Origin of the sequence: Paludibacterium denitrificans (assembly GCF_009707705.1) — a bacterium.
In the GTDB taxonomy this organism is placed as follows: Bacteria; Pseudomonadota; Gammaproteobacteria; order Burkholderiales; family Chromobacteriaceae; genus Paludibacterium_A; species Paludibacterium_A denitrificans.
Map to the genome: position 1 here is coordinate 378046 of NZ_WLYX01000001.1, position 52786 is coordinate 430831.

Consider the following 52786-nt stretch of genomic DNA (forward strand, 5'->3'; position numbering starts at 1 on the left):
AGCAGTTTTTGCACTGTTGGCAGGCTTGCCAGTACGCCATCTTGACGCGGTTATGGGTGGGAGCCTTTCTGGCTGAAATGGTCATACACTCTGTCAATGCGATGGTTTCCCCCGTATATGGGCAAGCCACCTTGCCAAGCTCTTCATTCACCCGAGCCAGTACCTGATCGGTACGTCCGGGGTACTTTCCGGCCAGCACCAGGCTGATGGTGCTGCGGGAGTAGCCCAAGGTTTTTGCTACGGCCGATTGACCTTGCTGTTCAACGGCTTGGCGCAATACTTCAAGCGATTCATTCATCGTCGGCCTCCTCCCGGAACACCACTTCTGCCCAGTTCGGGTCAAAAACACGCTTCAGACGCTGAATCATCGGAGCACGTGGGCCGGGCTTTTTGCTGTTGATCCGGTTGAACGGAAGCAGACGCCAGCGGGCTGGGGTTTTCCCACCCTTGCAGTTCGGCTTGGTCAACGGAGGGACTGCCATATCCAGATATCCGGCCTGATGCAGTGCCTTCAGGTAGCTGCGGGCGGTTTCCGGCTTGACCTGGTGGTCCGGGGTAGAGGCCGAACGGGCGATGTCTAGATAGTCAAAGTCACCCTTGGCCAAGCGCATCACGCGCCACATATTGGTTGTTCCCATACCTTGGGTGACCGGTTTTCCCTCCTTTGTCAGGCGTGGGGCCTCTATGCCGATATCACGAGCAAGTTTCCAGCATTTGTCATCGTGGCCGCCGCGCTTACCGGACACGTCTTCAATGAAGCCAGCCCGCTCTAGCGTTTGTAGGTAGGTCTTGGTGGTCTCAATGTCTACATCTGACTTGTGGGCCGCATTGATCAGGTTGAATTCCTTCAGCGTGCGGATAGCCTCCCAGATGCATTGACGCTTCGGCTTGCCTCCAGCCATTTCCAGATGGGCTGGTCGGCGGCCTGGCACTTTGCGACGGGTTTCGGTCATTACGGCAGCCTCCGGGTCGGAGCCTTGCCGGTGTAAAGGGTACGGTTCCCCCAGTTGGCCAAGGTCGCTGTATCCCAACCTTCGGACAGACCTTCTTCACGGATCAAATTGAGGTTGTTTCCTACGCGGCGAACGGAGCCACGTGCCTCGTCAACCACCAATTGCAGTAGGTCATCAGCAACCGGCATGTCCTCGCAGTAGATCGGCACTAGCTTGCGAGCATCCTCTAGGCTCACCGGTTGGGCGGGAACCCAGTCCAGTACGCGGGAATGGAAGCGTTCCCAAGTTGAAAGCTTGCGCGGCAAGGCTTCTTCGCCTATCAGGATGATGCTGGCCTTATAGCTGTTGTCGTGGATGTCACGGATCAGCTGTACCAGACGCGGCTTATCGGCGGCGTAGTCAGCTTCATCAATGAATAATGGACGACTACTGGCTGACAGCTGCTGAGCGACCTGATCCAGCATCGCCGACCCGGTTCTTTCAGGCTGGATGTCCATTTCGATGAGGATCTTCTGCAGGAAGGTTTTGCAGGTCCACTGGTCTGACATACGGACGAAATAGCCGTTGTGACGCAGGTAGGCTTGAGTGGCAGCCCTGGGTTTTACCGAAGCCGGAAGGGCCATACAGCACAGCCATGCCATCAGAGCCAGCCGGGCGGCCAAGCAGCCGCAGGGTAGTGGCGTGCATCAGATCAACATTGGTAATGTCAGCAGTTTTATTGGCAGCGCAAATCATTGTTCTTCTCTCCTATTAATGATTGCCAGCGAGGGCGATATCTTGGGTAGAACGTTGCAGGTACTTTTGCATCTGTACCGGAAGCGAGCAGTCTTCTGCCAGCCTTCGTAAAACTTCACTTTGTCGGCTGGCAGCGCTTGGCCGCTCCTAGCCATGGCGTCAAGCTCCAGCCACTGACGGAACTTGGTTTCGTCGCTCTGCGGCAGGCTAATCACCGGTGCGGGGGTTGACTGGCCGAGGTGGCGTTGTACGGCAGCCGGAATCTGGGCATGCATTCCGCGATCAACGGCATTGGTCGCTGCGGCGGCAGCACGGGTACCTGCGGTATTGACCGGGGAGGTCGGCTTCGGCATGGCTACCAGCGTCCCAGCCCGGGCGGCGTTGTGGCGCAGGATTTCTTGCACCACGTCGTCGGTATTGACCTTGCGGGCCATGGCCTTGAGTTCGCGTTTCTGGCGACCGACCTCGGCGGCCTGCATTTTCTTGGCCTTCTGGGCGACTTCACGGCGGTTCATACCGGTACGCTCCGGGCACTCGGCTACGCAGATAAACTGGCCATCGTGGAACACGTACACGCGGCCCAGATCCAGCGGATCCAGTCGCACCTGGACATCGCGGCCAACCAGGTTGACGGCCAGTTCCGGGGCGATAAACCGGGCATCGTCGATCTTCAGACCCTTCTTCTGGACCGTGCGCTGGATGCGTTCGGCCAGCAGGACATCCAGCAAACGCGGGTTTTCGATGCGCTCCACCGAACCTGTCCAGGACGCAGCCTTCTCGAACGGACTCATTCCCAGTGCGCTGTGCTTACGGTTGTGGTATCGCACCAGCCAGTCATCACAAAAGGCCTGCAGTTCTGCTGCGGTCATTGCTACGTCCACCACCTCGTTCTTGGTGAACAGCCGCTCACTGAAGGCCTTGCGGGCCTCAATGGCCTTGCGGTCAGCCACGTTGTGGCCGATGTAACCGGGCAGCAACTCCAGCAGATCGTGGCTGAAGGTATGGAAGAAGTGCTCAATGTGCGGCTTGTGCCATGGCTGGAACGGCGGGCACTTGGTCTGTTCGATGTCCAAGGCGCGGAAAACGTCATCGACATAGACGCCCACGTATTCCTGACCGTTATCGGTCTTCGCCTCTTCGCACTTACCCCAATCCAGCAGGGCAGCACGTACCAAGGCACCAACACCCACGGCCCGGGAGGACTTGGCCACCAGCAGCTTGGCGTTGCGGCCCCAGACGTCGATCACGCCCAGCAGGCAGTGGCGGCCATCTGCCAGCATCAGGTCGGCCGGTGTGGAGTCAAACTCCCAGCGTTGATTCAGGCGCAGTACGTCTTCAGAGGAGGAGCCTTGCGCCACCATGAAGCTGTTTTTCCACTGGTCCGGGTTGGAAATAGCGGTGAACAGCTCAGCGTTCTGCTTTTTCCACTCATTCAGGAAGCGGCGGAAAGCGTGGTAACTCGGCACCTTGATAGAGGCATGGCCATCAAAGCGGGCCTTGGCGGCATCCTCCGGGTGAACTGGCTTTACATGCGGATTGGCCACCACCATGGCGACGGTGAAATCATGCAAATCCTTCTGCACACTGATCGTGCATTTGCCCTTACGGTGTGCGCCGTCATTACCATCGACAAAGGCGGCAAGGCCGACTTTTTCATAGTCAGACACCCACAGTTGCAGAGTGCGCAGGGCAATGCTGGTGATCACCCCGGCCGTGGCCGGGGCCAGCTCTGGGTACTGCACTTTGTTGGCCTGCAGATGACCTGCATTGAAATGACTGACAAATCCCTCATACAAGGCATTGGTTGGCTTCATGCCACGCAGTTTCAGAAAACCATACCAAGCCATCACAACGGCGCGGCGGGCTTCGAAGCGGGCAACCTGCTTCACAGTCAGATGTGGCAGCCGAAGCAGCACGGCCTGGTCTGACTCGCGGCGGGCTTCGGCATCCAGCAGGCCGATCTGGGTGCTGGGAACCTTGGAATTGTTCGCTTTGGCCGGTGCAGTCTTCGGGTCCATCAGTTGACTGATATGGGCATCAGCGGCAGCGCGGTTCTTGATGGCATTGATTGCCTCAAGCGGAAGACTAGTGATGGCGTATTCTTGGCCACCGCCACGACCTTTGCGCTTGCGGGATTCCCATGCATTGCGGCTGGCTGCAAGTTGCAAGCCGCGCTCACTTTCAGGCAAGCCCTGGCAGTTTCATCGAAGCCAGTTCAGCTGCGCTGTAGTGTGTTTTAAGTTCGACCTGGCTCATGCCCGGCCTCCTTGCTGGGTGAGGACTCTGCCAATTTGGGTAGAATGGCGATGCAGGCCGCAAACGTGCATGTCATAAACCTTCATTGGAAAGCCCTCGTGAAAGAGTTACTAAGAACGACGGAGAAAGTGTTGAATCGGGCAGTCATGGCAACCGGGACCATTTCTGCATTGCTGACCATCGTGGCAATCGGCATCGTGATGGCACTTTTTGAACACACTCCGATATGGCTGGCAGCTTCTTTCTTGGGACTGTTTGGCCTGGCTGAGGTACTTCAGCGGAACGCCAAGGCCAGCCTCGAACAGCGATTGCATACGCGTGAGCCAGATGTCCGATTCTTCGATGCAGCCCTCCAGTGCAATGGGAAAAGTGATGTGTGCGTAGTAAAGCAATTCCGCTACGGAGGCCTTTTCTTCAACGTTCTTAGCCTTGAGCACGTAAAAGCACCCATGGCCCTCGCAGGCCCACTGTGTCCCCGATGCCGTGGACACTTGGCAGAACGGCGCAAAGTAAGCTTCCCTTTCAGACATCAGATCACCCACGTCTGCGCATGTGGATTTACCCAGCACAGCACGCATACGCTTGGAGAGCTTGAGAAGGAGGCTCGAAAGATGTCCGGCCTTATCGATTAGCCACGTTCTCACGGCCTACTCCTCAAACAGTTCAAGTTCCGGTTGCCCGGTTTTGATGACGTTCTCGCGGTGGTACGCCACCTGCGAGAGCACCTCATTCAATACGCTGAGGGTTTCCGGCAGGTCGGACTGTCCCCGGTAAAACTGTTCCGGGAGCATCACGACTTTTCCGAAGTTGGCCTGCATTTCGCCTAGGTCGCTTGAGCTGGCTTTTTTACCTGTCGGGATGCTGACAACTAGCTTTCCGCAAGCAATAGCCGGTACTCAATGACATTGGCCGATCCGCAAAGCACCGAGAACTGCAGCAATCGGCCAGCAGGCATCTCGCAGTCGGACACCCAGCGAGCATAAGTTGAGCGGTTGGTACCCATCAGCTCTTCCATCTGCTTGCGCGGGCGGCGGTGTGCTTTAAGGGCATTGGCTTCATCAAGATCGAAAGCCTCTACAAGGCTTGTAGGTCTGCGGGTTTTCCCGCCGTTGTTTCTCATGGCATTACTCCTTACGCAGAGAATCTGTGTAGTAGCCATTAGGTCTGTTCGCCCCTACCATTCACTTAACAGCAACAGCCGTGCGGGATGCCGCTGGCGTATTTGCAGACGAAAGGGGAATAGTTGGGAAAACCGGCTTAAAATGGCGCTTTGCGTAGCGGCTTGGCCAAATTTCTTTTGCATCTACTCCAATAGCGGTTGCGATAATTTCTTCCGCCTTCGGATAAGGTCTATCTAAGGCTGATTTGAGCGTTCCAGCGCTCAAGCCTGCACCTTCAGACAGCTTGCGAAGAGACCAGCCAGCCTTGTGTAGTGCCGCTACGATGTCCGCCCGGTGCCAGTCCTCGGCGGTTTTTTTTACGGCTTGTAATGCACTCATGAGCAACCCCAAACAGTTGAAATCATGGGTGCATAGTAACTCCGAAAGAAGTAGATGTGCAACCTCGTTTTTGCATTTCGGACTTCTTTCGGAGTTATTTAACGTGTACTTTTGAGGTTTTTATGACTAAATCTATTGATAAACAAGAGGTTGCGTATACCAGTAGGGTCGGAGAAGCCTTGGAAAGGTTTGTTCGGAGTTGCTCCGAAAAACCTCAAATAGAGTTTTCTAAGTTCGGCGAACGGATTAAGAAGGTTAGAACAGATATTGCAGGGCACACTCGCGATCAGTTCGCGGAGTACACGGGTATCACCAGAAGCTCATTACAGCTGTATGAGGATGGAAAGCGCGAGCCGAAAGCATCCCTGCTTGCCCTTATTTCAGTCTTGTATGGGGTTCACCCGGATTGGCTGCTGCTGGGGTTAGGGGAGATGCTCAAAGCGAACTGGTCGCCTCTTGGTACGGATTCCTCTCAGCCATCCGCCAAGACAGGGTCTTGCGAATGCCATGACACGCTTGGCAATCCTGTTGATCTAGAGGAGTTTGTTTTCATTCCTCGCTACAACCTCAAGGCTGCAGCAGGGCATGGTGCGGCTGTTGCAGGTGAAGCACCGATGTTCTCAATGTCTTTCCGGCGCTACTGGATAGAAAACTATCTGCGCGTAGACCCTAAGGACTTGTCTGTACTGTCGGTGAAGGGGGACTCAATGGAGGGTGTACTGAATAACAAGGATGTGATCCTTGTTAATCATGCCGATACCGCTCCAACCAGCGGTCTGTATGTGCTTCGGATGGATGGGGATCTGATTGTGAAACGTGTCCAGAAGCTACCGGATCGAAGTTGAAGATATTGAGTGCTAATGAGGTGTATGAACCGTTCGTTATCGATATGATCAGCCCTGAGGCGGACTTCGCGGTGATTGGCCGTGTTGTCTGGTTCGGCCGTCAGATCTAATGTAGCGTTTAATTCTTAACGCAAAAGGCCGCGCAAATGTTTTGTGTTTGTCGCGGCCTCAATGCAACGGCGGCGCCCAGTGTATTTTGACTGGTTAATCCGGGCTGAAATCTAATACTGGCGCGGATCATCCCATATCATCCCGGGTCTTCCCACTAGCTTTCCCTCACTGCAATACTTCCTGCACAACCACAGTTGTGCTGCCCTTGCGCCATGGCATGACGGCTGCGCGTCAGCCAGAACGCACGGTTAGGCAAGCCGGTGAGGCTGTCATGATGGGCAAGAAACTCGACGCGCGCTTCGGCCTGACGGGTGGCATCCAGCTGGTTTTGCAATTGCTGGTTGGCTTCGGCCAACTCGGCGGTGCGCGCGGTCACCTTGCTTTCCACCCGGCGCGTATAGCCGGTGAGAATCAGCAGGAAACCGCCAAACAGCCCGGTCATGGCCAGCCCACCGACAAACGTTGCCCATTCCAGCCAACTGCGCATGCCAGACAGGTAACTGTCGTTGGCACGCAAGCGTAGCGACCAGATACGGCTTAAGCAAACTGGAAGCTGCTGGTCAGGTGCGGATGACGGCCAAACCAGCCTTCATGCGCACAACCTTCTGGCCCGGACAGGCGCTTACTGCCGGTAGAGCCCTGTTTATCCATCAAGCAGACGTCAATATCGCGGCGTTCGGCATGAGCCAGCGCCGACTCCGGGATATCGTCCATGCGGAATACGCTGGAGACGATGCCCAGCAATTGATTGGGTTCGATCAGCGCGGAGTTGGAGCGGCCAAACACCGCCTGATACACAACAATACCGCGTTGTTGGCGATTTTCCTGTACCAGACGGATGGCTCCGGTGGCTTCCGGCTGGCCGGATTGCTCGGTCCGCCGCACGGCCGCCGCCAGAATGGGGGAAGACAGGATATCCAGCCCCAGCACCTTGCTGTTGCTGGCAAACGGTTCGACATAGGTGATCGGCAAATAGCGTGCGGCCGAGGGGGAAACAAAGGTTTTGCTTAAGCACTGTCACGCGCCGGGATGGAGAAGTGATTGTCGCGCATTTCCTGCGCCAGACGCTGTTCAAAGCCCTCACGGCTACCGCGCTGCACCAGCGGACTCCAGCCAAGGTTTTGCGTACCGCTGAAGCGTGCCAGCCACGGCGTGGTGGCTTGCAGCCAGTCGCGGCGGCTGGAATCGGGCTGGAACGTCATTAGCTGCTGTAGCGACAACACCGCGTTCAACTGGATTTCCAGACGTTTTTTCACCAGCTGTTCGATCTGGCTGGCGTCACGATTGAACTGCGCCTGAATGCGCAGCGACTCCCAGTGATGAACCAACAGGCTCAACACCGCCAGCATGGCGGTGACGGCGACCATGGGCAGCACAATCGCCGGGCGTCTGGGCTGCCACAACGAGCGGGGTTGGCCGAACAACGCCATCATCAGGGGGAACACCAGCAAGCCGCCAAAGGTATCGCCCAGCCACCAGTTCCAGCCATTGAAGACGGCATCGTCCGGCGGGATGACGCCCAACAGCGTCAGCACCGGCACGCTGATACCGGAACACACCAGACACGACAGGGGGATGACCAGCAGATAGAGCTTGGCGATGGTAAACGGGGCATCCAGCCGGTTCGGCCAACCCACCAGCCGTATCAACGCCCCCCCCGCCAGCGCCTGTACCGTGGCAGCCGATGGCACCAGCAACAACGCCAGCAGACTCCAGCCATGCACGCTGGATTGCCAGCCCGCGGCGCACTGCACCAGCAAGGAGCCAAGCCACACGCCCGGCCATTTGCCGCGCCCCCAGAGCAACAGGGTCACCGGGGCAATCCCCGCAGACGGAAAAATGGGGGCGGTATAACCGGGAGGAATCGCCGGATAGAGCGAGAGCACACCTACCACCGCGTAAACGACAGCAAGCACGAGTGTAGGAGCGATACTGAAACGCAAGTGGCATTCCCCCATCACGAAGCCAGAATTGGTCGACCAGTTATAACAGTGCGACAGAATAGCATCATCCATCCAACATAATGCACACTCAGATCAAAGAGGGGGCCGCGAGGGCCGACGGCCTCTCACGGCGACCTCATCCGTAACGCAGGCATTGCTGCTTAAGCAAGAGTGGTATCACGCCAACAAAATGGCATTTTTGGCATGGACATTGCATAACTCAATTGCCAGCAGCCGTTTTGTCATATCCAATCCGGATAATAAAAGTTTTGTGAAGCAGTCAGCCTTATCGCTACCGCTGGTCGTCAACACGGCCATTCAGGCACAAGGGGGAAGCAACGCATGACGGATGCCACCATGTTTGGCACGTTGCCCGACGACACGGACCCGGCGGGGCTATGGCTTGCGCTGTTCAGTGCGCGGCCGTTCGGCCTTGCCGTCATCGACCGCCAGCTGCGCTATTGCCTGATCAACCCGTTGTTGGCCGAAGCCAATGGCCGCAGCGTTGACGAACACCGGGCTAAGCCTGTGCGTGAAGTATTGCCCGACCTTGCCCCAATGCTGGAACCGCTGCTGCGTCAGGTCATCGACAGCGGCGTTGCCCTGATGGACGTGGAAGGCTGCGTGCCGCCACCCCATACAGGCGAACACGCGCCACGCGAGTGGATTGCCAGCTACCTGCCCTACCGCAACCGTCACGATGAAATCGCCTGGCGTCATCGCCATGGTGCGCGAGGTGTCGCGCGAGCGGCAGGCAGAACGCCAGTGGCAAAAAATCGAGGCGCGTTGCCAGCAGGTGGTGGAATCAGCACTGGACGGGCTGATCATGATCGACCAGCACGGTGTCATTGTGCTGGTCAACCCGGCGGCTGAAGCGATGTTTGGCTATCGCCGCGAAGAGTTGATCGGCCAACCGCTGTCGATCCTGATCCCGGCGCGTTTCCTGCCGCGCCATGACGATCTGGTCACCGCTTACCTGCATTGCCCGACCGGGCGCAGCCCGGGTCAGCAACGCGGCATCATCGGACAACGCCGCGACGGTAGTGAGTTCCCGGCCGAAGTCGGCCTGTCACCACTGCATAACAGCGATGGCCTGCAGGTACTGGCCACCATTACCGACATGAGCGCCCGCATGGCGGCGCAGGCCCAGATCGAACAGTCGTTACGGGAAAAGACCGCGCTACTGAATGAAGTGCATCATCGGGTCAAAAACAATCTGCAGGTGATTTCCAGCCTGCTCAACCTGCAAACCCGACATGCCAGCGCAGAAACCCGCCGCGTGATGGCGGAGAGCCAGAATCATGTCAAGGCCATGGCGCTGATCCACCAGCTGCTGTACGAGCGCGGTGACTTTTCCCGCGTGCACATTGGTGTTTACCTGCAGCGGCTGCTGATTTTATTGCATCACAGCATGAATCCGGACGGCCAGCAGGTGCAATTGACACATCGCGGCCTGGACACCCCGGTGTTTCTGGATTTGCAACGCGCCATTCCATGCGGGTTGCTGGTGAATGAACTGGTCACCAACGCCCTGAAGCACGCGTTTCCCGACGGACGTTCGGGCAACATTGAGGTGGTGCTGTCCGGCAGCGCCAATCATCAGGCCGAGTTGCAGATCAACGACGATGGTATTGGCATTCCAGATCACATACAGCCCGGAGCCGTCCCCACGTTGGGGTTTCAGCTGCTGCCCATGCTGGTGGAGCAGCTGAAAGGGCAATGGGAACTGCAGCGCAAGCCGGAAGGCGGCACCCGTATTAGTCTCCGCTTTACCGGCTCCAGTCATGAGGAGAGCGCAGATGACGCTCGGTAGCTTACTCATTGTGGAAGACGAGAGCATCGTTGCGCTCGATTTACGCCATAACCGGAAAATCTGGGCTACCGCGTGGTTGGCCTGTGCGCCACCGGCGAAGAAGCCATCCGGCAGGCGGCCTGCCATCGCCCGGATCTGGTGTTGATGGATATCCATCTGGCCGGACAACTGAGCGGCACCGAAGCCGCACGGCAAATTCGTGAACAGCAGCAGATTCCGTCGATTTTTCTCACGGCTTACGCGGAAGAGGACATCCTGCGTCAGGCAGAAAACAGCGCACCCTATGGCTACCTGCTCAAGCCATACCAGCTGCGCGAACTCAATGCCACCGTACGCATGGCGCTGGCGTGTTGTCAGGCGACACAAGAAGGCGAACGCCAGCAACGCCAACTACAACTAGCAGTGGAAGCCGCCGCGCTCGGCGTATGGGAATGGGATGGTGAGCAACAGGCCTTTCATGTCGGCGGGGAGTTTGACCGCATTTTTGACCAGCAGGCACCGTTGCCAGACGGAAGCAAGGACGCCTTCCTCAACAGCCTGCATAGCGACGACCGGCAGCAGTTGCAACCCCTGCTGGAACAGGGCCGCCCTCTCAATACCGTGGTGCAATTGGCAACGCTTAAAACGCCGGCAAACCACAATGGGTAGAGCTGCATGCCCGCAGTTTCAGCAAGCCGGGCAGCCGCCATCAGCGCGTGGTCGGCGTGGCGCGCGATGTCACCAGACAACGCCAGATGGAACAGCAGCTGCATCAGGCCAGCATCGTGTTTCAGACCAGCGCCGAAGGCATTCTGATTCTGGATGCGCAACGCCGCATTGTTTCGGCCAACGCGGCGTTTACCCAGCTGACCGGCTACCCGAGCGAAGCCGCCTTGCAGCGTAATCCTGACGATTTTCTGCACGTTCAGCCACATACTGAGCCGTTTTACCAACAGCTGGCCGATAACACGCCCGATCACTGGCACGGCGACATGCTCTGCCAGCGCCGGGATGGCAGCCAATTTCCCTGCCGCCAACATATCTGCGCCGTTAACGACGAACAGGGCCAATTAAGCCACTACGTGCTGGCGTTTTCCGATCTGTCCGCCATTCGCGCGGCCGAGGAACACATCCACCATCTGGCCTATCACGATGAACTGACGGGGCTGGGCAACCGACACCATTTGCAGCGCGAACTGGAAAAAGAAATACGCCGCGCAGAACGCAATGGCCACAGCGTGGGCATCCTGTTTGTCGATCTGGATGGTTTCAAACAGGTGAACGACACGCTGGGGCACGGCGCGGGCGACCAGCTGCTGGCCAGTATTGCCAAGCGGCTCCAGCGGCACCTGCGCAGCAGTGACATTGCCACGCGCCGGGCGGCGACGAATTCCTGCTGGCCATTCCGGACGTGCAGCAGCCGGAAGAGTGCGCGTGGTTGGCCGAAAACCTGCTGGCCATCGTGCGCGACCCGATCATGATTCAGGGCGAAACTATCCGGGTATCCGGCAGCATCGGCATTGCCCTCTACCCGGCGGATGGGGCGGACATCCCTTCCCTGCTGAAAGCCGCCGACAGCGCCATGTACGCGGCCAAGAAATCTGGCAAAAACCGCTATCGGTTTTTCAGCAGCGAGATGACCAGCCGGGCCAAAGAACGCCTGCAGGTGGAGCAAGGGCTGCAACAGGCGCTGGCGCAGCAACAATTGCGCGTGTTTTACCAGCCAACCTTTAGCCTGCACGATGGTGCCATCCATGGCTTTGAAGCCTTGCTGCGCTGGCAACACCCGCAATTGGGACTGCTGCCGTCGGCGCGTTTCATCAGCGTGGCCGAGGAAGCCGGGCTGCTGACAGCCATGGAGTTGTGGCTGCTGAAAACCGTGTGTCAACAGGGGCGGCAGTGGCAACAGCAGGCGGGGCGGCCATTAAACATGGCGGTCAATCTGTCAGCGGCGACGCTGGCATCGGCCACGTTTTGCCAGCAGTTGGCCGAAATCCTGCAACAAAGCCAGTTGCTTAAGCGGCGTGTCTGGCGCTGGAAATCAATGAAACCACGCTGCAAGCGCTCGACCAGCGCGAGGCGCGGCTAAGTGCCTTGCAGCATCTGGGCATCTCGCTCACCGTGGACGATTTTGGCAGCGGCGCCTCGTCCTTGCTGCTGTTGCAGCAGCCGCACTTCAGCCGTCTGAAAATCAGTCAGGCGTTTATCGATAGTGGCGCACAGCAACCCAGCCAGCAGGCCATTCTGCACACCCTCGGCCAGCTGGCCCGGCAGCTCAACGTGCAACTGAGCGCCAAAAACATCGAAACCTTGTCGCAATGGCAATTACTGCAAGGCAGCGGTTGCGACAGTGGCCGTGGCTACCTGCTCTGCCCGCCGTTACCGGCCGAAGCGATTGCCCACATGTTTGGTCACGCGCTGCACAACCCGGTGGGCGAGCTCGCCTGCGCAAGCTGAGTCCACCGGGTTTCGGCCAACCTTGCGCCTTGCCCCAATGCGCGGTTAACCGATCGGTTCATGGCGCGTCTTATACAGCGACACCGCGACACCAGAACTGAGCAACAGCAGGGTCACCCCTAAAGACAAGGGCGTGGGAATGGTGAAGTCGACGACATGGATGTCGTGCAGGTACACCAGCCCCACCTTGACGCCGATAAACACCAGCACCAGCGCCAGCGCGTACTTGAGGTAATGGAAGCGATGCACCATCGCTGCCAGCGCAAAGTACAGCGCACGCAGGCCAAGGATGGCAAAAATGTTGGAGGTGTAAACCAGAAACGGGTCTTGCGTGATGGAGAAGATGGCCGGAATGCTATCGACCGCAAATACTACATCGGCGCTTTCAATCAGGATCAGGGTCAGCAGCAGCGGCGTGGCCCACCAGCCGGGCGCCAGCTGCTGCGTTTCACCACGCACCAGAAAATGCTTGCCATGCAGGCCGGGCGTCAGCCGCAGGTGACGCCGCAACCACTGATAGCCACGATTGGCTTCCAGCGAAGGCGGCGTATCGTCGGAAAACAGCATTTTCACACCGGTCACCATCAGGAACAGCCCGAACAGCACCAGCATCCACTGGAATTCCGCCACCAGCACCGCCCCGACGCCAATCATCAGGGCGCGCAACACAATCACCCCCATGATGCCCCAGAACAGCACCCGATGCTGATACATGCGCGGCACCGCCATGGTGGTAAAGATCAGCGACATCACGAACACGTTGTCCATCGACAGCGATTTTTCCACCAGATAACCGGTGAGATACTGCATGCCTAAGCATCGCTGCCCTTGTACCACCACACCCAGCCGCCAAAGGCCAGCCCCATGCCGATATAAAACCCGGACAACTTGAGGCTTTCCCGCACGCTGATCTCGTGCTGATCCTTATGCAGCACGCCCAGATCGAAGATCAGCAGGCCCGCCACGATGCCAATGAACATCAGCCACACCCAGAGCGGGTAGCCAAGCCATAAGGTCGCCAACCATTCCATCATCAAGTCCCTGTCTGCCTGTTAGCGACGGTTCTGCAAAGCTGCAATGCGGTCTTCAATGCGCGGGTGACTGGAGAACAGCTCCATGAAGCCCGCCTTGTCGGCAATACCGGAGGCCGCCATGTTGGCTTAAGCAGATCGCCGCTTTCCATCCCGCCGAGGCGACGCAAGGCGGCAACCATCGGGCTGGCACCGCCCAGCAGGTGCGCCGCGCCAAGCATCGGCCCGGAACTCGCGCTGACGCGAAAAATACATGACGATGATCGAGGCCAGTATGCCAAACACGATCTCACAGACAATCACCGTGATCATGTAGCCAATGCCCGGCCCACTGCTGCTGCCCTCTTCCTCGTCACGGCGCAGGAAACTGTCCACCAGATAGCCGACGACACGCGCCGGAAAAACACAAAGGTGTTGACCACGCCCTGAATCAGCGTCAGCGTCACCATGTCGCCGTTCTTGATATGGGCCATTTCATGCGCCAGAACAGCCTGCACTTCTTCCTCGGTCATCGAGGACAGCAAACCAGTCGACACCGCCACCAGTGAGCTGGACTTGCTCGCACCGGTGGCAAAGGCATTGGGTTCGCCCTCGTACACGGCCACTTCCGGCATCGGCAACGCCGCGCGGTCGGCCAGTTTTTTTACCGTCATCAACAGCCAGCGCTCGGTACTATCGGTCGTATTGTTGTCGATCACGCGGGCGCCGGTACTCCATTTGGCGATGGTTTTGGACATCAGCAGCGACAGGAAGGCCCCGCCAAACCCCATCAAGGCGGCAAACGCCAACAAAGTACCCAGCTGCAGGCCGTTCGCGGTCAGGAAGCGATTAACTCCGAGCAACTGCGCCGCCGGGCTCAGTACCAGCATTACTGCCAGGTTGGTGGCAATCAGCAATATCACGCGTTTCATCGTGTTTGTCCTCGTGCAAATAAGATTGGCCGCCCGGTACTGGCGGCATGATTAACGCTGTAAGCATAACGCCATCTACTCAACGAAAAAATCAAATAAAATCGTAGCGTTTATCCGATTTTTTCGTATTGATGATATGTCAGAACCACTCAATTACAAGCATCTGCATTATTTCTGGGCGGTGGCACGCGAAGGCAGCGTGACGCGCGCGGCGGCGCAACTGGGCATGAGCCCGCAAACCGTCAGCGGTCAGGTATCGCGGCTGGAGCAGACGCTGGGCCGGGCGCTGTTTACCCAGCAGGGGCGCAACCTGCAATTGACCGAGGCCGGACGGGTGGCGCTGCGCTACGCCGACCAGATTTTCATGCTGGGCGAAACCTTGCAGGAAACACTGCAGGATGCCCAGCTCGACAAGACCATCCGGCTGGCGGTGGGAATTTCCGACGTATTACCCAAGACGGTGTCCTACCGTTTGCTGCAACCGGCGCTGGCGCTGGAACAGCGGGTGCGGCTGGCCTGCACCGAACGCGACTTCGAACAGTTATTGGCTGATCTGGCCCAGCATCGACTAGACTTGGTGTTGGCCGACCGCCCGGTTTAAGCCGGTGGCTTGCCAGCCTTGCAATCGAATTTGCTGGCACGCTGCCCGGTGATGATCTTCGCCACCGCCACGTTGGCCGAACGCTATCGCGCCCCCTTCCCCGCCTGCCTGCACCGCGCGCCCATGCTGCTGCCCACACGCGGTAATGTGTTACGCAGCCAGCTGGAACAGTGGTTTGAAGAGATTGATGTCAAGGTGGAAGTGGTGGCGGAATTTGAAGATGGCGCGCTGCTCAACACCTTCGGCCAACAAGGGCTGGGGCTGTTTCCGGCCCCGGCGTTTCAGCCCGGCGATATTACCGGACGGCTGGATGTCGAAATGCTGGGGCGAGTGGGCAAGGTGTATGAGCACTATTACGCCATTACCCATCGCCGCAAGCTGCAGCACCCGGCAGTGCAGGCCGTTTTGCAGACGGCCGCGCCAGATGTGGCGGACACCACGGAACCATAAAGGCATCGCCACAGTCCAGACCACATACGCAAGGTAGCTTACCGACATACGCCGGACACATAAAGCCGTTACCCTAGCCGGGTATAACTTCGGCTGATCGCCCCGCCTGATGGGCCATTCACTCACCTGACACAGGCTGCAGACGATGAGAGAAGCGACTTTCCCCCTCACGCTGGATAGCGTATTCCATCAACTGGTACACGGCAGCGCGCCACCACTGGAGGCATTGGCCGACCTGATCCGTTGCCTGCGCCCCATGCCCGGCGCCCAGACGCAGGCGGCCACGATGAATCTGCGCGCCCTGTCCCATCTGCTGGAACACTGGCCGGACGCACGCCAGTCGCTGCGTAGCGCACTGCTGGCGCTGCTGACCGAAACCCGCCAAATCCACCTGTATACCGAATCCGGCATTCTGGCCAACGCCAGCTTTTTTGCCACACTCTCCAACCGTATCGGCGAGCGGATACTGCCCATGCCAACGCGGCCGGATTCGCTACGCGACCGTTTCGGCCAACTGTTCCGCTGGCAGGAAGACTATCGCTGGCTGGCGGCCATTCCGGACGAAGTGTGGTACGACCTGTGGCACGCCATGGCCCGGCAGGAAGAAGCCGATCAGGACGGCTGGCGTCACACCCGCCTGCAGATGATCGAAGCCTTGCAGGTAATCGCCGCGCGCGTGGCGGCGATCGGGCTGGAGCCAGAACTGGTACGCATCTACCCGGAGATCGAGCGCTTCGAATCGCCATTTTTACAGCTCAATGCCGAGGTGCTGCATTACGCCGTCAGCTACCGGCAGGCGCTGACCGAACATGTCGCGCCCAGCGAAGACGAAAAGCATATTCTGGTGTTGTTGCAGCAGTGCGAGGAGATACTGGGCAAAGTCCGCAAGAACGCCTCGCGCTGCGGGATTTCCGTCAACCTGACCTATCTCGCGCTGCGGCTGTCGCAGTGCATCGAGCGCATGCGCGCGCTGCTGACGCTGCTTGATCCGGCGCATGACGGCCGGCAGCAACCCGGCGCTCTACCGGCTGCTGGTGCAGTGCGTACGCGCGGAAAACCGCAAGTACAGCGTGCGCGACCTGTTCAAATCCAATACCGAACTGCTGGCCTTGCAGGTGACCGAACATGCCGGGCGCCGTGGCGAACACTATATTGCGGAAACTCGGCAGGAATGGAACGCCATGGCCAAGGCGGCCATGGGCGCGGGGCTGATTGTCGGCATCATGGCGCTGATCAAGCTACTGCTGGCACGCGGCCATCTGCCGCTGTTGTGGGAAGGGCTGGCCTTTGGGCTGAACTACGCCATCGGCTTCATCATTGTGCAATTGCTGCACTTCACCATCGCCACCAAGCAGTAAGCGATGACGGCAGCCCACATCGCCGCCTCCATCCCGCCGCAGCACGGCAACAAGAATCAGATGGAAGAATTGGCCGACTTGGTGGTCAAGGTGCTCAGAACGCAGTTCATTGCCATTCTGGGCAACGTGCTGCTGGCTATCCCCACCGCTGCCGTCATTGCCTTTGGCTGGCAGTGGCTGTTCGGCCAACCCTTGATCGGGGCAGACAAGGCTCAACACTTGCTGCACGATCTCGACCCGTTGCATAGTCTGGCGCTGCTCCATGCGGCCATCGCCGGGGTATATCTGTTTCTCGCCGGGCTGATCGCTAAGCTATTACGACAACCGCGCCATCTACCGCCGCATCCCTGCGCGGCTGGCCGGGCACCGCTGGCTCAACCGCCTGCTGGGCACGCATCGGACCCATCGTCTGGCGCACTACGTCGAACACAATTTGGGCGCGCTGGCCGGTAACTTTTATTTTGGCCTGTTTCTCGGCATGACCGGCACCGTGGGCATCATCCTCGGCTTGCCGCTGGATATCCGTCACATCACCTTTTCCGCCGCCAATCTGGCTTTTTGTAGCGTAACGCTGGACTTCAACCTGCCCGGCACACCGCGCTATTGGCCATTAGCGGTGTCGGGCTGATCGGTCTGACCAACCTCAGCGTCAGCTTCAGTCTGGCGCTGTGGGTAGCACTGCGTTCGCGCAAGCTGGCTGGGCAACAGGCACTGCCGCTGATTCCGATGCTGCTGCGTCGGCTGATCCGTCATCCCTTGGCGTTTTTCCTGCCGCCGCGCGGCAAACGCACGCCAGCACAGGAAGCGGAGCCGGGTAACGAACCGCCAAAACCGCTGGACTAGCGCGTCCGTATTCGGCCAACCCTGACCATAAAAAAACCGGCTCATTGAGCCGGTTTTCCTGATCATGGCAGCCTGTTTGTTTCAGGCTGCCAGCAGTTGCTTCACCACATCCACATAGGCCTGTTTGGCCTCATCGGCACTCTTGCCTTTGAGCTTGTCCCGTGCATCGTATTTGGCACGATTGATGAAGTCCATCATCCCCGGCCGCTCGCCGCTGACATCGCCCTCGGTGGCTTGTTTGAACAGTGCGTACAGCTGCAACAGCGTTTGATTGTCCGGTCGTTCCGACAGGGTTTTGACATCGGCCTGTGCCCGGGTAAATAGCGTGTCTAAATCAGACATGGTGTCTCCTTCGTGTTATCGGTGGCAAAACATCGCCCCGGTATTAGCGTTGTAATGGGGTTAGCCCAACCGGATATACCGGTCGTTGACGACTGTAACACGAAATTCCGGCCAGATTAATCCAGCCAGCCGATCTGGATAATCTTGAAGCTTTTTACCAGTCGCCCCTGCCGCACGGCCGGGAAGAAACGGGCCTGCCGGAAGCGCTCCATCGGCACCTGCTCGGCCCCGGCTGGTGTGGCACTGATCAGCTGCACTGCATCCACATAACCTTGTTCGTTGATGTAGACCTTAAGCATCACGCTGGTGCGGTCGTCCGGCGAGGCATTGGTGACCGAGACATCAATCGGCTGCTGCTCGCGAGCCACCACATCCACCTCCCGCGCGGCGTAATACACGTCCAGCCCCAACCAGGGCGGATTGCCCATCCCCCGCCGCAGCCAGTGCCGCGGCCTCCTCGGCCGACGGCGTTGAAACATCCTGCGCGGTCAGCACCGGGCTGGATGCAGGTTGAACCACGGGCATGGGCGGGGACGGATTGGCATCAGCCGATGGAGACGGCTTGCTCGGCAAGGCGAAATGCGCCTGATCCGTCAGCAGTACCGGCGGCGCCTTCACCTTCGGCGCGGGCCTTGGCGGCGTTGGCTGTGCCTTAAGAACGGCGCGGGTTGCCGTCGGGGCGTGACGGTTGTGCGCAGCCGCACTGCCAGCCCTTGTTCGGCACGTCCGTCGTTAGCCCCACCGCCACCACCGGCCTTGCCCACCGGCAAGCCCCACAGCAGCAGCGCATGCAGCAGCAACGACCCCAGCAACGCCAGCGCAATCACCCGGCGGGCTGCGGCCACAGGCGGCCATACTGGCGGTGCCTATGGGGAACGAATGCTCTACCCATCAGCACAGGGCGCCGTTACTTGGCGTTCAACAGCTGCTCGATCTGTTCCTGTTCGATCGCGCCCGGCACCACACGGCCATTGGCAAATACCAGCGCTGGCGTACCGGTAATGCCCAGTTGCTTGCCCAGTGCCTGAATCTTGTCGAGCGGGGTATTGCAGTTGTCACGGCCGGTCAGCGGCTTGCCATCGCGCATGTAGGCGGTCCAGGTCGCAGCACGGTCTTTGGAACACCAGATCTGTTTGGCCTTGTGCATGGCATCCGGGTGCAGTTCGGACAATGGGAAGAGGAAGGTGTAAATCGTGACATTGGTCACGCCCGGCAGGCTTTCGCGTTCCAGTTGGCGGCAGAACGGACAATCCGGGTCGGTAAACACGGCCATCTTGCGTGCACCATTACCACGCACTTCCTTGAAGGCATATTGCAGCGGCAGGCTATCCCACTTGAGCGTGTTCAGCTCCGCCGTGCGTTTTTCGGTCAGGCTTTCCTTCTTGACCGCATCAACCAGATCGCCCACCAGTACGTAGTCGACCTTTTCATCGACATAAACAATCTGCTTGCCTTTGACCACTACCTCAAACAACCCCTTCACCGGGGTGGTTCTGACACTGTCTACCTGCCGATTGGGAAAGCGAGCCTGAAAGGCTTTCTTCACATCGCTGATATTGGTTTCGGCATTGGCGGTACAGGCTGCCATCGACAGCAGCAGCGAGGCGGCCATGGCCAGCGATTTAAGCGTTGCGTTCATTACACATCCTTGTCGGTTCATACACCCATCGCATGCCGCACAAACTGGCGTTTGAGCACAGACAGGCGATTGGTCAAAGTCAGTCCGGTATTACGCAGCCAGGACACCCCCGGCTGGCGCGCATGAAACAGCTGAAACAGCGCATCACACGCCAACTGCATGGTTTTCACCGCTTCGCGCCGCTCGCGCTCGTAGCGGCGCAGGATCAGGTATTCGCTTACATCCGTTGCCGTAGCCAGCAGGCGCGCCAGCTGTTCGGCATCCTGAAACCCCGTGTTGACGCCCTGCCCGGCCAACGGGTGCACGGTATGCGCGGCATCGCCCACCAGCGCCACCCGCTGGGAGATAACCGATTCGGGCTGAATCAGCCGCAACGGGAACGCCACGGCCGGGGTCAACAGCTGCAACGCGCCCAGTTCATGGTTTCCCGCCGCAGCCACCGTTTCGGCCAACGTGTCGTGATCCATGTCCAGCAGTCGTTGCGGATCAGAGGTAGACCACACCATGGAAATGCGGTTCCCGGCCATCGGCAACCAGGCCAGAATGCTGTCGCCGGTAAACCACTGGCGCGCGATATCACCATGCGGGCGCTCGCAGGCAAAATTGGCCACCACGCCACTATGGCCATACGGCTTGACGCTGGCTTGCAGGCCGCATTGCTGACGCAGCCGGGAATTGGCGCCATCGGCACCAACCACCAGCGCGGCTGTCAACGGACGGCCATCGTCCAGCGTCAGGCAGGCCGCTGTGGCAGAGCACTCCAGTTGCACCGGCCGCACGCCGGTCAGGCAGGTGATGGAACTTTCGGCCAACCTGCGCCACAGCGCGGCCAGCATCCAGCGATTCTCGGCAATCCATGCCAAAGCCGATTCACCGACATCGCTGGCGGCAAACTGCAAACGGCCACCGGCATCACCGCGCACATCCATGCTGGCGATAGTGCCCAGACGGGAACTATCCGGCCAGGCCTGCAGGCGCTCGAGAAAACGCCGGTTAGCCGGGCTGACAGCATAAATCCGCGCATCCCAGCCCTGTTCCAGCTGGTCGAACTGCGCATTCTGGCCTTCCAGCAACGCCACGGCCTTGCCGCTATCAGCCAGCGCCAACGCTAGGCTCGCCCCCACCAGCCCACCGCCAACCACAATCACGTCAAATTCGTGTTGCCGCGCCATGGTTAAACCCCAAAGACCAGATGGGTGGCAAATTTACGGCGCAGCGGTGGCACCACGTCCAGCAGGTTCATCCCCACCCCGCGTAGCGTGCTAACCAGAGCGGAATGGCCATCAAACAGCTGGATCAGCCCATGGGTAAAGCCCACCACGGCATGGCTATCCACCTTGCGCGCGGCAGCATAGGCGGCCAGAACGCGCGGTTCGCCTAACATCGGGCACCCCCACCAGTGCGTCGGTCAGCCCAATGGCATCACGCAACCCAAGATTAAGGCCCTGCGCCGCCACCGGGTGCATGGTCTGTGCCGCGTTGCCAATCAGCACCACCCGGCCGCTCACCACCCGGTTGACCTGACGCAGTGCCAGCGGGAATACCGCGCGCGGGCCAACCGACACAATCTTGCCCTGCCGGTCGCCAAACGCTTGCTGCAATTGCGCAATAACTGCGGCATCGTCCAGTGTCTGCAGCGTCTGGGCATCGTCATGGCTACGCGTCCACACCAGCATGAAGCCATCGCCATGCGGCAACAGCGCAAACGGCCCCTGATGGGAAAAACGCTCATAGGCCACGCCGTCGTGCGGTTTTTCCGTCGTAATGGTCGCCAGCACCGCGCTTTGCCGGTAATCGTGCACCAGCCGTTTCACGCCCGGCAGCGTATCGGCCAGTGCCCCGCCTTCGGCCAACACCACCAGCCGACAGGTCAGCCAATCCTCACCCTCCGGCCCACTGGTGCTCACTGTGGCGTAGTGGTGCAGGCTTTTCACCGCCGTCACGCGGGTATCCCAGCGCACATTGACCCCGGCCTGCTCCAGTTGCTGATTGATGGCCGTGGTCAACACCGGGTAATCGACCACCACGCCAAGGTGAGGCAAAGCCAGATCGGCGCGGTTGAGCACGGTGCGGCCCCACGCGCCCTGCTGCGAAACATGTACGGTGTCGATCAAGGTTGCCTTAAGCAATGTGTCCGGCCAGGGCGCCGACCGCCGCCAATTGCTGCTGGCTATACCAGGACAGCGCCAAGGCACGGGCATCCTGTACGCGGGCATCCTTGGCGCGCGCTTCGATCAGCGTTACCCGCCGTCCTTCGCGGGCAAAGCGCAATGCCGCCAGCGCCCCCACCGGGCCGCCGCCCACAATTACGATATCTGCGTGTTGTGCAAGTTGGTTCATGGTGTGTCCGCCCTGGTTCGGGCCAGGCATCAGAAGATAAGACGGGAATCAGATACTGCGCATCAGGATTTCAATTTCATCCACGCGTTTGGGCACGGCATCGGTATAGACTTCGTGACCGCTTTCCGTGACCAGCACATCGTCCTCGATGCGGATGCCAATATTGTGGAAAGCTTCCGGTACATTATCCGCCGGACGGATATACAGGCCGGGTTCCACTGTCGTGCACATGCCTAGGCTTCCAGCAGGCGCCATTCGCCGCGCAACTTGCGGCGACCCACGTCGTGCACATCCAGCCCGATCATGTGACCAATGCTGTGCATGTAAAACTGCCGATAAGCGCCGGATTCCAGCACGCCATCCAGCGTTCCGCTCAACAATTTCAAGTCGAGCAGGCCCTGCGCCAGAATGCGCAGCGCGGCATCACCCGGAGCATTGAGCGCCACACCGGGCCGAATCGCGGCAATGGCCGCCAGCTGTGCCGCCAACACCACTTCATAGACATCTCGCTGCGGACCAGTAAAACGGCCATTGACCGGAAACGTACGGGTAATGTCACCGGCGTAGCCATTCAGCTCACAACCGGCGTCGATCAGAACCAGATCGCCGTCATTAAGCCGGGCGTTATTGGCGACGTAATGCAAGGTACAGGCATTGGCCCCGCCAGCGACGATGCTTTCATAGGAAGGTTGACGCGCGCCATGCTGCACAAAGGTATGCAGGATTTCGGCCTCAAGCTGATATTCATACATGCCCGCACGGGCTACACGCATGGCGCGCAAATGCGCTTCGGCGGAGATTCGGCTTAAGCACGGCGCAGAATATCGATTTCCGTGGCATCCTTGAACAGGCGCATTTCATCGAGCACAAACAGTAAATCGCCAAATGCCATCGGCGGTTCATCACCTTGGCGCACGCGCTGATGCACCGTGTTCAACCAACCCGTCACCCGTTGGTCAAAGGCCGTATCGCGGCCAATGTCCCACCATAGTTTTTTCTGGTTGGCGATCAGCTCGGGCAGGCGGCTGTCCAGTTCGGTAATGGAATACCCCTCATCAAACCCAAAGGTTTCCTTGGCGGCCGCTGGGCCATAACGAAAGCCATGCCAGATTTCGTGTTCCGGATCCTTGTCCTGACAGAACAGGATGGAGCGGCCACGATCGGCATCCAGCACTACCAGTGCCTGCGGCTCGATAAAACCGGTCAGGTAAAAGAAATGGCTATCGGGCCGATACGGATAAATATTGTCGGCATTGCGCACCTTCTCCGTAGCGGCAGCCAGTACGGCAATACCGTCCTGCATCTGCGCCATCACCCGGCGGCGGCGTTCGGCATGAGACTGATACATGATTTCGCTCTCGCAAACTGGCGAACCTTGCGGCACAATCGCGCCAGTTTACACCGAGTCGCCAGCGGCTCCCAATCTGCGCACCACGCGCGAGCGCACAAGCAGCCAGTAGGCCGCCGCGATACCAACGGCATCGGCGCCAAAGTCCAGCCATTCGGCCGAGCGGTCTGGCGTACACAGCCCTTGCAACACTTCCGATGAACCGCCCCACAATAGCAACGCCCAGACCAGCCGCGTCCAGAAGCGGGAAAACCCGGCCCGATGCAGCCCCCAGCCAAGCAACACGGCATGCACAAAGAACAGCGCAAAATGGCCAAGCTTGTCGAAATACGGGATGCCACTGGGTGCGCCAGCCGGTTTGAATAGCGCCCAGATCGCCAACAGGCTCCAGCCCGCCGCTGGCAACAGCCAGCCCCAGCGTTTTGTCGTCATACGATGGTTCTTTCGGCCAACCTTGGCGGTTGGCAAGAAAAAGGGCCTGCCACAAGGCAAGCCCGGATGCTGAATCGGCCCGCAGCGCGGCCGCTCGGCTTATTCTTCGTCCAGCACGGCAGAGGTGTAAACCTCCTGCACGTCGTCCAGATCTTCCAGCGCGTCCAGCAACTTTTGCATGCGCACGGCATCGTCACCGGTCAGCTCGGTCTCGTTTTCCGGCTTCATGGTCACTTCGCCCATTTCCGGTTTGAAGCCCTTGGCTTCCAACGCTTCTTTGATCGCAGTGAATTCATACGGGCCGGTGATCACTTCGATCGAACCGTCTTCATCCGTCACCACGTCGTCCGCACCGGCTTCCAGCGCCGCTTCCATCAGCGCATCTTCATCGGTACCCGGCGCAAACACCATGTAGCCACAGTGCTTGAACTGGAAGGCCACGCAGCCATCGGTGCCCATGTTGCCGCCGTATTTGGAGAAAGCATGACGGACATCGGCCACGGTACGGGTTTTGTTATCCGTCAGGCAATCCACCATCACGGCCGCGCCGCCGATGCCATAACCTTCGTAGCGGCATTCGAAATAATCCACGCCGTCCAGCTGGCTTAGGCACCGCGCTTGATGGCGTTTTCAATATTGTCCTTGGGCATGGATTCGGCCTTGGCCTTGTCCACCGCTAGGCGCAGACGCGGGTTGGCGCCGATGTCGGCCCCGCCCATCTTGGCTGCGACGGTAATTTCCTTGATCAGACGGGTAAAGATCTTGCCGCGCTTGGCGTCCTGACGACCTTTACGATGCTGGATGTTAGCCCACTTGCTGTGACCTGCCATGATTGCCTCAATCTGCTGAGGGCTTGCCACGCCTCATTGGTCGTCACGCCAGAGACGTGTCGCCGAAGGTTTCAAGCCGGATTTGGAACAAGAAAAATGGCGGTATTCTAGCAGAAAGCTATTTCGCCTTCAGCATAGACAGTATGAACTCGAAACTTTGCTGGTAAATCTGCTCGATCGCCGGTGTCAGCAGCGGCAAGGCAATATAAAGGGCGATGAAGCCAGTCAGCAGCGTCAGCGGGAAGCCAAAGGAAAAAATATTGAACTGCGGCGCCGCCCGCGTCATCACGCCAATGGCCAGGTTGGTGACCAGCAAGGCGGCAACCACCGGCAACGAGAGCCATATCCCCCATGCCACGATATGGCCGCCCCATTTGACCAGCGCAAGCAGGCTGGCCCCTTAAGCAACGACTGACCAATCGGCAGTATCCGGAAGCTTTCCAGCAAAGTGTTGATCATCACCTGCGGGCCATCAAACGCCATGAAAAGCAGCATGACAAACACCGTCAGCAGGCTCGACATGGTTGGCACCTGCGCCGCATGCTGCGGGTCGAACGTCATGGCAAAACCCAGCCCCATCTGCCCGGAAATGATCATGCCGAGCCATTTCCACTGCCGCCAGCGCCAGCCGCATGACAAAGCCCATGGCCAGACCAATCAGCAATTGCTGCACTACAATCGCAAAGTATGCCGCCGACACCACCGGCACGGCTGGCGCTGGTGGCAAGACCGGAACCAGCAGCACGGTCAGCATCAGCGCAAAACCGGCGCGAAAGCGACGGGGAATGGCGCGATTGGAATAAAACGGGTCGGCCAGAAACAGACCGACGATACGAGTAAATGGCCAGATAAACATGCTGACCAGCGCATTGATCTGCGCGTCGGAAATGGTCAGCATCAGCCGATAACGGTGGGAATGCTCTGGAACAGACGGGTGGTGTACTCGATCAGGGTGTTGAGCATCCACGGCCCGGCCAGCACCAGAATCAGAAACATGGCCAACAGTTTGGGAATGAAGGTCAGCGTCATTTCGTTGATCTGGGTAGCGGCCTGCAACACACTCACCAGCAAGCCCACCAGCAGTGAAGCCCCCCAGCACCGGCGCCGACACGATGATCAGCACATACAGCGCGTTCTGCACCATGCTAATGATTAATTCCGGACTCATCGCGCCTCCCCACTTGTTTCGGCCAACCTTGTTTCACTTATACCCATCGCAACGCCGTGCTGGCATCGTCCCAACCAAGATAGACGTCAGCCGGTGTAAAAACTCTGCACCAGCGAGCCCATCAGCAATGTCCAGCCGTCCACCAACACAAACAACATCAGCTTGAATGGCAGCGAAATGGTGGCGGGTGACACCATCATCATGCCCATGGCCATCAGAATACTCGCCACCACAAAGTCGATGATGATGAACGGGATAAATACCATGAAACCAATCTGGAACGCGGTTTTCAGCTCGCTGATGATATACGCCGGGATCAAGGTCTTGATCGATACATCCGCCTTGGTCGCTTGGGCGAACGGGAAATCTCGATGAAAAACGCCGGGTCCTTTTCCCGCGTCTGGCGCAGCATGAACTCTTTCATCGGCTTGCTGCCCTCTTCCACCGCCTGATTGAAGCTGATTTTGTCCTCGGAAAAAGGCGTCCGTGCCTTGCTGTAAACCTGATCAAGCGTTGGTCCCATGACAAACAACGTCAGGAACAACGACAAACCAATGATCACCTGATTGGGCGGCGACTGCATGGTACCCATGGCCTGACGCAACAGCGACAACACAATCACGATGCGGGTAAACGACGTCATCATCAGCAGCATGGCCGGGATGAACGTCAACCCGGTCATGAACAGCAGCATTTGCAGGCTGAGCGAATAGCTCTGCCCCCCGCCTCCGGCGTACTGGTCATCAACGGCAAACCGGCTGCCTGCACGGACGGCAGCAGGCACAGCAAACACGGCAACAGGACTATCAATACACGTTTCATGGCTTTTTCGATGCATCCATCTGGCGACGGCCCTTCTCCATGGCGGATTTTAACCAGCGGGCAAACGGTTCCGTAGGCGCAACAACATCGTTATCCGCATCGTCAGGGCGCGGCAGCTTGTTGAGCAGATTGACTTGCGAGGGCGTAACGCCCAGCACCAGCCATTCGCCCTCCAGCTCCACAATCACCACCCGCTCGCGCTGGCCTACCATGACCCCGCTCACCACCTTGAGCCGGTTGGTAGCGCCCAGCATGCCTTGAGAGAAACGCCGGAACATCCAGGCCGCACCCATAATCACGCCAAGCACCACCGCCGGGCCAAACACCACCTGCAACAATCCCATGAGCGGCGACGGCGAATCGACCGCCGCAGCAGGCACTGCGGCCAACGCCAGCGTCGGTACAAAAAAAACACCGGCCAATCCCAGATTGACCGGTTGGCGCGGCCGCCTCTGTACAAGACGCCAGACCATTATTTCTGCAACCGGCGGATACGCTCAGTAAGCGTAATGATATCGGTCAGGCGGATACCGAACTTGTCATTGACCACCACCACTTCGCCTTGTGCGATCAGGCAACCATTGACCAGCACATCCATCGGTTCCCCCTGCCAGACCATCCAGTTCCACCACCGAACCCTGCGCCAGCTGCAACAGGTTACGAATGGCAATCTTGGTGCGCCCCAATTCGACAGTCAGTTGAACCGGAATGTCCAGAATCATGTCCAGATTGCGCGGCACGCTACCGGAGCTTTCTGCGGTGGCACCAAATTCCTGGAACAGATTGTGGGCAGGCTCTGCCGCCGTCGTATCCGACGCCGCCAGTGAAGCATCGGCGTCGGCCTGCTCGGCCATCGCCGCGGCCCAATCGTCCATGGAAATTTCTTCTTCCGGCGCGGCAGCCTTAACCTGCTCGTCCTGCAATTCGTCACTCATTATTGTTGTCTCCTGTCGGCTCGACAAAGTCATGAGCCCCGGCTAATACCGAGTCCACCTTGAGCGCATAGCGCCCCTGTACCGTGCCATAGTGGCATTCAAACACCGGAATCCCCGACACATCCGCCACGATGGACTCGGAAATATCCAGCGTCACCACATCGCCTACCTTCAGGTTGAGTACCTGACCGAGCGTCACCCGGGTTTCGGCCAACGTTGCAACCAAATCGACCTCCGCTGCCTGCACCTGATGCGACATCAGGCTGATCCAGCGGTTATCCACCTCGGTACGGTCAGCCTGCATGGTACTGGACAGCAGGTCACGGATCGGCTCCACCATGGAATACGGCAGACACATGTGAAAATCGCCGCCGCCCGCGCCCAGCTCGATATGGAACGTCACCGCCACCACCACCTCGGTCGGCGTTGCGATGTTGGCAAACTGGGTATTCATTTCCGATCGCAGGTAAACAAACTCGATCGGATAGACCGTTTCCCACGCCTTCTGGCATTCGTTAAACACCACCTCCAGCAGGCGGTGAATGATGCGCTGTTCGGTCGGGGTAAAGTCACGCCCTTCGACCCGCACGTGATAACGGCCATCGCTACCGAACAGATTATCGACGATGAGGAAGACCAGATCCGGGTCAAAAATCAGCAAACCGGTGCCGCGCATCGGTTTGACATGCACCAGATTCAGGTTGGTCGGCACGACCAGGTTGCGGATGAACTCGCTGTACTTCTGCACCCGCACCGGCCCGACCGAAATCTCGGCATTACGGCGGATGAAGTTGAACAGGCCAATGCGCAGGTTACGGGCGAAACGTTCGTTGATGATTTCCAGCGTCGGCATACGGCCGCGCACGATACGTTCCGGCGGCCGATATCGTAGCTACGGACGCCCGGGCGTCCTGCACCACGTCATCATCTTCGTCCTCGCCGGTGACCCCCCTGAGCAGGGCATCTACCTCTTCACGGGACAGAATATCGTCGGCCATGCGTCCTGCTTACTGATTCTGAATGATGAAGGAAGTAAAGACTACGCTATCCACGGGTTCTTCCGTCCCGGCATCCATGGATTCGTTGATGATTTTCTTGACCTGAGCCTTGAGTTTGACCTTGCCGTCCGGCGTAGCCAGTTCTTCAGCCGTTTTGGACGACAGCAGCAGAATCAGCGCACTGCGCACCTTGGGCATGTAGTCTTCAAACTTTTTCTTGGCTTCTTCGCTTCCCAGCTCGGCCTGCATATCCACCTGCAGCAAGCCACCGCTCTCGCCCGCTAGGTTGACGACAAAGGTATCCAGCTTTTCAAAAATCGGCGGGCCATCTTTTTTCTTCTTGGTGGCCGCTTCATGCGCTGCTTCACCACCGGCTGCATTGCCGCCTGCATGATTGACGCTGGTGAACATATAGGCAGCCGAGGCCGCCCACCGCCACCAAAACCAATACCAGCAGAATGATGACGATCAGCATCAGCTTGTTAGAACCACCCGCCTTTTTCTCTGACTTGTCTGTTTTTTCTGCTTTTTTATCGTCTGCCATGAATGTTTTAGCCCGTACGTTGGAGGTTTCCACGAAATCCTAAGCGATTTCTTGGTGGTATTTTCCTGTTTTCCGCCCCAACTGAACAGACCTGACGCACATAACACTCAAACAAAAATGCTAAGAACCCCTCTGGCAGCCTTAATTGCCGTCAGTGCATCCACTTCTTCAGACGAAGAATTCTGCTGCTGGCGGCTATTTTGCTGTTGCGCAAAGTGGCTTTGCTGCTGGCCGGACTGCCCGCTCGAAACCTGAGCGCCCGTCAGCTGGATGCCCCCGGCCGCCAGCATGGTGGCCAGTTTCGGCATATTGCTTTCCAGCATTTCTCGCGTGGACGGTACGGCGGCGGCAAAAACCACCTGCGCCTGATCGGTGCCATTCATCTTGAGTGAAATATCAATCGGCCCCAGTTGTGGCGGATTGATCTGGATATGTGCTTTTTCCGCCTTCATGCTGACCATGCTGAGCATCTGCTCGCTCATCGACTTGGTCCAGTTGGGGTCGGTAATCGGCTCCTGAATCGTCAGGGTTTTGACGGCAGAGGCCTGGTTAGACGCCGCCGTCGGCGCGGATGCTTGTGCCTGAACCGGCAAAAATTGCATGAACGCTTTGTCGTCTTGCGGCAAATTCTGCTCATCCAGGGCTTTGGGCGCGGCTTTTTTCCCGGCACCCGTCAACAATGCCAACGCATCGGCCTTGCCTTCGTTGACGCTGCTTGCCGATAACAAGGCAGCATCACCATTGCCTTTGGCCACGTCGATCTGCTGATTCACATACTGCTGTGGCAACACGACCGGCATGCCTTGCAGAAACAGGCTATTGGCGGCATTGCTGTTATCAGAGGCCGTGGAATCCTTGGAATCCTGGTCTTTCAGCTGAGTTTTGCCACTATCTTTGCTGGCACCCAACAGGGTACCGGCACGGCTGCCCAATTGCACGCCCAATAGATTGGCAAATAGACCGGAGGTATCACTGGCGCTGGCATCAACTTGGCCAACCACGCTTAAGCAGTGACGGCGGAAGAAGGGGTTACGGTAATCGTCATGGCCCGGGTTCCAGAGAGAAGACAGCCATGACTAGGCAATTATCATGCCAAGCTATTCATCCTGATGCTGACGATTCCAGAACTGGCGGGTGGCAAACTCGTCGCTATTTTTCTGCTGCAAACGCGCAGTTTTGATGCTGGCCCGTTGCTGCTCACGTTTGAGCAATTTTTCGTAGGCCTTGAGCTTTTTGTATTCGTTCTGCCAGCTCTGTTGCTCCAGCATGAAACGCTGGATACAGCGCTCGACTTCGCCTTGCTGAACGGTGACGGCATCATTCAGCCGCAGCAGGAATTTCTGGAAATCCTGCCACTGGCTGATGGACATGCCTTTCATGCCGCCCTGAGTCAGCCGCTGCTGGTATTCGGCACGGAACGCATCCAGTTGCTCCGGGCGTGAGCGCGCATCGTTCAAGCGCCCCTGCGCCTGCTTCATCCGCTCACCGGCAGCTTGCTGGCGGTCATCGGCCAAGCGAATCAGCAAGGCATATTTGCTATGGGCCATCGCTCTGCCCGCTTAGCCCCGGCTCAACGCAGCACCGCATCCAGCTGCTCCACGCAGGAGGCAAAATCATGGGATTCGTGCATCGGCTGAGTCAGGAAGCCCACCATTGGCAACTGACGACGAATGGCTTCGTCGAGTATTGGGTCCGCTCCCGGTACGTAAGCACCGACGCTGATCAGGTCACGATTGCGCTGGTAGCGTGAATAGAGCTGTTTGAAATGGCGCGCCTGCTCCATCTGGCGCGGGGCAACGACATCTACCATCACCCGGCTGATCGATTGTTCGATATCAATTGCCGGATAATGGTAAACTTCGGCCAACTCGCGCGACAGCACAAAGTGGCCATCCAGAATGGCACGAGCGGAGTCGGCCACCGGGTCTTGCTGATCGTCCCCTTCGGACAGCACGGTATAAAAACCAGTGATGGAGCCGCCGCCTTCAATGCCATTACCGGCACGTTCGATCAATTGTGGCAGGCGCGCAAAAACCGACGGGGGATAGCCTTTGGTCACCGGTGGTTCGCCAATGGCGAGGGCAATTTCACGCTGCGCCATGGCATAGCGGGTCACCGAATCCATCAACAACAGCACGTCCTTGCCTTGCGCGCGGAAGTATTCGGCCAACGCCGAGGCATAGGCGGCGCCATGCAGGCGCATCAGCGGCGGAACATCGGCTGGCGCGGCCACCACCACGGAACGCGCCAGACCTTCTTCACCCAGAATGTTTTCGATGAAGTCCTTGACCTCGCGGCCACGCTCACCAATCAAGCCCACCACCACCACATCGGCCCGGGTGAAGAGCGCCATCATCCCGAGCAGCACCGACTTCCCCACCCCGGAACCGGCAAACAGGCCAAGGCGTTGTCCACGCCCCACCGTCAGCAAGCCATTGATGGCACGCACGCCGACATCCAGCACATCGCGCACCGGCGAGCGCTCCAGTGGATTCATCGGCTGGCTATAGAGTGGGAAATAGGCTTCCGGATGGATCGGCCCCTTGCTGTCCAGTGGCCGCCCCAGCGCATCGAGAATACGCCCGAGCAGGCTCTCGCCCACTGGCACCTGCCGCCCTTCCGGGCCATGCACGCTGGCATCAACGGCAGGTTGGCCGAAACGTGGTGGATGGCGTGGACATAGTGGACGTACCGGCGTTCCCGGCAGCAAACCCTGAACATTGGAAAGCGGCATCAGAAACATCTTGTCACCGGAAAAACCGACAACTTCCGCTTCGATGCTATGTCCATCAGGCAGATCAACCTGACAGGCACTGCCTACCGGCAGTTTCAGGCCAACCGCCTCCATCACCATCCCGGTCACACGTACCAGCCGCCCAGTGGGCTGCCACAGTGGAGCCGCTTCGGCCACGCGGGCGCAATCCGCCAGAAACTGGCGTTGCCGTTCAATCAGCGTCATGGGAAGCAGAGTTGTCGGCGGACTCAAGGCCCAAAGCGTCGCTCAAGGCGCGCAGGCGCGAAGCCAAGGTGAGATCGAGGCGAATCGATGAAGTATCGATGATGCAACCGCCGCGTTCAATCGCTGGGTCTTCAATCCATTGCCACAAGGTTTCCGGCGTTTCCTGCTGCAATAGCTGCCGGGCGACAGTCAGATCGGCCGGATTCACGCGCAGCCGTGCTTGCGCCAGACTGGCTAAGCAAATCATCCAGCACTTGCCGCAATACCGGCTCCAGCGCACGGCCATTCACCTGCAGGTGGTCCTGTACCAGTTTTTCAGCCAACCTCACCGCCAGCGACAGCAAGCTGCCAGCCAGCTCAGACTCAACCTGCTGCAATTGCTGATTGAACGAATCGGCCAGCAGGGCCAGCGGCGCCCAAGCCTCGGCAAACTGTTGTTGTACCGCCACCAGAGCACGGCTTTCCGCTTCAGCCTTGCTTAAGCATCCAAGCCCTCGGCATGGCCAGCGGCATAACCGGCATCGTGCCCGGTTTGCCGGGCATCCTGATGGATGGCTTCCAATTCGGCAGCAGTCGGGTAGCTCAGACCAGATGCCTCAGCCACTGCACCATCGGCCGGGTCGCTATCGCCGGGGGGAGGATCATTGTCTGCGACCGCCTCTCCGGCGCATCCATTTCGGCTGGCCGCGGCGGCTCCCCTGCGCTTGGCCACCAGTTCCACCAGCTGAGCCGGGGTCAGCGTGGATGACAGCCCGCCCAAGTCTGCTGGCGCCCAACTCTGCCAGCTATCAACCTGTTCGCCCGGGATAATCGGATTATTCGACAAGGCCTTCATCACCGCCCTTGCTGCCTAGCACGATCTGGCCATCGTCGGCGAGCTTGCGCACCACCTTGAGAATTTCTTTCTGCTCGGCTTCGACTTCCGACAACTTGACCGGCCCTTTGGATTCCAGATCGTCGCGCAGCATTTCGGCCGCACGTTGCGACATGTTGCGGAAAATCTTGTCCTTCAGTTCCTGACTGGTGCCCTTGAGAGCAATCACCAGCGAATCGGACTGTACTTCGCGCAGAATGGTCTGGATGGAACGGTCGTCGATATCCAGAATGTTCTCGAACACAAACATCTTGTCCTGAATGCGCTGCGCCAACTCCGGGTCATACTCGCGGATATAGTTAAGCGCCGACGCCTCGACATTACCGCCCATGAAGTTGAGGATTTCGGCGGTCATGCCAATGCCGCCCGATGCGCTCTTCTTGATCCGATCCGAGCCAGACAACAGTTGGGTCAGTACATCGTTCAACTCGCGCAAGGCCTGCGGCTGCACCCCTTCCAGCGTCGCGGTACGAATCAGCACTTCATTACGCAGGCGCTCCGGGAAGTGCGCCAGGATGGAGCTGGACAAATCCGGCTCCAGATGAACCAGAATGGTGGAAATGATCTGTGGGTGTTCGTTGCGGATCAGGTCGGCAGCGGACGAAGGGTCCATCCACTTCAGGCTCTCAATACCGCTGTGATCATTACCTTGCATGATCTTGTCCAGCAGGTTGGACGCCTTGTCCGGCCCCAGCGCTTCGGTCAGCACGTTGCGCAGGTATTCATCAGATGCACCAATGCTGGCCCGTGCCGCACACTCTTCGCGGAACTTGCCCACCGTATCATCGATTTCTTCGTAGCTGAGGTTATTGATCGCCGACATCGCCAGCGAAATCTTCTGGACTTCTTTTGGCCCAAGGTACTTGAACACTTCCACAGCCTCGGTCTGGCCCAGACTGAACAACAGCACCGCACTACGGTGAATACCGTTATCACTCATCGGAGCTTATCCATTCCTTGATGATTTGTGCCGCCATGCGCGGATCAGACTTCACCAGATCACGCGCAGCTTCCAGATTGGAACTGTATTCGCGCTTCTGGGCATCACGCGGGTCCGCTTACGGCTTCGCTACCCGCAGCCTTGGCTTCGGCCTTGGCTCCTTCCTCGTCACCAGCAACCGCCAACAGGCGCCCCCCGCCTCGGTGGCACCTTCCTTGGCCTTTTCCGTTTCTCCCGCAGCAAGCGCACCCGGTTTGACCAGTTCCTTGACGATCGGGCGTACCACACCAAACAGCAAATACAACATGGCAATGGTCAATAAACCATACTTGATCAGGTTGCTGGCATTATTGGTGACGTAATCGGTTACTTTTTCCTGCAAAGTCACCGGCACGGCTGCATCGGCAAAGGCGGCATTCACCACGTTGACCGTATCGCCACGCTGGGTATTGAAACCCATGGCTTCTTTAACCAGATTATTGATCTGCTGGACTTCTTGTGCCGTCAGCGGTGTTGGTTTCGGCGTGCCGTTACGATCCGGCATCATGCGATAGTTGACCACCACAGCCGCCGACAAGCGTTTTACCAACCCTTGCGGCACCTTGGTGTGCTGGATGGTTTTGTCCACCTCATAATTGGTGGTGATATCGCGCTCCACCGCGCCAGAAGCACCAACCGCCTGACCAGACAGCGTAGCCGTCCCGGGCGCGGCCCCCGGCGGCAAGGTGATCGGCGCCGAGGCGGCGGAAGGCGGTTGGTTGGACAACGCGCCCGGCACGCCACCGGCCTGTGCGCCGCCATTACCCAGCTTTTCTACAATCTGCTGGCTACGGGTAGCCGAGGGATTCGGACTGGAGTTGGGTTTGTAACTTTCCGAGGTTTGCTCCACCTCGGCAAAATCGACATTGGCTGTCACCTGCGCGCGTGCATTGCCCTTGCCAAAGATCGGCTCAAGGATATCCTCAATCCGTTTGACATAGCTTTCTTCCACCTGATGCACATAGGTAAGCTGACGCTGATCCAGACCGGAGGCGTCGTTCTGGTCAGACATCTTGGACAGCAGGTTGCCATCTTGGTCGACTACCGTGACATTCTTGACCTGCAAATTGGGTACGGAGCTGGACACCAGATGCAGAATACCGGCCACCTGCCCCGCATCCAGCATCCGGCCACGGTATAAATTCAGCATGACCGAGGCGGTCGGCTGCTGCTGGTCGCGGATGAAGACACTCTGCTTGGGAACGGCGACATGGACGCGAGCAGACTCGACCGAGGAAATCGCTTCGATGGTGCGCGCCAACTCGCCTTCGATGGCACGCTGGTAGTTAACCTGCTCGGCAAACTGGCTGATACCAAACTTCTGGTTATCCATCAGTTCGAAACCAACGCCACCGGCCTTCGGCAAGCCCTGTGCCGCCAGCTTGAGGCGTGCGTCATAGACCTTGTCCGCCGGAACGGAAATGACACCGCCCTCACCCAGTTGGTAGGGAACGTTCATCTGCTGCAATGACGCGGTGACTTGCCCACCGTCACGATCAGAAATATTGGCGAAAAGGATTTTGTAGGCTGACGGTTCAGCACGGCCATGCCGATAACAACGGAAAGAATGGCGGCAATGGCCACCAGAAAGAGAATTTTCTTGTTGTTGGGAAGCGCCTTGAAACGGTCGGAGGCATCATTGATGCGCGACTTCCAAAGCGGTGTAGCGTTTTGTTCTGCCAGATCAGCCATACAGTGGTTTTAGCTTTCGGTTATAACCGCTGACGGCCTGAGAGATAGGGCCAGCGCTAAACCGGGTATTCATGATTTCCTGATAGGCGGACACCAGCTTGTTGCGTGCCCGGACCATGGTCTGGAACGACAGACTGGCTTTCTGCAACGATACCATCACATCTTGCAGGTTGACCCCTTCATCTCCCAACTCAAACTGCTTCTGCATTTCCTGCGAAGTCTGCTGAGCAGAATTTACCTGCTCGATAGTGGACTTGAGAACGTCAGCAAAGTCAACTTGCGGCGTTTCCTGAGTCTGAGTCGAGGTCTTGCCTGCGGCCAATGCCGAGGCGGCTCTCAACTCTCCCAGCAACTGATCTACATTATTTACAGCCATGGCTACTCCGTACCGCTGTCATCCCATACCTCCGCCCCTTCGGCCTGAGCGTCTTCGCTACGGTAGCGCTGCAGTTTATAACGCAGCGTGCGCTCGCTGATGCCCAGTTTTTCTGCCGCCAGCTTTTTTACGCCGCCAACGGCCGCCAAGGTATCGAGAATATGGCGTTTTTCCAGTGTTTTCATGTCGGCTTCTGCCGACAGCGGAAGAACTCCCGGCGTTTCGACCGGGGCAACCTGAGCCACGACGGAAGCATTACGCAACATCAAATCGGCGGCAGTAATTTCCGCCCCGGCGGCAAGAATCACCGCCCGCTGCATAACGTTTTCCAGTTCGCGGATGTTACCCTCCCAACTATAGGCCGTCAATTGACGCTCAGCCTCGGCAGACAAGGCCAAATCGCCGCGTCCGGCATTCTCCGCATACTTTTTAAGCATGAGTCGTGCCAGCGGCAGAATATCTTCACGTCGTTCGGCCAACGGCGGGATATGCAGCGGGAAAACATTAAGGCGGAAATAGAGATCTTCGCGGAAATTGCCCGCTTCCACTTCTGCCTGCAAATCGCGGTTTGATGTCGCCAGCACGCGAATATCCAGCTTGAGGGTTTTGGTACTGCCCACGCGCTCGACTTCGCGTTCCTGCAACACCCGCAGCAGTTTGGCCTGCAGCGCCAGCGGCATTTCACTGACTTCATCCAGCAAGATGGTGCCACCTTGTGCCTGTTCGAACTTGCCGGGCAATGCCTGCGCCGCACCGGTAAACGCGCCACGCTCGTGGCCAAACAGCGTGGATTCAAGCAGCGTATCAGGAATCGCCGCACAGTTGACGGCAACGAACGGGCCCTCGGCACGCCGCGAATGACGGTGAATGTAGCGCGCCAGAACTTCCTTGCCAACGCCGCTTGGCCCGGAGATCATCACGCTGGCATCGCTTTGCGCTACACGGCTCGCCAGCGAAAACAGCTGTTGCATCACCGGTGACTCGGCCACCACATCGCCGGAGCCACCATCCGGCAAACGCAACAGGTGCTTTTCCACTTCGGCCAACAAGCTGGCAGGCTCAAACGGTTTGAGCAGGTAATGGGTCGCCCCGGCACGCAGCAGTTCGATGGCGCGCTCGATCACGCCATAGGCCGTCATCAGGATGAACGGAACGCCGGGATAACGTTTTTTTACTTCCTCAAACAGGCCATAGCCATCCATCGGCGCCATCTGGGCATCCGAGATGATCAGCCCGACCGGTTTTTTCTTTAATTGAACCAACGCCGCCTGACCATCGCCAGCCTCCAGAGTGGAATAGCCAGCCAGCTCCAGCGTATCAACAATGGCTTCGCGCAGGTCGGCGTCATCTTCCACGACCAGTATGGGCAAACACTTCATTATTTGAGTCAAACCGTAGAGTACAAAACAGATCAGATAACCGTCTGGCGCTGTGCAACGAGCGCCACCAGACGGCTGGCAATGGCCGACAGGGCCAGCACTTCATGTGTACCACCCATGGCGATGGCTTCCTTGGGCATGCCAAACACCACACAGCTGGCTTCATCCTGGGCGATATTGTAGGCACCGGATTCACGCAACTCCAGCATACAGTGAGCGCCATCGCGCCCCATACCGGTGAGGATCACCCCGATGGCATTTTTGCCAACCACATTGGCCGCGGAGCGGAACAGGACATCGACCGACGGCCGGTGGCGGTTGACCGGCGGCCCGTTGTTAAGGCTGGTAGCAAAGCCGATGGTGGGAGCATTTTTTACCAGCAGATGCGAATGCCCGGCGCAATGTAGACGGTACCGGGCTGCAGCCGTTCGTTATCTTCCGCTTCCTTGACGTGCAATTGGCAGAGCGAATCCAGCCGGGTGGCAAAGGATTTGGTAAACATTTCCGGCATGTGCTGCGCCACCAGAATCGGCGGCATGTTGACGGGCAGAGCGGTAAGGAGAACACGTAGTGCTTCGGTGCCACCGGTAGACGAACCAATCACGATGACCTGCTGTCGCGCCAGCGGCGTGCGCCCGGTCTGACGTGGCAGTATCACATCGGCACTCAGGCTGGGTGCCACTTCCAGCGGTTTTACGGCTACGCCTGCCGGATTCAGTCCCATGATTATCCTTACTTGAGCGGCATGACTGCCTGAACTTCAGACGCCGATGGCGGCGCGTGCATCAGATCTCAGGCGAATGACAGATGGTCAAATCAGACCGTTGTACCACGGCACTGTTCTATCAGTGAAATCCAGCTATCGCAAGCGGCTTCTATCATGTCCAGCACCCGATCAAAGCCGCGTGCTCCGCCATAGTACGGGTCGGGCACTTCCAGCCTAAGCTGGTGTTGCCCAATGATGCCAGCAGGTAATGCAGGCGCGGCTGGTAAGCGGGCGGACAGTTGTTTTGCAGCAATGCCATGTTTTGCCGGTCGGCAGCCAGTATCAGGTTGAAGTCTGAAAAATCGGCCAGTTGCACCTGACGGGCACGCAAATCGTTTAGCAGGTAACCGCGTTGCGCGGCAGCCTGACAGGTGCGTGGATCCGGCGCTTCGCCGACATGATAGCTGTGGGTCCCCGCGGAATCGACGCGGACGTTTTCGGCCAACCCGCGTAGCGCCAGCTTGTGACGCATGACGCCTTCGGCAGTGGGGGAGCGGCAGATATTACCGGTACAGACGAACAAAATCGCCATTTCGCCCGGCTGTTGAACGACACGTTCAGATTGTCTTGCATGGTTTGCTGCCTGTTATTCATTGCATCGAAGGCCTGATGGTCAGCCCCGATCAGGTTGCCGCGGAAGGCTCTGCCTTGCCCGAAGCCAACAGCTCCCGCACGATGTTGGCGAACTCCCGGCTCGGCAACGGTCGGCTAAAGAGAAACCCTTGAATCTCGTCACAGCCATAGCTGCGCAGCAAGGCAAGCTGTGGCCCGGTTTCCACGCCTTCGGCAATTACGGTGAGCCCCAGCGTATGTCCAAGCTGGATGATGGCCTTGACGATGGCGACATCCTCCGAATCGCCTTCCATATCGCGGATGAAGGATTGGTCGATCTTGAGTTTGTTCACCGCCAGTCGCTTGAGATACGACAGGCTGGAATAGCCGGTACCAAAATCGTCGATGGAAATCTTGACGCCTATCTCCTTGAGGCGGCGCAAGGTTTCCCTCACCCCGTCCAGATCATGCAACAGGAAAGATTCGGTCAGTTCCAGCTCCAGCAAGCCCGCTTAAGCAAACCGGACTGGGCCAGTGCACGGGACACGGTTTCGACCAGATTGCCACGCTTGAATTGCAATGCCGAGAGATTGACCGCCACCGCAATGGGCGATGGCAGGTTCATCTGGCGCCATTCCTCTGCCTGACGACAGGCTTCGTTCAGCACCCATTCGCCAATCGGGATGATCAGCCCGCTGCGTTCGGCCAACCCTATGAAGCGGCCGGGGCCAAGCAGCCCCCATTGCGGATGCTGCCAGCGCAACAACGCTTCGGCACCGATGATCTGGCCGCTGACCGCGTCAATTTGCGGCTGGTAGTGCAGCACCAATTGCTTTTTAGCGCTTCCCGCAATTGGCCTTGCAACTGCATGTGTTCCAGCGCATCGCGGTTCATTTGCTCGGAGAAGAAGCGATAGGTGTTTCTGCGCTTCCTTGGCGTGATACAGCGCGGTATCGGCATGTTTGAGCAGCGTGTTCAGGTCGCTATCGTCATCGGGAAACAAGCTGATACCGATACTGAACGAGGTATTGAGCGTGTAGCTGTCCACGCTGAACGATTCGGCAAAGGCATCGACAATGCCCCGGGTGATTTCTTCGACGATGACCACTTCCGGCACATCGTGCAGCAGGATCACGAACTCGTCGCCGCCCTGACGACTAATGGTATCGGAGGCACGAATGCAGCCCTGCAAGCGTTGCGCCACCTGCACTAACAGCCGGTCGCCGCAACCGTGGCCAAGGCTATCGTTGACCTGTTTGAAATTATCCAGATCCAGAAACAGCACGGCGACCGTGGAGTGTTCGCGCTTGGCCACCGTCGCCGCCTGATTGAAGCGGTCTTGCAATAAGCGTCGATTGGGCAAGCCGGTTAGCGGGTCGTAATGCGCCAAAAACTCCAGCTTTTTCTCTGCCGCCTGATGCTGGATACGCGTGCGCAAGGTTTGGATGCCATAAGCAAGGTTATTGGCCAGTTCTTCCAGTAGCTCGACTTCCCCGGCATTAAAGGCACTGGCTTCGGCCGCGTAAATGGTTAAAGCACCCAACACCCGGCTGTTGACGATCAGCGGCAATGCAATACTGGACTGATAGCCGCGCCGCACGGCCAATTCGCGCCACGGCAGCATTTTCGGATTGGTCAGGACATTCTGGTTGACGGTGGTGTGCCCAGTGCGGATCGCCGTGCCGGTGGGGCCCTGCCCCAGCGGCGTATCGGCCCACGACACGGCCATGCCATCCAGATAGCCTTCTTCATAGCCAGACTGCGCCATCGGACGCACGCTGCGGCTAGCATCGTGTTGGGCAAAGCCAACCCATGCCATCCGGTAGCCACCGGTTTCCACCGCCAAGCGGCAGATGGTGGACAACAACCCCTGCTCGTCCTCGGCACGGATCAATGCGTTATTGCACTTGCTCAACAGCTTGAGCGCCCGGGTCAGGTGCTTCTGGTTGAGTTCCGCCTGCTTGGCCGGGTAATGTCCTCATACATACCCAAGATGCCGATCACGTTTTGTTCCGCGTCATGCAAAGGCACCTTGGAGGTGCGCAACCAGATCATCCTGCCGTCAGGAGTGGTTTGCTGTTCCCCGGAAGTTCAACTTTGGCTCGCCGGACTCCATGACAGCCTGATCGTCCGCACGATAGGCTTCCGCCTGGTCGCGCCAGCCCATGTCAAAATCGGTCTTGCCGATCAGCTGTTGCGCACGGCTCCAGTTTGCATCGCGGGCAAACAGGCTGTTGGCCCCCAGATAACGCGAAGCACGGTCCTTCCAGAACACCCGAATGGGGAGGCTTTCAACAATCTCCTGCAACAGCGCCTTGTAGGAAGGGTCGTGAACGTTCTTCATCGTAACCTTTGTTGAATGATTGACAGGGCAGCGTGAGGACCAAGCCCGCAGACTCCATACTATCAATTTTCCATCATCCGCATGTGCTTCACACCGCCATTAACATCAAACCGTCAGAATGGCGAGACGGTCAGCTATCTGCCGACGGAGCGTCCACCTCTCCAGTGGCCGGATACAGGCTGGCACAGGCTTGCAATTGCGGTTGCAGGGTTTTCACCAGCTGCCACAGTTTTTCTGCCACCGGATAGAGCGAACGGTTCCGCCGTCGTATCAGCATGATGGTACGGCGCGCTACCGGCACCAGCGGCACAGCCACCAAGGTGGAACCGGCCGGAAAGGGCAAAGCCAGCCCCGGGCTGACACTGACACCGACGCCAGCCTGCACCAGACGGAACACCGAGGCGGAATGACCCAGTTCCTGCGCCACCGACACCCTCACGCCATGTTCTGCCAGAATCTGGTCGATCAACGGTAAACTACCGGAGTTGTAATCCAGCAACACCAGCGCCTGCCCTTCCAGCTGTTGCCACGAGACCTCAGGCAAACGCGCCAGTGGATGGTCTTGTCGGCACACCAGCCAGAAAGCATCGTCCAGCACCGGTTCGCAGATCAGGTCTTCGGCCAACCCCGGCTGCACCACCAGACCAAAATCCACCTCGCCGGAACGCACCTGATCGATATTCAGGCGCTGCACCTGATCATGCATCACCAGCCTTACCTGCGGATAATGCTCGGCACAGGCCGATAACAGCGTCGGCATCAGGCTGGCCGACAGGGTCGGGCTGCTGGCAATGTGTACCGTACCCTGCGTCTGCTCGCCCTGCTTGCGCGCTTCCAGAAGAACATCCTGCAACTCGTCCAGCACGCGCGCCAGCTGACTGCTTAAACGCACCCCGACGGTGGTCAGTTCAACATCCCGCGTTGTCCGGTCGAGCAACCGCACGGCCAGCTCGGCCTCCAGTTCGCGGATACAACGGCTGACTGCTAAGCTGGGTCAGGCCGATGGACTCGCCAGCACGGCTGAAATGGCGATGGCGCGCCACGGCCAGAAAGACCTGCAATTGCCGCAACGAGATATTCATGCAAAAAACTCATCAATTGATTATATAAATGAATTTGTATTCTCAATTTGCTTGCGTTTCAATAGCGGCCATCTCTATCTGTCGCGGTCGGGCACAAAGCTACCGCGCACTTCGGACCTGAATATGTGGCGTTATATTGATCCGTTTACCCGGGCGCTGATCCTCACCGTGACGCTGGCCAGCCTGTTTCCCTGCCACGGTGCGGCCGTTCCCATCTTCAATGGCGTCACCAATGTCGGCATCAGCCTGCTGTTTTTCCTGCATGGCGCCAAGCTGTCACGTCAGGCCGTGGTAGCTAAGCGCCACCCACTGGCGGCTGCACTTGCTGGTACTGGCGTTTACTTTTGTGCTGTTCCCGCTGCTCGGGCTGGCGCTCAAACCGTTGTTGAGCCCGCTGGTCACCCCGGCGTTGTACATGGGGGTGCTGTACCTGTGCATGCTGCCCTCCACGGTCCAGTCTTCGATTGCCTTTACCTCGATGGCACAGGGCAATATTCCGGCGGCCATTTGCAGCGCCACGGCCTCGAATATTCTGGGGATTTTCATCACGCCGCTGCTGGTTGGCCTGTTGCTGGTCAACCATGGCAGCCAGGCACAAGGATGGGAACCGGTGATCGCGATTGTGTTGCAGCTGCTGCTGCCGTTCATCGCCGGGCAACTGGTGCGACCGCTGATCGGCCACTGGGTGGCGGATCACAAACGGCTGGTAAAAATGGTGGATCAGGGGTCGATTCTGCTGGTGGTGTATACCGCCTTCAGCGAGGCGGTGATCAGCGGCTTGTGGCAACAGACACCGCTCTCCGCGCTGGCCGGGCTGCTGCTGATCAATGCCTTGTTGCTGGCGACTTTGCTGGGGCTGACTTTCTGGCTCAGTCAGCGTTTGGGGTTTAACCGGGAAGACCGCATTACGATTTTATTCTGCGGTTCCAAAAAGAGCCTTGCCAGCGGCGTGCCGATGGCCAAGGTGCTGTTTGCTTACCATCCGATCGGTGCCATCGTGCTGCCGCTGATGCTGTTCCACCAGATTCAACTGATGGTGTGCGCACTGCTGGCACAACACCTGCACAAGCGCGCGCCGGGGGCGACGGCGCAGAGTTGAGTCAGGCCGGTGTTTTCGGCCAACCTTAGTACGCACCGGGGCTGGATTACAGCTCGTTGAGCCGGGCCTTTTCCTTGAGCGCCTTGAGTTCGTCACGCAGCCTTGCGGCTTTTTCGAACTCGAGGTTACGCGCCGCTTCCAGCATTTCCTTCTCCAGCCGTTTCAGTTCTTTGGCCGGGGTTTTCTCGTCCATCATCGCCACACGCGCCTCGTCCACCAGCTCCTTGCGCTGCGCATCCGGGCTGTAAACGCCATCGATGATGTCCTTGATCTTCTTCTCCACGCCTTTGGGCACGATGCCATGAGCGGTGTTGAAGGCAATCTGCTTGCTGCGCCGCCGCTCGGTTTCGTCCATGGCGCGCTTCATGGAATCGGTAATGCGGTCGGCGTACAACAGCGCCTTGCCGTGCAGGTTACGCGCCGCGCGGCCGATGGTCTGGATCAGCGAGCGATCGGAACGCAGGAAACCTTCCTTGTCGGCATCCAGAATCGCCACCAGGGCTGACTTCGGGAATATCCAGCCCCTCGCGCAACAGGTTGATGCCGATCAGCACATCAAACATGCCCAGACGCAAGTCGCGCAGGATTTCCACCCGCTCCACCGTGTCGATGTCGCTGTGCAAATACCGCACCTTGATGCCATGTTCGGTGTAGTAATCGGCCAGTTGCTCCGCCATGCGCTTGGTCAGCGTGGTCACCAGCACGCGCTCGTTTTTGTCCATGCGCTCGCGGATTTCCGACAGCAAATCGTCCACCTGCGTGGCCACTGGACGAATCTCGATTTCCGGATCGACCAAGCCGGTAGGGCGCACCACCTGTTCCACCACCTGGCCAGCATGTTCTTTTTCGTAAACCGACGGCGTGGCCGAGACAAACACGGTTTGCGGCATCAGGTGCTCAAACTCATGGAACTTGAGCGGGCGGTTATCCACCGCCGACGGCAGGCGGAAACCGTATTCCACCAGATTGGCCTTGCGCGCGGCGTCGCCCTTGTACATGGCACCGATCTGCGGAATGGTGACATGGCTTTCGTCGATGAACATCATGGCGTTCTTGGGCAGATAGTCGATCAGCGTCGGCGGCGGATCGCCCGGCCCGCGCCCGGAAAAATGCCGCGAATAGTTTTCGATGCCTTTGCAAAACCCCATTTCGTACAGCATTTCCAGATCAAAACGGGTGCGCTGCTCAATGCGCTGCGCCTCAACCAGTTTGCCTTCTTTCTGGAACCAGGGCGATACGTTCGGCCAACTCCAGCTTGATCTTTTCGCAAGCGCGCAACACCGTATCGCGCGGCGTCACATAGTGGCTGGACGGGAACACGGTATAGCGCCCCACGCGCTGTTTGGTGACGCCGGTTAGCGGGTCGAACAGCGTCAGCGTTTCCACCTCGTCGTCAAACAGGCTCAAGCGCAGCGCCGTGTCGCTGCTTTCTGCCGGGAAGATGTCGATGACATCGCCGCGAACGCGAAAAGTCCCGCGGGCAAAGTCGATGTCATTGCGATCGTACTGCATGGTCGCCAGCCGCCCGATGATCTCGCGCTGCGGCAGTTTTTCGCCTTCCTTCAGGTGCAGGATCATCTGGTGGTAATCGGATGGATCACCAATCCCGTAGATGGCCGACACGGTAGCTACGATCACACAATCCGGGCGCTCCAGCAGGCTCTTGGTCGCGGAGAGGCGCATCTGTTCGATATGTTCATTGATGCTGGAATCCTTCTCGATGAACAGATCGCGGCTGGGTACGTAGGCTTCCGGCTGGTAGTAGTCGTAATACGACACGAAATATTCGACCGCATTTTCCGGAAAGAACTCGCGCATTTCGCTGTATAGCTGCGCCGCCAGCGTCTTGTTGTGCGCCATGATGATGGCCGGGCGGCCGGTGCGCGCAATCACGTTGGCCATGGTAAAGGTCTTGCCCGAGCCGGTTACGCCCAGCAAGGTCAGATAAGACAACCCGTCGTCCAGACCTTCCACCAGCTGGGCAATCGCCGTGGGTTGATCACCGGCAGGGGGGAACGGTTGGTTGAGCTTGAACGGGCTATCAGGAAAGGTCGTGAGCATGGCACACACGGGCGGGCAGTAATGGCCGAATTTTACGCCGAGTCGGCCACAAACTCACCTGATTACCGCGCTATCTGGACAACTGGCAAATTTTTTGCTGCACAGAAACAGGCAACCTTGTTTAAAATGTAAGCCATCCGTGCCTGCGTGGAATAAAACCGCAAGCACCTTGTGACCAACGGTATTTTTTAACGATGAACGGCACTTTTTCGTCATTAAAATATCAAAACAGAACAAGGCAGGAGGATTGTTGCGATGATCACTCAACCTCCATGGCGCAAAACTGACGCCATAAGGCATCGTATGGCGTCCTTGACGCGCAACAAGGAAAAACGAGCCGGTTAGGCGCGCGACAATCCGCACCCCGATTTCAGGCGTTCGTAAGCGCCCTTTTGTTAACGACAATACACGGAATGTAAGCATGCTCAGGAAACTTGCAGGCCTGCTCATATCGGCCGCATTGGCAATGCCGGTATTGGCAGGTCCTCGTCCGGGAATCATGGTCGCCAGCCAGATGGCCGACTACAGCGTCCCGCGACTCAATTCCCAATCGGTGCTGGTGCTCAATGGCAACACCGGCGAAGCGCTGTATGAAAAAAACATCCATCAGCGCATGCCGATTGCCTCCATCTCCAAGCTGATGACAGCCATGGTGTTGCTCGATTCAGAACTGCCGATGGAACAGTCCGTCACCATTTCCGATGCGGAAATCGACCGGCTGAAGAAAACCCACTCCCGGTTAATGGTGGGCACCACGCTCAGCCGCAAGGAATTGTTGCTGCTGGCGCTGATGTCGTCGGAAAACCGCGCCGCAGCTGCTCTGGCCCGTAGCTATCCGGGAGGCACGGCTGCGTTTGTCAATCGCATGAACCGCAAGGCGCGCAGCCTGGGCATGCACGACACCATTTTCTATGACCCGACCGGTCTGGACATGCGCAACACCTCCACGGCGGCCGATCTGGCGCGCATGGTGAAAGCGGCACACAACTACCCGTTGATCCGCGCCTTCACCACCACGCAAGAACATCAAATCGTGGCCGCCAACAACCGCCTGCTGCAGTACCGCAACAGTAACGCCTTGGTACGCGGCGGCGATTGGGATATCAGCGTGCAGAAAACCGGTTACATTCAGGAAGCCGGGCGCTGCATGGTGATGCAAGCCACGGTTGGCTCGCAGCCACTGATCATCGTGCTGTTGGCCGCTGGCGGCAGTTCCGCCCGCGTCAACGATGCCAAAACCATCAAGACCTGGCTGGAATCCCACCCCAGCAGCTGGATGGCAGTTACTAAGGTTGGCCGAACGGCATGGCGCCACCTACAGTGCCATGCCGTGTTTACCCCTTACCCCCATCCGATCAAGCCACTACCCCAATCCCCCGCCACCGCGCCCGACTCAGTTACCCCGCTTCGCCCAAAACGGCTAACATCAGCCATCAACGTACACCGCAGCAATTGGCATTAGCCATGGAAGCCTGAATGCTCCGTCACCTGAAAACACTGCCATCGGTGGTCTGGCTGATTGGCCTGATCAGTCTGCTCAACGATAGCGCGAGCGAAATGCTCTATCCGGTCATTCCACTGTATCTGTCATCGGTACTGCTGGCCGGACCCAAGGCCATGGGATTGATCGAAGGTATCGCCGAAGCCACGGCCAGCCTGCTCAAACTGTTTTCCGGCGTGGTGGTTGACCGGACGCGGCGCAGCAAACCATGGATCGTCCTAGGGTATGGCGTGGCCGGACTGGGACGCCCGCTGATGGCACTGGTTGCCAGCTGGCCGTGGTTACTGCTGCTACGTTTTACCGACCGGCTGGGCAAAGGCGTACGCACCTCGCCGCGCGATGCGATGTTGGCCGAAAGCGTGGAACCGGCTCAACGCGGCCTCGCCTTTGGCGTGCACCGTGCCATGGACAATGCTGGCGCCGTCATCGGCCCGCTGCTGGCGGCCGCCCTGCTCGGCGCGCATGTGCCATTACGTGACATTTTCCTGTGGGCCGCCCTTCCGGCCGCATTGTGCCTGCTACTGACGCTCCTACTGAAAGAGCCAGCAGCGCCCGCTGTCAGCGCCCGTGAGCCGCTGAATTGGCAACTGACGGATCTGCCGCTGGCTTTCCGCCGTTATCTGGTCGTGGTGGGCATGTTTGCACTGGGCAACTCGTCCAACATGTTTCTGCTGTTGCGCGCGCGCGAACTGGGCGTCAGCGCCGCACATGTACCATTACTCTGGGCCGGTGTCTCCGCCGTGGCCATGCTGCTGTCGGCGCCACTGTCCGGCCTATCGGACAAGGTGGGGCGCATCCGGCTGTTGCTGCTGGGCTACAGCGCCTATGGGCTGGTTTATCTACTGATGGGCAATCTGGTTTCGGCCAACATGGAGCTTTATGTCCTGTTTGCCTGCTACGGCATTTTTCTTGCCGCCACCGAAGGGGTGGAAAAAGCACTGGTCGCCGATCTGGCCCCAACTCCACGTCGCGGCACGGCATTTGGCTGGTTTAATCTGGTCGCCGGGGTGGCGTTACTGCCCGCCTCGTTACTGTTTGGCTGGTTATACCAGAGCTTCTCGCCGCTACTCGCCTTTGGCTTTTCCGGCGGCTGTGCCTTGATGGCAGGTTTGTTGTTGGCCTTCTGGGTACGGCCAGTGCTGCCGCAATTCAGCGGCACACCAGGATAAGCGCTACGCCCACAGCCAATAAGCTGCCCGCCCGCCAACAAAATGGCCCGGCTACCCCGCCAGGCCATTCGTCAAACTCAACATCATGCTAATCTCAGCGATGCGGCACCAAGCGCAGATAATCGCCCTCTTCCACCCGCAAGCGGGCACGGTTGGCAATGCCAATGGAGAAATTTGGCTGCACCTGTATCACCGACACATCGCCAGACAGCGACTCCGGTATCCCCAGTTCACGGCCATTACCGGCCGCGCGAATGGTGGATGACGACAACGGCTTGTACAACAGCAACCGGTCACCCGGGCTTAAGCCATCCAGCCCACCGGCATTGATGTAGACGCGGTTGCCCGACTCAACCCGCGCTACCCGTGCCGAGAACGGAATACAACCGATCACATCGGCCACCCGCTGCGTCACGCGCTGCAGCGCCCGATCCACCGCCCGACCGTAATCGGTCTGCCAGAATCCGGCCGAGGCAAAAGGCAACACCGGTCTTGGCATGACGTCGCCCTGTCCCAACTCGCTGATGCGTTCATTCGCCAAAAGCGCCCCGGTCAGCGCGTCGTATACCCACAGTTCGGTATCAAACTGGCGTTCAGTCGGCTGATACTTGATGGCACCACCCAGCAAACCGGCAAATGGCCCGGTGTAATACGCCCCTTGCTGGCTGGTGTTATTGGATTCAAACAACGTAGGGCGCAGCCCCTTGCCGGTCACCGCCGTCGACAGGACACGCCCGGACACCACGAACTGGGCGTCTTCCCGCCGCCCGATCTCGCGCACGGTATTCCAGCCGGTCGCCGGTTCGCTGATGGTCGCTTGCGGCAATACGGTCAACCGGTTGGCATTGCGCACTGCAAACGACGGGTTGGCCGAAAGCCGACGCGCCAGTTCGGTAGGCAAGGCCGTTGCCAAATCCGGCATATCCGGCGCTTCATCCGGATGGGAAACATCGAAATAGCTGGTCACCAGCCGCCGCCGTAATACACGCCCGGCTTAGGCATGGTACATGCCGGGTCGGCACGTTTCGCGCTGGCAGAGCCGCCCGCCACAGCAATCTTGACGTGGTAGAGGCCATCTTCGGCGTACTCATTCAACACCTGCACCTTGCCACGCAGCGTGAGCCGCGGTCAGCGTGCTCGCCTCACTCACATTGCCAGAATCCAGCAGCTGAGTGGCATCCAGTTGTGCGCCCTGACTGATCGCCGCCTGACGTAAGGCATCGCGAATCGCCAGTTCACGCGCGGCTGGCACCCCTGCGTCCAGCGTGGCCACTCCGTCAGCGGTTACCGCCGCGGCGCATAGCGGGCCAGTCAAAACAAACGCCGCCACAAGGGCGGCGAGACGGCAAGTGAAGCGAGTACGTGTCATTTAGTGCGCGACGTAATAGTTGCTGCTGTAACGGGTGGCACCGCAATTGGTTTCGGCACACTCCACCCCCACGGTGGCATTCTGCTGTGCAGCCTTCATCACGCTGCCGGTTTTCTCCAGCGCATTTTTGTATTGCTTGTAGAAATCCTGATCCAGCACGATTTCCGCCACGGCTTCGCTGGTGCCGTCCGGCTGCATGGTGGTAGAAACGATGCGCACGCCACGCAGGAAGGCATCCACATAGGTACGGAAGCCGTCGTTGGTGGCGATCATGTTCGACACCGAGCTGTTCCCCACCAGTTTCATACCCTGCACTTGTTCAGCAATGGCACGGAAGGCATCCAGACGCGCTGCGCGTAGCGCCAGCAGCTTGCGTTGCGACGGCGTCAGCGAGCGGGAATACGGTGCGGCACCATTGCCCGTCACCCGGATGGTAACCGGCTGATACGGATTGACTTCCTTGACCACCACTTTAGGGGCCGCTTCCGGCTCGATACCGGGGGCAGATAGCCCACACCCGTCACCGCCAGATCGGTGCGCTCCACCGGGGCAATCGGCGATTCCGACGTATAAACAGGAGGTTTTTCCGCCGTGGCACAGGCGGACAAGCCAAGCAGTAACACAACAGAGGCAAGACGGGCAGAGCAAGCTTTCATGACAGGTACCAGTATTTATTGTTGTGGATGTTATGAATCATCGGCAAACAACGTCAACCTCTATGTCGACAGAATGGGCAAAAACTTGAGTCTTACTCGCCGGTTCGAGTCAGAATCGGCCCTGACGGCCGCTCAGGGGCGCCGCTGCAACCAGCGCCCGCCCAGAACATTGACGAGCAAACCGCCCAGTAGCAACAGGCTACCCAGCGTTTGCAACAACGTCAGCCGCTCGCCCAGCAAGAGCGCCGCCGCCAACAAGCCGACCACCGGCACCAGCAACGAAAACGGCGCCACCTTATTGGCCGGATGGCGCCCCAACAAGCGGCTCCACAAGCCATAACCGAGCAAGGTTGCCACAAAGGCCAGATACGCCACGGCCAGAAATGACGACCACGAAAAATGCTGCAACGCCGTCAGCATGCGGGTTTCACCTTCCAGCAGCCAGGACAGCAGCAAGAACGGTAGCGGCGGTATCAGGCTCGACCAGACCACCAAGCCCAGCGGATCACTTTTGTAGCCTGCCTGCCCCATCAAGCGCACGACCACATTAGACGTCGCCCAGCACAACGCGGCGGCCAAGGTCAGACCCAGACCCAACGCGGTCATGCTGCCGCCCTTGCTCAGGCCGATCAACACCAAACCAGAGGCCGCACACAGCAATCCGGCAATCTGTGCCGCCTGCCAGCGTTCCTTTAACCACAAACCGGCCAGAATCAGCGTGAAAAATGCCTGCGACTGCAACACCACAGAAGCCAGCCCTGCGGGCATTCCGAGCTTGATGGCAGAAAACAAACACCCAAACTGCCCAACCCCAACCGTCAAGGCGTACGCGGCCAGCCAGCGCCACGGCAGTGCCGGGCGCCGGATAAAAAATACCGCCGGAATCGCCGCCAGCGAGAAGCGCAATGCTCCCAGCAACAACGGCGGCACATCGGCAACGCCCCACTTGATCACGACAAAATTCACGCCCCACACCAGTACAATTGCCAGTGCCTGCGCGATATCCAACAACGGCATGCGTGCTCCTGTTCCTCATCATTTTTTGCCAGCGGCCATGCAATAATCGCAGCATCCACGGCCCGGCAGTATCGCATTACGCCACGGGCTGAAGAAATGCCAATGACACGAAAGTTACGCAATCACCCATACAGCCGGGCACCCGCAAACCGGGTTACAACACATCGACATCGTTTTAACTGACAAATCAGCCATTTATTCGTATAATCAAGATTGCCTCCTTACTCAATGCCCCGAATGCGGGGCATTTGCCGTTTGCCTTGCCCTGAAGGCGGTAACAAAATAAGTCTTCCGCAGGGTCAATTAATAGAAGCAAATTCACGCCATTAACCCTCAGGCCGTCATCAAAAAAGCCGACGGGAGTCGTGGCTACCCGTCATTAAGAAAGGAATGGAATGTCAAAAGAAGACATGATCGAACTGCAAGGCGTTGTCATTGAAATGCTGCCGGAATCCCGTTTCCGTGTACGTCTGGATAATGATGTAGAAATTTTGGCTTACGGTTCTGGCAAAATGAAAATGCACCGTATCCGCGTCTTGGTGGGCGACCGCGTGACCGTGGAAATGTCTCCGTACGATCTGACCAAAGGGCGCATCAACTTCCGTCACCCGACCGCTCGTGTCGAAGGCATGCCGGGACCTGGTCCGCGTCCGCGCCGTCACTAATAGGCAAGCCCGCTCTGGCGGCTTTGCTCTGGAATTCACTTGAAAATAAACGAATTACAACTCGGTGACCTGGTCACCGAACAGCACGATACTCATTCTGTCGCTTTTGAAGTCATTGCCATCAGCAAGATGGGGCGCCACTGCCCGGTGACCTTTCGCTCGGCTTTTGGCGAGACTTGCGCTCGCTATCACGGCGAGGCCTATATTGGGGCTGTGCGCTAACCGACAGCAATACACTAGAAGAGCCAACCCCCTGCCCGCTTTGTCGCCCACGGCCCTGAGACAGGACCATGGAGGGGTTGGCCTCTCTCGCCACTTTCCATCCTTTTTCGCCCTACCGCCTGTTGATACCGCATCAGGCACTAGTGTGTTCCGGCATTGACGCATTCCCCAAAGAAAAACCCCGCTTCCTGACGGATAGCGGGGCGGCAGCTGATGGCCGTGGTTGGCCGAAAACAGCCAACTCAGGCCAAGGCTTCACGCAGTCGGCGCAGAACCTCATCCTTGCCGATCAGGGCCAGTACCGCATCCACAGACGGCGTGTGCGTGGTGCCGCACACCAGCACGCGCAGCGGCATGCCCAGCAAGCCCATCTTGATGCCTTCGGCCGTGCAGAACGGCTTGAACAAATCGTGAATGCTTTCCGCCGTCCACTCGGTCAGCGCCTGCAACTGCTCGGCAAAACGCGCCATACGCGCTTTGGAGTCATCCGACAGATGTTTTTCCACATCCGCCGCGGCCGGTTGGCGCTTGCGGTAGAAATAGTCTGCTTCTTGCGCCAGCGTGTTCAGTTCCTGCACGCGGTCTTTGAGCAAGGCCACTACATCGCTCAAGACCGGCCCTTGCGTGATGTCGATCCCGTTATTCTGCAGTCGTGGGGTAATCAGTTCGGCCAACCTTTGATTATCGGCCGCCTTGATGTGCTGGGCATTCAGCCACAGGAATTTTTCCTGATTGAAGCGGCTGGCTGACGGGCTGACGGCTTCCAGACTGAACCATTCAACAAACTGCTCCATGGTAAAGAACTCGTCATCACCATGTCCCCAACCCGGGCGTGCCAGAT

General features: G+C 58.5%; 71 protein-coding genes and 12 pseudogenes (2 of these 83 running past the window's edge). 19 read left to right on the forward strand and 64 right to left on the reverse strand.

Annotated elements, in window-relative coordinates; translation table 11 throughout:
* The 4 genes from GKE73_RS02640 to GKE73_RS02655 form a co-directional block, all read right to left on the reverse strand.
* Positions 1–298, reverse strand: partial view of a helix-turn-helix domain-containing protein gene (locus tag GKE73_RS02640; RefSeq protein ID WP_230368985.1) — the 5' portion only. Its footprint begins 14 nt before the window's first position; 298 of the gene's 312 nt are visible here — the first part of the coding sequence; it begins with the start codon at positions 296–298; its stop codon lies beyond the left edge, outside the window.
* Positions 291–953 (reverse strand): hypothetical protein, encoded by a 663-nt coding sequence (locus GKE73_RS02645; RefSeq protein ID WP_230368986.1) that lies wholly within the window; start codon positions 951–953, stop codon positions 291–293. The genes GKE73_RS02640 and GKE73_RS02645 overlap by 8 nt, the downstream gene beginning before the upstream one ends.
* Positions 953–1501 carry an AAA family ATPase gene (locus GKE73_RS02650; protein ID WP_230368987.1) on the reverse strand — a complete coding sequence of 183 codons (549 nt, stop codon included), beginning with the start codon at positions 1499–1501 and terminating at the stop codon, positions 953–955. The genes GKE73_RS02645 and GKE73_RS02650 overlap by 1 nt, the downstream gene beginning before the upstream one ends.
* A 183-nt stretch (positions 1502–1684) precedes the next feature.
* Complete coding sequence (locus GKE73_RS02655) at positions 1685–3877, reverse strand: Mu transposase C-terminal domain-containing protein (RefSeq protein WP_230368988.1); 2193 nt, start codon at positions 3875–3877, stop codon at positions 1685–1687.
* A 78-nt stretch (positions 3878–3955) separates the two neighbouring features.
* Here GKE73_RS02655 and GKE73_RS02660 point away from each other — a divergent pair, with 78 nt between their 5' ends.
* Positions 3956–4576, forward strand: a complete 621-nt coding sequence (locus GKE73_RS02660) for a hypothetical protein (protein ID WP_230368989.1) — start codon at positions 3956–3958, stop codon at positions 4574–4576.
* 15 nt (positions 4577–4591) lie between these two features.
* On the opposite strand, the gene GKE73_RS02665 is transcribed toward GKE73_RS02660, so the two are convergent.
* The 3 genes from GKE73_RS02665 to GKE73_RS02675 form a co-directional block, all read right to left on the reverse strand.
* Positions 4592–4735, reverse strand: a complete 144-nt coding sequence (locus tag GKE73_RS02665) for a hypothetical protein (RefSeq protein ID WP_230368990.1) — start codon at positions 4733–4735, stop codon at positions 4592–4594.
* Between the two features lie 77 nt (positions 4736–4812).
* Positions 4813–5064, reverse strand: a complete 252-nt coding sequence (locus GKE73_RS02670; protein WP_230368991.1) for a hypothetical protein — start codon at positions 5062–5064, stop codon at positions 4813–4815.
* A 61-nt stretch (positions 5065–5125) separates the two neighbouring features.
* On the reverse strand, positions 5126–5443 hold the full coding sequence (locus GKE73_RS02675; RefSeq protein ID WP_230368992.1) for a helix-turn-helix domain-containing protein: 318 nt from the start codon (positions 5441–5443) through the stop codon (positions 5126–5128).
* A 122-nt stretch (positions 5444–5565) separates the two neighbouring features.
* On the opposite strand from GKE73_RS02675, the gene GKE73_RS02680 reads away from it, so the two are divergent.
* Positions 5566–6288 carry an XRE family transcriptional regulator gene (locus GKE73_RS02680; RefSeq protein WP_376767259.1) on the forward strand — a complete coding sequence of 241 codons (723 nt, stop codon included), beginning with the start codon at positions 5566–5568 and terminating at the stop codon, positions 6286–6288.
* A 265-nt stretch (positions 6289–6553) separates the two neighbouring features.
* On the opposite strand, the gene GKE73_RS02685 is transcribed toward GKE73_RS02680, so the two are convergent.
* From GKE73_RS02685 to GKE73_RS22250, 3 genes are read right to left on the reverse strand one after another with little or no spacing between them, the layout of a single operon-like run.
* Positions 6554–6916 carry a GGDEF domain-containing protein gene (locus GKE73_RS02685; protein ID WP_230368993.1) on the reverse strand — a complete coding sequence of 121 codons (363 nt, stop codon included), beginning with the start codon at positions 6914–6916 and terminating at the stop codon, positions 6554–6556.
* A gap of 20 nt (positions 6917–6936) precedes the next feature.
* Positions 6937–7371, reverse strand: a complete 435-nt coding sequence (locus GKE73_RS22245) for a CHASE domain-containing protein (protein ID WP_280954712.1) — start codon at positions 7369–7371, stop codon at positions 6937–6939.
* A gap of 35 nt (positions 7372–7406) precedes the next feature.
* The gene (locus GKE73_RS22250) at positions 7407–8414 is read right to left on the reverse strand and encodes an MASE1 domain-containing protein (RefSeq protein WP_280954714.1); all 1008 of its coding nucleotides are present in this window, start codon (positions 8412–8414) and stop codon (positions 7407–7409) included.
* A gap of 270 nt (positions 8415–8684) precedes the next feature.
* On the opposite strand from GKE73_RS22250, the gene GKE73_RS02695 reads away from it, so the two are divergent.
* The 6 genes from GKE73_RS02695 to GKE73_RS22265 are packed head-to-tail and all read left to right on the forward strand — an operon-like array spanning position 8685 to position 12591.
* Positions 8685–9215, forward strand: a complete 531-nt coding sequence (locus tag GKE73_RS02695; RefSeq protein WP_230368994.1) for a PAS domain-containing protein — start codon at positions 8685–8687, stop codon at positions 9213–9215.
* Positions 9169–10155, forward strand: coding sequence for a sensor histidine kinase (locus tag GKE73_RS02700; RefSeq protein ID WP_230371382.1), 987 nt, complete (start codon positions 9169–9171; stop codon positions 10153–10155). The genes GKE73_RS02695 and GKE73_RS02700 overlap by 47 nt, the downstream gene beginning before the upstream one ends.
* 60 nt (positions 10156–10215) lie before the next feature.
* Positions 10216–10803 carry a response regulator gene (locus tag GKE73_RS02705; RefSeq protein WP_280955086.1) on the forward strand — a complete coding sequence of 196 codons (588 nt, stop codon included), beginning with the start codon at positions 10216–10218 and terminating at the stop codon, positions 10801–10803.
* A 56-nt stretch (positions 10804–10859) separates the two neighbouring features.
* Positions 10860–11615: a diguanylate cyclase domain-containing protein gene (locus GKE73_RS22255; protein ID WP_312854344.1), complete on the forward strand. Its 756-nt coding sequence runs from the start codon at positions 10860–10862 to the stop codon at positions 11613–11615.
* On the forward strand, positions 11546–12223 hold the full coding sequence (locus GKE73_RS22260; protein ID WP_312854345.1) for an EAL domain-containing protein: 678 nt from the start codon (positions 11546–11548) through the stop codon (positions 12221–12223). The genes GKE73_RS22255 and GKE73_RS22260 overlap by 70 nt, the downstream gene beginning before the upstream one ends.
* On the forward strand, positions 12190–12591 hold the full coding sequence (locus GKE73_RS22265) for an EAL domain-containing protein (RefSeq protein ID WP_280955089.1): 402 nt from the start codon (positions 12190–12192) through the stop codon (positions 12589–12591). The genes GKE73_RS22260 and GKE73_RS22265 overlap by 34 nt, the downstream gene beginning before the upstream one ends.
* Before the next feature lie 45 nt (positions 12592–12636).
* On the opposite strand, the gene GKE73_RS02715 is transcribed toward GKE73_RS22265, so the two are convergent.
* From GKE73_RS02715 to htpX, 3 genes and pseudogenes are all read right to left on the reverse strand, one after another.
* On the reverse strand, positions 12637–13401 hold the full coding sequence (locus GKE73_RS02715; protein WP_230368996.1) for a TerC/Alx family metal homeostasis membrane protein: 765 nt from the start codon (positions 13399–13401) through the stop codon (positions 12637–12639).
* A 2-nt stretch (positions 13402–13403) separates the two neighbouring features.
* The gene (locus tag GKE73_RS02720; protein WP_230368997.1) at positions 13404–13571 is read right to left on the reverse strand and encodes a hypothetical protein; all 168 of its coding nucleotides are present in this window, start codon (positions 13569–13571) and stop codon (positions 13404–13406) included.
* A gap of 72 nt (positions 13572–13643) precedes the next feature.
* A pseudogene (gene htpX, locus GKE73_RS02725) lies at positions 13644–14533 on the reverse strand (protease HtpX).
* Positions 14534–14669: 136 nt separating this feature from the next.
* On the opposite strand from htpX, the gene GKE73_RS02730 reads away from it, so the two are divergent.
* From GKE73_RS02730 to GKE73_RS22280, 5 genes and pseudogenes are all read left to right on the forward strand, one after another.
* Entirely contained in the window at positions 14670–15134 is a 465-nt protein-coding gene (locus GKE73_RS02730) for a LysR family transcriptional regulator (RefSeq protein WP_230368998.1), read from the forward strand.
* Between the two features lie 9 nt (positions 15135–15143).
* Positions 15144–15584, forward strand: coding sequence for a LysR substrate-binding domain-containing protein (locus GKE73_RS02735; protein WP_230368999.1), 441 nt, complete (start codon positions 15144–15146; stop codon positions 15582–15584).
* A gap of 256 nt (positions 15585–15840) precedes the next feature.
* Positions 15841–16524 (forward strand): annotated as a pseudogene (locus tag GKE73_RS22270) (transporter-like protein); the annotation flags it as partial.
* Between the two features lie 55 nt (positions 16525–16579).
* Positions 16580–17395 (forward strand): annotated as a pseudogene (locus GKE73_RS22275) (transporter-like protein).
* Positions 17298–17785: pseudogene (locus GKE73_RS22280) on the forward strand (transporter-like protein). Before GKE73_RS22275 ends, GKE73_RS22280 begins: the two co-directional pseudogenes overlap by 98 nt.
* A gap of 81 nt (positions 17786–17866) precedes the next feature.
* On the opposite strand, the gene GKE73_RS02745 reads toward GKE73_RS22280, so the two are convergent.
* The 43 genes and pseudogenes from GKE73_RS02745 to GKE73_RS02950 form a co-directional block, all read right to left on the reverse strand.
* Positions 17867–18127, reverse strand: coding sequence for an acyl-CoA-binding protein (locus tag GKE73_RS02745; RefSeq protein ID WP_230369000.1), 261 nt, complete (start codon positions 18125–18127; stop codon positions 17867–17869).
* 116 nt (positions 18128–18243) lie between these two features.
* Entirely contained in the window at positions 18244–18555 is a 312-nt protein-coding gene (locus tag GKE73_RS02750) for an energy transducer TonB (protein WP_230369001.1), read from the reverse strand.
* A 186-nt stretch (positions 18556–18741) separates the two neighbouring features.
* A complete protein-coding gene (locus GKE73_RS02755; protein ID WP_230369002.1) occupies positions 18742–18972 on the reverse strand; it encodes a hypothetical protein in 231 nt (76 codons plus the stop codon).
* Positions 18973–19034: 62 nt separating this feature from the next.
* Positions 19035–19766, reverse strand: coding sequence for a DsbC family protein (locus GKE73_RS02760; RefSeq protein ID WP_230369003.1), 732 nt, complete (start codon positions 19764–19766; stop codon positions 19035–19037).
* 17 nt (positions 19767–19783) lie between these two features.
* Positions 19784–20938, reverse strand: a complete 1155-nt coding sequence (locus tag GKE73_RS02765; RefSeq protein ID WP_230369004.1) for a UbiH/UbiF family hydroxylase — start codon at positions 20936–20938, stop codon at positions 19784–19786.
* A 2-nt stretch (positions 20939–20940) separates the two neighbouring features.
* The gene (locus tag GKE73_RS02770; RefSeq protein ID WP_230369005.1) at positions 20941–21102 is read right to left on the reverse strand and encodes a hypothetical protein; all 162 of its coding nucleotides are present in this window, start codon (positions 21100–21102) and stop codon (positions 20941–20943) included.
* The gene (locus GKE73_RS02775) at positions 21095–21895 is read right to left on the reverse strand and encodes an FAD-dependent oxidoreductase (RefSeq protein ID WP_230369006.1); all 801 of its coding nucleotides are present in this window, start codon (positions 21893–21895) and stop codon (positions 21095–21097) included. The genes GKE73_RS02770 and GKE73_RS02775 overlap by 8 nt, the downstream gene beginning before the upstream one ends.
* A complete protein-coding gene (locus GKE73_RS02780) occupies positions 21888–22106 on the reverse strand; it encodes an FAD-dependent oxidoreductase (RefSeq protein ID WP_230369007.1) in 219 nt (72 codons plus the stop codon). Before GKE73_RS02780 ends, GKE73_RS02775 begins: the two co-directional genes overlap by 8 nt.
* 48 nt (positions 22107–22154) lie before the next feature.
* Positions 22155–22337, reverse strand: a complete 183-nt coding sequence (locus GKE73_RS02785; RefSeq protein ID WP_230369008.1) for a M24 family metallopeptidase — start codon at positions 22335–22337, stop codon at positions 22155–22157.
* 2 nt (positions 22338–22339) lie between these two features.
* On the reverse strand, positions 22340–22879 hold the full coding sequence (locus GKE73_RS02790; protein ID WP_230369009.1) for a M24 family metallopeptidase: 540 nt from the start codon (positions 22877–22879) through the stop codon (positions 22340–22342).
* A 32-nt stretch (positions 22880–22911) separates the two neighbouring features.
* Positions 22912–23454 carry an aminopeptidase P N-terminal domain-containing protein gene (locus GKE73_RS02795; protein ID WP_230369010.1) on the reverse strand — a complete coding sequence of 181 codons (543 nt, stop codon included), beginning with the start codon at positions 23452–23454 and terminating at the stop codon, positions 22912–22914.
* A 48-nt stretch (positions 23455–23502) separates the two neighbouring features.
* Complete coding sequence (locus GKE73_RS02800; RefSeq protein WP_230369011.1) at positions 23503–23886, reverse strand: VanZ family protein; 384 nt, start codon at positions 23884–23886, stop codon at positions 23503–23505.
* 99 nt (positions 23887–23985) lie between these two features.
* A pseudogene (locus GKE73_RS02805) lies at positions 23986–24716 on the reverse strand (YebC/PmpR family DNA-binding transcriptional regulator).
* A gap of 118 nt (positions 24717–24834) precedes the next feature.
* Entirely contained in the window at positions 24835–25107 is a 273-nt protein-coding gene (locus GKE73_RS02810; RefSeq protein ID WP_312854535.1) for a flagellar biosynthetic protein FliR, read from the reverse strand.
* The gene (locus GKE73_RS02815; protein WP_312854346.1) at positions 25002–25295 is read right to left on the reverse strand and encodes a flagellar biosynthetic protein FliR; all 294 of its coding nucleotides are present in this window, start codon (positions 25293–25295) and stop codon (positions 25002–25004) included. Before GKE73_RS02815 ends, GKE73_RS02810 begins: the two co-directional genes overlap by 106 nt.
* Positions 25189–25614: a flagellar biosynthetic protein FliR gene (locus tag GKE73_RS02820; protein ID WP_230369014.1), complete on the reverse strand. Its 426-nt coding sequence runs from the start codon at positions 25612–25614 to the stop codon at positions 25189–25191. The genes GKE73_RS02815 and GKE73_RS02820 overlap by 107 nt, the downstream gene beginning before the upstream one ends.
* On the reverse strand, positions 25614–25781 hold the full coding sequence (locus GKE73_RS24505; RefSeq protein ID WP_312854347.1) for a flagellar biosynthetic protein FliQ: 168 nt from the start codon (positions 25779–25781) through the stop codon (positions 25614–25616). Before GKE73_RS24505 ends, GKE73_RS02820 begins: the two co-directional genes overlap by 1 nt.
* Positions 25782–25970: 189 nt before the next feature.
* Positions 25971–26722: pseudogene (gene fliP, locus GKE73_RS26855) on the reverse strand (flagellar type III secretion system pore protein FliP).
* The gene (gene fliO, locus GKE73_RS02835) at positions 26703–27179 is read right to left on the reverse strand and encodes a flagellar biosynthetic protein FliO (protein WP_230369015.1); all 477 of its coding nucleotides are present in this window, start codon (positions 27177–27179) and stop codon (positions 26703–26705) included. The pseudogene fliP and the gene fliO overlap by 20 nt, the downstream one beginning before the upstream one ends.
* Positions 27179–27304 (reverse strand): FliM/FliN family flagellar motor switch protein, encoded by a 126-nt coding sequence (locus GKE73_RS22295; RefSeq protein ID WP_280955260.1) that lies wholly within the window; start codon positions 27302–27304, stop codon positions 27179–27181. The genes fliO and GKE73_RS22295 overlap by 1 nt, the downstream gene beginning before the upstream one ends.
* Positions 27246–27674, reverse strand: a complete 429-nt coding sequence (locus GKE73_RS02840) for a FliM/FliN family flagellar motor switch protein (protein ID WP_512698911.1) — start codon at positions 27672–27674, stop codon at positions 27246–27248. Before GKE73_RS02840 ends, GKE73_RS22295 begins: the two co-directional genes overlap by 59 nt.
* A pseudogene (fliM, locus tag GKE73_RS02845) lies at positions 27634–28639 on the reverse strand (flagellar motor switch protein FliM). The gene GKE73_RS02840 and the pseudogene fliM overlap by 41 nt, the downstream one beginning before the upstream one ends.
* A gap of 9 nt (positions 28640–28648) precedes the next feature.
* Positions 28649–29050 carry a flagellar basal body-associated FliL family protein gene (locus GKE73_RS02855; protein ID WP_230369018.1) on the reverse strand — a complete coding sequence of 134 codons (402 nt, stop codon included), beginning with the start codon at positions 29048–29050 and terminating at the stop codon, positions 28649–28651.
* A gap of 240 nt (positions 29051–29290) precedes the next feature.
* Positions 29291–30184, reverse strand: coding sequence for a flagellar hook-length control protein FliK (locus tag GKE73_RS24510; protein WP_230369019.1), 894 nt, complete (start codon positions 30182–30184; stop codon positions 29291–29293).
* Between the two features lie 96 nt (positions 30185–30280).
* Positions 30281–30730, reverse strand: coding sequence for a flagellar export protein FliJ (fliJ, locus tag GKE73_RS02865; RefSeq protein WP_230369020.1), 450 nt, complete (start codon positions 30728–30730; stop codon positions 30281–30283).
* Positions 30731–30753: 23 nt separating this feature from the next.
* Positions 30754–32142 carry a flagellar protein export ATPase FliI gene (fliI, locus tag GKE73_RS02870; RefSeq protein ID WP_230369021.1) on the reverse strand — a complete coding sequence of 463 codons (1389 nt, stop codon included), beginning with the start codon at positions 32140–32142 and terminating at the stop codon, positions 30754–30756.
* Complete coding sequence (locus GKE73_RS02875; RefSeq protein ID WP_230369022.1) at positions 32129–32389, reverse strand: FliH/SctL family protein; 261 nt, start codon at positions 32387–32389, stop codon at positions 32129–32131. Before GKE73_RS02875 ends, fliI begins: the two co-directional genes overlap by 14 nt.
* Positions 32274–32591 (reverse strand): FliH/SctL family protein, encoded by a 318-nt coding sequence (locus GKE73_RS02880; RefSeq protein WP_230369023.1) that lies wholly within the window; start codon positions 32589–32591, stop codon positions 32274–32276. Before GKE73_RS02880 ends, GKE73_RS02875 begins: the two co-directional genes overlap by 116 nt.
* A gap of 29 nt (positions 32592–32620) precedes the next feature.
* The gene (locus GKE73_RS02885) at positions 32621–32977 is read right to left on the reverse strand and encodes a FliH/SctL family protein (RefSeq protein WP_230369024.1); all 357 of its coding nucleotides are present in this window, start codon (positions 32975–32977) and stop codon (positions 32621–32623) included.
* Positions 32958–33956 carry a flagellar motor switch protein FliG gene (fliG, locus tag GKE73_RS02890; protein WP_230369025.1) on the reverse strand — a complete coding sequence of 333 codons (999 nt, stop codon included), beginning with the start codon at positions 33954–33956 and terminating at the stop codon, positions 32958–32960. The genes GKE73_RS02885 and fliG overlap by 20 nt, the downstream gene beginning before the upstream one ends.
* 118 nt (positions 33957–34074) lie before the next feature.
* Positions 34075–35514: a flagellar basal-body MS-ring/collar protein FliF gene (gene fliF / locus GKE73_RS02895; RefSeq protein WP_312854536.1), complete on the reverse strand. Its 1440-nt coding sequence runs from the start codon at positions 35512–35514 to the stop codon at positions 34075–34077.
* A complete protein-coding gene (locus tag GKE73_RS02900) occupies positions 35451–35687 on the reverse strand; it encodes a hypothetical protein (RefSeq protein WP_230369026.1) in 237 nt (78 codons plus the stop codon). Before GKE73_RS02900 ends, fliF begins: the two co-directional genes overlap by 64 nt.
* A 61-nt stretch (positions 35688–35748) precedes the next feature.
* Positions 35749–36063 (reverse strand): annotated as a pseudogene (fliE, locus tag GKE73_RS02905) (flagellar hook-basal body complex protein FliE); the annotation flags it as partial.
* Positions 36064–36065: 2 nt separating this feature from the next.
* Positions 36066–37442 carry a sigma-54-dependent transcriptional regulator gene (locus tag GKE73_RS02910; protein WP_230369028.1) on the reverse strand — a complete coding sequence of 459 codons (1377 nt, stop codon included), beginning with the start codon at positions 37440–37442 and terminating at the stop codon, positions 36066–36068.
* A 32-nt stretch (positions 37443–37474) separates the two neighbouring features.
* Positions 37475–38166 (reverse strand): annotated as a pseudogene (locus GKE73_RS25310) (chemotaxis protein CheB).
* 92 nt (positions 38167–38258) lie between these two features.
* Positions 38259–38375 (reverse strand): arsenate reductase/protein-tyrosine-phosphatase family protein, encoded by a 117-nt coding sequence (locus GKE73_RS26860; protein ID WP_512698890.1) that lies wholly within the window; start codon positions 38373–38375, stop codon positions 38259–38261.
* Positions 38321–38740, reverse strand: a complete 420-nt coding sequence (locus tag GKE73_RS02925; RefSeq protein WP_230369030.1) for a low molecular weight protein-tyrosine-phosphatase — start codon at positions 38738–38740, stop codon at positions 38321–38323. Before GKE73_RS02925 ends, GKE73_RS26860 begins: the two co-directional genes overlap by 55 nt.
* A 91-nt stretch (positions 38741–38831) precedes the next feature.
* Positions 38832–39266, reverse strand: a complete 435-nt coding sequence (locus tag GKE73_RS02930) for an EAL domain-containing protein (RefSeq protein WP_230369031.1) — start codon at positions 39264–39266, stop codon at positions 38832–38834.
* Positions 39248–40675 carry a putative bifunctional diguanylate cyclase/phosphodiesterase gene (locus tag GKE73_RS02935; RefSeq protein WP_230369032.1) on the reverse strand — a complete coding sequence of 476 codons (1428 nt, stop codon included), beginning with the start codon at positions 40673–40675 and terminating at the stop codon, positions 39248–39250. The genes GKE73_RS02930 and GKE73_RS02935 overlap by 19 nt, the downstream gene beginning before the upstream one ends.
* A gap of 17 nt (positions 40676–40692) precedes the next feature.
* Positions 40693–40815 carry a PAS domain-containing protein gene (locus tag GKE73_RS25315; protein ID WP_376767260.1) on the reverse strand — a complete coding sequence of 41 codons (123 nt, stop codon included), beginning with the start codon at positions 40813–40815 and terminating at the stop codon, positions 40693–40695.
* A 7-nt stretch (positions 40816–40822) separates the two neighbouring features.
* Entirely contained in the window at positions 40823–41104 is a 282-nt protein-coding gene (locus GKE73_RS02940) for a PAS domain-containing protein (protein ID WP_230369033.1), read from the reverse strand.
* 130 nt (positions 41105–41234) lie between these two features.
* Positions 41235–42047 (reverse strand): LysR substrate-binding domain-containing protein, encoded by an 813-nt coding sequence (locus GKE73_RS02945; RefSeq protein ID WP_230371385.1) that lies wholly within the window; start codon positions 42045–42047, stop codon positions 41235–41237.
* The gene (locus GKE73_RS02950; RefSeq protein WP_280954720.1) at positions 42013–42186 is read right to left on the reverse strand and encodes a LysR family transcriptional regulator; all 174 of its coding nucleotides are present in this window, start codon (positions 42184–42186) and stop codon (positions 42013–42015) included. The genes GKE73_RS02945 and GKE73_RS02950 overlap by 35 nt, the downstream gene beginning before the upstream one ends.
* 123 nt (positions 42187–42309) lie before the next feature.
* On the opposite strand from GKE73_RS02950, the pseudogene GKE73_RS22300 reads away from it, so the two are divergent.
* Positions 42310–42426: pseudogene (locus tag GKE73_RS22300) on the forward strand (hypothetical protein); the annotation flags it as partial.
* An 82-nt stretch (positions 42427–42508) separates the two neighbouring features.
* Complete coding sequence (locus GKE73_RS02955; RefSeq protein WP_280954721.1) at positions 42509–43285, forward strand: bile acid:sodium symporter family protein; 777 nt, start codon at positions 42509–42511, stop codon at positions 43283–43285.
* 46 nt (positions 43286–43331) lie between these two features.
* Here GKE73_RS02955 and uvrB read toward each other — a convergent pair.
* Positions 43332–45346, reverse strand: a pseudogene (gene uvrB / locus GKE73_RS02960) (excinuclease ABC subunit UvrB).
* A gap of 54 nt (positions 45347–45400) precedes the next feature.
* The gene (locus tag GKE73_RS02965) at positions 45401–45847 is read right to left on the reverse strand and encodes a hypothetical protein (protein ID WP_230369034.1); all 447 of its coding nucleotides are present in this window, start codon (positions 45845–45847) and stop codon (positions 45401–45403) included.
* On the opposite strand from GKE73_RS02965, the gene GKE73_RS02970 reads away from it, so the two are divergent.
* The gene (locus tag GKE73_RS02970) at positions 45846–46808 is read left to right on the forward strand and encodes a D-alanyl-D-alanine carboxypeptidase family protein (protein ID WP_230369035.1); all 963 of its coding nucleotides are present in this window, start codon (positions 45846–45848) and stop codon (positions 46806–46808) included. The two genes, GKE73_RS02965 and GKE73_RS02970, sit on opposite strands and share 2 nt — an antisense overlap.
* A gap of 14 nt (positions 46809–46822) precedes the next feature.
* Positions 46823–48016: an MFS transporter gene (locus GKE73_RS02975; RefSeq protein WP_230369036.1), complete on the forward strand. Its 1194-nt coding sequence runs from the start codon at positions 46823–46825 to the stop codon at positions 48014–48016.
* Between the two features lie 94 nt (positions 48017–48110).
* On the opposite strand, the gene GKE73_RS02980 is transcribed toward GKE73_RS02975, so the two are convergent.
* The 5 genes from GKE73_RS02980 to GKE73_RS02995 all read right to left on the reverse strand — a co-directional run bounded on the left by GKE73_RS02980 (position 48111) and on the right by GKE73_RS02995 (position 51058).
* Complete coding sequence (locus GKE73_RS02980) at positions 48111–48983, reverse strand: flagella assembly protein FlgT middle domain-containing protein (protein ID WP_230369037.1); 873 nt, start codon at positions 48981–48983, stop codon at positions 48111–48113.
* On the reverse strand, positions 48980–49111 hold the full coding sequence (locus GKE73_RS22305) for a hypothetical protein (RefSeq protein ID WP_280954722.1): 132 nt from the start codon (positions 49109–49111) through the stop codon (positions 48980–48982). Before GKE73_RS22305 ends, GKE73_RS02980 begins: the two co-directional genes overlap by 4 nt.
* Complete coding sequence (locus GKE73_RS02985; protein WP_230369038.1) at positions 49104–49385, reverse strand: hypothetical protein; 282 nt, start codon at positions 49383–49385, stop codon at positions 49104–49106. The genes GKE73_RS22305 and GKE73_RS02985 overlap by 8 nt, the downstream gene beginning before the upstream one ends.
* Complete coding sequence (locus tag GKE73_RS02990; protein ID WP_230369039.1) at positions 49386–49856, reverse strand: LPP20 family lipoprotein; 471 nt, start codon at positions 49854–49856, stop codon at positions 49386–49388.
* A gap of 317 nt (positions 49857–50173) precedes the next feature.
* Complete coding sequence (locus GKE73_RS02995) at positions 50174–51058, reverse strand: EamA family transporter (RefSeq protein ID WP_230369040.1); 885 nt, start codon at positions 51056–51058, stop codon at positions 50174–50176.
* Between the two features lie 395 nt (positions 51059–51453).
* Here GKE73_RS02995 and infA point away from each other — a divergent pair, with 395 nt between their 5' ends.
* Entirely contained in the window at positions 51454–51723 is a 270-nt protein-coding gene (infA, locus tag GKE73_RS03000; protein ID WP_230369041.1) for a translation initiation factor IF-1, read from the forward strand.
* Positions 51724–51762: 39 nt separating this feature from the next.
* On the forward strand, positions 51763–51945 hold the full coding sequence (locus tag GKE73_RS03005; protein ID WP_230369042.1) for a hypothetical protein: 183 nt from the start codon (positions 51763–51765) through the stop codon (positions 51943–51945).
* A gap of 242 nt (positions 51946–52187) precedes the next feature.
* On the opposite strand, the pseudogene gltX reads toward GKE73_RS03005, so the two are convergent.
* A pseudogene (gene gltX / locus GKE73_RS03010) lies at positions 52188–52786 on the reverse strand (glutamate--tRNA ligase); it runs 798 nt beyond the window's last position.

Bases quoted from the DNA above. Each gene is read 5' to 3' on its own strand.
- GKE73_RS02970 (WP_230369035.1), top strand. From the start codon at position 45,846: ATGGTCGCCAGCCAGATGGCCGACTACAGCGTCCCGCGACTCAATTCC.
- GKE73_RS02925 (WP_230369030.1), bottom strand. From the start codon at position 38,740: ATGGCGATTTTGTTCGTCTGTACCGGTAATATCTGCCGCTCCCCCACT.
- GKE73_RS02885 (WP_230369024.1), bottom strand. From the start codon at position 32,977: ATGAAGGCCTTGTCGAATAATCCGATTATCCCGGGCGAACAGGTTGAT.
- GKE73_RS02700 (WP_230371382.1), top strand. From the start codon at position 9,169: ATGATCGACCAGCACGGTGTCATTGTGCTGGTCAACCCGGCGGCTGAA.
- GKE73_RS02900 (WP_230369026.1), bottom strand. From the start codon at position 35,687: ATGGCTGATCTGGCAGAACAAAACGCTACACCGCTTTGGAAGTCGCGC.
- GKE73_RS02995 (WP_230369040.1), bottom strand. From the start codon at position 51,058: ATGCCGTTGTTGGATATCGCGCAGGCACTGGCAATTGTACTGGTGTGG.
- infA (WP_230369041.1), top strand. From the start codon at position 51,454: ATGTCAAAAGAAGACATGATCGAACTGCAAGGCGTTGTCATTGAAATG.
- GKE73_RS02950 (WP_280954720.1), bottom strand. From the start codon at position 42,186: ATGAATATCTCGTTGCGGCAATTGCAGGTCTTTCTGGCCGTGGCGCGC.
- GKE73_RS02715 (WP_230368996.1), bottom strand. From the start codon at position 13,401: ATGCAGTATCTCACCGGTTATCTGGTGGAAAAATCGCTGTCGATGGAC.
- fliJ (WP_230369020.1), bottom strand. From the start codon at position 30,730: ATGGCCCATAGCAAATATGCCTTGCTGATTCGCTTGGCCGATGACCGC.
- GKE73_RS02940 (WP_230369033.1), bottom strand. From the start codon at position 41,104: ATGAAGAACGTTCACGACCCTTCCTACAAGGCGCTGTTGCAGGAGATT.
- GKE73_RS02820 (WP_230369014.1), bottom strand. From the start codon at position 25,614: ATGCTGACCATTTCCGACGCGCAGATCAATGCGCTGGTCAGCATGTTT.
- GKE73_RS02730 (WP_230368998.1), top strand. From the start codon at position 14,670: ATGTCAGAACCACTCAATTACAAGCATCTGCATTATTTCTGGGCGGTG.
- GKE73_RS25315 (WP_376767260.1), bottom strand. From the start codon at position 40,815: ATGATCTGGTTGCGCACCTCCAAGGTGCCTTTGCATGACGCGGAACAA.
- GKE73_RS02765 (WP_230369004.1), bottom strand. From the start codon at position 20,938: ATGGCGCGGCAACACGAATTTGACGTGATTGTGGTTGGCGGTGGGCTG.
- GKE73_RS02875 (WP_230369022.1), bottom strand. From the start codon at position 32,389: ATGATTTGCTTAGCCAGTCTGGCGCAAGCACGGCTGCGCGTGAATCCG.
- GKE73_RS02645 (WP_230368986.1), bottom strand. From the start codon at position 953: ATGACCGAAACCCGTCGCAAAGTGCCAGGCCGCCGACCAGCCCATCTG.
- GKE73_RS02985 (WP_230369038.1), bottom strand. From the start codon at position 49,385: ATGACACGTACTCGCTTCACTTGCCGTCTCGCCGCCCTTGTGGCGGCG.
- fliI (WP_230369021.1), bottom strand. From the start codon at position 32,142: ATGACGCTGATTGAACGGCAACGCCAGTTTCTGGCGGATTGCGCCCGC.
- GKE73_RS02790 (WP_230369009.1), bottom strand. From the start codon at position 22,879: ATGCGTGTAGCCCGTGCGGGCATGTATGAATATCAGCTTGAGGCCGAA.
- GKE73_RS02675 (WP_230368992.1), bottom strand. From the start codon at position 5,443: ATGAGTGCATTACAAGCCGTAAAAAAAACCGCCGAGGACTGGCACCGG.
- GKE73_RS02965 (WP_230369034.1), bottom strand. From the start codon at position 45,847: ATGATTCCCGGACGAGGACCTGCCAATACCGGCATTGCCAATGCGGCC.
- GKE73_RS02910 (WP_230369028.1), bottom strand. From the start codon at position 37,442: ATGAAGTGTTTGCCCATACTGGTCGTGGAAGATGACGCCGACCTGCGC.
- GKE73_RS02665 (WP_230368990.1), bottom strand. From the start codon at position 4,735: ATGCTCCCGGAACAGTTTTACCGGGGACAGTCCGACCTGCCGGAAACC.
- GKE73_RS22250 (WP_280954714.1), bottom strand. From the start codon at position 8,414: ATGGATGATGCTATTCTGTCGCACTGTTATAACTGGTCGACCAATTCT.
- fliO (WP_230369015.1), bottom strand. From the start codon at position 27,179: ATGGTCTGGCGTCTTGTACAGAGGCGGCCGCGCCAACCGGTCAATCTG.
- GKE73_RS02815 (WP_312854346.1), bottom strand. From the start codon at position 25,295: ATGGGGCTGGGTTTTGCCATGACGTTCGACCCGCAGCATGCGGCGCAG.
- GKE73_RS02745 (WP_230369000.1), bottom strand. From the start codon at position 18,127: ATGTCTGATTTAGACACGCTATTTACCCGGGCACAGGCCGATGTCAAA.
- GKE73_RS02760 (WP_230369003.1), bottom strand. From the start codon at position 19,766: ATGAACGCAACGCTTAAATCGCTGGCCATGGCCGCCTCGCTGCTGCTG.
- GKE73_RS02840 (WP_512698911.1), bottom strand. From the start codon at position 27,674: ATGACTTTGTCGAGCCGACAGGAGACAACAATAATGAGTGACGAATTG.
- GKE73_RS02720 (WP_230368997.1), bottom strand. From the start codon at position 13,571: ATGTTCATTGGCATCGTGGCGGGCCTGCTGATCTTCGATCTGGGCGTG.
- GKE73_RS22295 (WP_280955260.1), bottom strand. From the start codon at position 27,304: ATGGATGTGCTGGTCAATGGTTGCCTGATCGCACAAGGCGAAGTGGTG.
- GKE73_RS02750 (WP_230369001.1), bottom strand. From the start codon at position 18,555: ATGGGCAATCCGCCCTGGTTGGGGCTGGACGTGTATTACGCCGCGCGG.
- GKE73_RS02695 (WP_230368994.1), top strand. From the start codon at position 8,685: ATGACGGATGCCACCATGTTTGGCACGTTGCCCGACGACACGGACCCG.
- GKE73_RS02670 (WP_230368991.1), bottom strand. From the start codon at position 5,064: ATGAGAAACAACGGCGGGAAAACCCGCAGACCTACAAGCCTTGTAGAG.
- GKE73_RS02680 (WP_376767259.1), top strand. From the start codon at position 5,566: ATGACTAAATCTATTGATAAACAAGAGGTTGCGTATACCAGTAGGGTC.
- GKE73_RS02795 (WP_230369010.1), bottom strand. From the start codon at position 23,454: ATGTATCAGTCTCATGCCGAACGCCGCCGCCGGGTGATGGCGCAGATG.
- GKE73_RS02650 (WP_230368987.1), bottom strand. From the start codon at position 1,501: ATGTCAGACCAGTGGACCTGCAAAACCTTCCTGCAGAAGATCCTCATC.
- GKE73_RS02855 (WP_230369018.1), bottom strand. From the start codon at position 29,050: ATGTTCACCAGCGTCAATCATGCAGGCGGCAATGCAGCCGGTGGTGAA.
- GKE73_RS02800 (WP_230369011.1), bottom strand. From the start codon at position 23,886: ATGACGACAAAACGCTGGGGCTGGCTGTTGCCAGCGGCGGGCTGGAGC.
- GKE73_RS02785 (WP_230369008.1), bottom strand. From the start codon at position 22,337: ATGTGCACGACAGTGGAACCCGGCCTGTATATCCGTCCGGCGGATAAT.
- GKE73_RS02975 (WP_230369036.1), top strand. From the start codon at position 46,823: ATGCTCCGTCACCTGAAAACACTGCCATCGGTGGTCTGGCTGATTGGC.
- GKE73_RS02780 (WP_230369007.1), bottom strand. From the start codon at position 22,106: ATGAACCAACTTGCACAACACGCAGATATCGTAATTGTGGGCGGCGGC.
- fliG (WP_230369025.1), bottom strand. From the start codon at position 33,956: ATGAGTGATAACGGTATTCACCGTAGTGCGGTGCTGTTGTTCAGTCTG.